Here is a 55357-nt window from a genome sequence, read left to right as displayed (position 1 = left end):
GCCCTGACCAGCGCCTTCGAGGAGTTGAAGAAGTTCGAGCACGTCGCCGAGGCCACCCGCCTCAGCAAGCTGCTGGCCGCCGCCAAGCGCGAAACCGCCGCCTTCGACGAAATGGGCCTGAGGCGCCGTGCGGGGGGCTAGGCGCAACGCCTCTCCCTCCCCTTCATGGGGAGGGTGGTCGCGCAGCGACCGGGTGGGGGCGACTTCGCAAGCCTGCCACGCCCTTCTGATTAGCCAAGCCCTCCCCACCCGTCTGACGCTGCGCGTCAGCCACCCTCCCCATGAAGGGGAGGGAGAAGCCTGATGCTTTCCCGCCGCGCCGTCCTCGCCACCCCCCTGGCCCTGGCCGCCTGCGGCTCGGCCCCGCCGCCGCCTGCGCCGCCGCCCCTCGCCCCGCTGAAGTCCACCGCCCCCTTCCCCGTCGGCCTCAGCGCCATGACGGGCCAGCTCAATGATCCGCAATGGGTCGAACTGGTGCGCACCCACTTCAATCAGCTGACCCCCGAGTGGGAGATGAAGATGGAGCGGATTTTGACGCCGACGGGCGGCTATGACTTTTCGGCTGCCGACCGCATCGTCGCCTTCGCGCGCGACAACGCCCTGCGACTGCACGGCACCACCCTGATCTGGTACGCGCAGGACCATCCCTATTTCCAGGACCTGGATCGGGCCCGGTTCGCGACCGAATACGACCGCTGGATCGCCACCGTCGCCGGGCGCTATCGCGGGCAGGCGGTCGGCTGGGACGTGGTCAACGAGCCGGTGACCAATGACGGCGCGGGCCTGCGCGACTGCCTGTGGAGCCAGCGCCTGGGTCAGGACGGCTACATGATCCGCGCCTTCGAACAGGCCAAGGCCGCCGACCCGGACGCGGTCCTGTTCATCAACGACTATAATCTTGAGAACACGCCGAAGAAGGGCGCGACCTTCCTGCGCACCGTCGAGCGCCTGCTGAAGGCCGGCGCGCCGATCGGCGGACTGGGCACCCAGTCGCACCTCGACATCGAGATCCCCGCCGGTCAGACCGCCGCCTTCATGCGCGAGCTCGCCGCCTTCGGCCTGCCGGTCCACGTGTCCGAACTGGACGCCTCCTTGCGCGTGGACCGCCGCCTCGACACCCGGTCGCAGGCGCTGAAGCTGGAGCAGCAGAAGGCCCGTGTGGTCGAACTGGCCGAAGCCTTCATGGCCCTGCCCCCGGCCCAGCGCTACGCCTTCACCGTCTGGGGCCTGCGCGACACCGACAGCTGGCTGCGACGCGAGCCTGAGGACGACGGACGCGACCAGCCCCTGCTGTTCGACGCCCTGGGCCGGGCCAAACCGCTGGCTGCGGCGCTGGAAACCGCGTTCCGGGGCTGACTTCAATCCTCCCCTGCGCAGCGGGGGAGGGGGACCATGCGCAAGCATGGTGGAGGGGGCGAGTTCGAGGCGCCGCGATAGATTTCGAAGACTAGCGTTTTCAGATCGCTCAGGCCTGAGCTTGTAGCCGCCCCCTCCACCGCTACGCGGTCCCCCTCCCCCGTCGCTGCGCGACAAGGGAGGATCAAGCGGTTTACCGGAACGCAAGCCTCACCGTGATCTAACGGCGTCATGAAACTGATCCACGCCCTTCAGGACAACGCCGACCCCAACTCGCTGGTGTCGCGCTTTCGCCGCGCCCGCGCCAAGCGCGTCACGGCGCTGATCGAGGCCATCCACGCCGAGAAGGGCGCGGTGCGGATCATCGATCTGGGCGGCGAGCCGGAATACTGGAACCTGTTTCCACGCGACTTCCTCGACGCGATGAAGGTCCACATCACCCTGGTCAATCCCGGCGGCTTCGACGCGGTGGACGAGACCCTGTTCGACAATGTCGACGGCGACGCCTGCTCCCTGCCCCAATACGCGGACAACAGCTTCGACCTGGTTCACTCCAACTCGGTGGTCGAGCACGTCGGCGACTGGGTGCGGATGGAGGCCTTCGCCGCCGAGGCGCGGCGCCTGGCCCCGCGCTACTATGTCCAGACGCCCTATTTCTGGTTCCCGATTGAGCCCCACTTCTCGGCGCCCTTCTTCCACTGGCGCAGCGAACAGAGCCGCGCGCGCGCCCTGATGCGCAAGGCCCACGGCTTCTCGCAGAAGGCCGCCGACATCGGCGCCGCCATGCGCGACGTCCAGCACGCCCGCCTGCTGGACAAGACCCAGTTCCGCTTCCTCTTCCCCGACGCCGCCCACCACGACGAGGTGGTCCTGGGCCTGACCAAGTCGGTCATCGCGGTCAGGGGCTGATCCCTGCTCCACCTCCCCATTTCATGGGGAGGTGGATCGGGCGCGCACGAGACGGAGGGGGCGACGCCGCCTTGTCCGGGTTGGCGCTTCAGACGGCTGGCTGCGGCGACGCCCCCTCCACCGCTACGCGGTCCCCCTCCCCATGAAATGGGGAGGAAAGAAAGCCGCGCTCAAGCAGGCCGAAGGCCGTTAGCGCACCCAGAATGCAAAAACGCCCGCCGGTTTCCCGGCGGGCGTTTTGATCTCGAACCCTGAGTGGAGGCTCAGGGCGTCTTTCAGGCAGCGACGTTGATCGCGCCTTCCGACGGGTCGCGCAGGACGTAGCCCCGGCCCCAGACGGTTTCGATGTAGTGCTTGCCGCCGGCGGCCGTCGCCAGCTTCTTGCGCAGCTTGCAGATGAAGACGTCGATGATCTTCAACTCGGGCTCGTCCATGCCGCCGTAGAGGTGGTTCAGGAACATTTCCTTGGTCAGGGTCGTGCCCTTGCGGAGCGAGAGCAGCTCCAGCATCTGATATTCCTTGCCGGTCAGGTGCACGCGGTGACCATCGACCTCGACCGTCTTGGCGTCCAGGTTCACGGCGATCTCGCCGGTGTGGATGATGGCCTGGGCGTGACCCTTGGAGCGACGGACCACGGCGTGGGTGCGCGCGATCAGCTCGTCCTTGTGGAAGGGCTTGGTCAGATAGTCGTCGGCGCCGCCGCCGAAGGTCTTGACCTTGGTTTCAATCTCGTGCGTGCCCGACAGGATCATGACCGGCGTATTGATCTTGCCGACGCGCAGCTGACGCAGAACCTCGAGGCCGCTCATGTCGGGCAGGTTCAGGTCCAGAAGAATGAGGTCGTAGTCATAGATCTTGCCCAGATCGATGCCTTCTTCACCCAGGTCGGTCGTATAGACGTTAAAGCCTTCCGACTTGAGCATCAGTTCGATGCTCTGGGCCGTGGCGTGATCGTCTTCAATCAGCAGGACGCGCATTCATGCCCCTCCAGGCAAAGCTTGGGTGCGACCGCCAAGGGAGACGGCCGGGTAACCTTGTTCCAACGTTAACGGGTCAAAACCTTAAGAAGGGTTAACGGGTCCCGATATGAAACGCTTAGGCTGATTTGCGAATCGCCGTCGAGAGTCCCGAGTCAAGGATTCGTTAATTTATTAACCATGCAGCGCGCGATGCCCCCTTGACGCGCGAAACATTCCCCGGTCGCGCACTCAGTCGTCCACAGCCGATCCCGCGCCCGACAAGGCGAAGCGTCCGATTCTGACGTTCATTAGGACAAGATTCCTAACACACCCCTCAATAGGACAGATGATGGGGACAACAGAAAATGTTCGGGAACTGCTGCGACAATGGAATCCTATCGGGCCGAGCCCTATCGCGTGCCGGTGACGGAGGGCGACCGCATCCGCGCCGACGCGGCCCTGCATCTGGCGGCCTACGCGTTTGGGGTGCCGGCGACCGAGATGCTGCGGCGTGAGCGGACGCGGCCCCGCGCCTGTCGCGCCCGCTGGTCGGCCATGTATCTGGCCCATGTCTCGTTCGGCTGGCCGCTGGAGCGGGTCGGCCACGCCTTCGGCCTGAACCGGGCCACCGCCTCGACCGCCTGTCGCTGGGCCGAGGATGCGCGCGACGACGACCGCTATGACCGGGTGATGGACGGGCTGGAGACCAACCTGCGCGCGGTGGCGGAACTGCCCGCCGTCGACCTGGCCCTGGCCATGGGAGCCGCCCGATGAGCCGGGCGCTGGAACGGGCGCGGTCGCTGCTGGACCGCCCTGGCGCCTGGCTGGATCAGTCGGGCGCCGCCTATCCCTTGCGCCTCGGCGGCGACCGGCGCGGGCGGGTGGTGCTGACCCTGGACGAGGCGGCGTTTCGCGCCCTGGTGGAGCGGCCCGGCCTGAGGCGGCGCGACGGCGGCGGCTGGCTGCCTCGGCCCACGCCCGCCGCCAATACCTCGCTCACCCCCTCCCCGCCGGCCGGTCGTCCCGGTCTGATCGAGGGCGAGCGCCCAGTCATGGAGGCCGACGGTCGCCTGACCTGCCGCCGCGCCAATCTGGGCGAGAGCCCCGTCGCCTGGCTGGCCCGGCGCAAGGACGCCTCGGGCCGCCCCTGGCTCAGCGCAGCCGAGGTGGCTGCGGGCGAGCGTCTGCGGACAGAGGCCGAAATCGCCCTGTCCGGCCCGTCGCTGACCATGCGTTGGGACGCCCTGCCCCGCGCCGGCGGCGGCAGTTCCGCCCGCGTCGAACCCACCGACCGCGCCCTCTCGGCCTCGGCCCGCGTCGAGGCCGCCTTGGGCGCCTGCGGTCCGCGCCTTCGCGCGCTCGTCGAGCAGGTCTGCATCCACGGAACCTCGCTCCAGTTGGCGGAACAGCACCTGTTCCTGCGCCGCCGACAAGGCAAGACGCTGCTCAAACAGGGGCTGCAGGCGCTGGCCGAACATTACAGGATCGGGTGACGGCAGAGCCCGTCCTGAAGCTCCACTGTATGCATCGCCATGCATCGACCGGAGCGGTGATGGCGGCCCTCAACCGACGCCAGACGACCTGACACCGGGAGCATCCCGCGCTTCAGTCCACAAAAATCGTCGTTATCCACAATTGTCAACAATTGTTAAGGACGGCGCCTTGGCCGTGTGGCTCGGTGATTCGCATGGAACCCTTGGGGGAAGCAGATCGCGCGTTGGACGCCTTGTGGCGGGGGCTTTACGGCCAGCCCCTTCCGCTTCGCGGCGCGGCGAAGCTGGCCCTCGAGATCATCATTGAAACCGAGAGGCCCCAATGGCTGCCAGAATCCGCCGACGTCGTTCCGCTTGGAGCCTCTCGCCCTTCGAGGCCCTGCTCCTGATCCTGGCCCTGGCCGCCCTCCTGGGAGCCTTCCTGTCGATCGCCTGATCGCCTGAGGCCCAGATGAAAAGGCCCGCCCCGGCGACCGGGGCGGGCGAAGTCAGAGGGATCACACGATCCGCGAACGCGCCATGCAGGTCAGACGCGTTCAGCCGAGTCGATCGAAGCCTTTCCGGGAACTTCGATCATCCCCCAGAAGCCATAAATCAACATAACTGTCAATATGACGCTGCAGCATCCCTGATGCGGCCAACCATGCTGTTCAGGCCGTTGGCGCGTTGGCGCGTCAGGGCCGAGGGCAGGCCCAGGCGGTCCAGGGCGGCGCGGGCGTCAAAGGCCAGGATCTCAGCGGGCGCGCGTCCGGAGTAGAGCTTCAGCAGCAGGGCGATATTGCCCTTGGACAGGGCGCTGTCCGAATCCGCGTCAAAGAACAGCCGCCCGTCGGCGCGGCGGGTCGACAGCCAGACCTGGGCGGCGCAGCCCGGCACCTTGTTGGCCTCGATCCGGGCGTCCTCCGGCAGGGGCGCCAGACCCTTGCCCAGGTCGATGACGTATTCGATCCGTCCCTCCCAGTCGCCCAGCAGGTCGAATTCCTCGACCAGTTCGGCCAGGGTCTCGTCAAGGGTCAGGGCGGGAATGACGTCGTTCGAGCTCATGCGGGCGACATAGGCCCCGGCGGCGTTAACGACAACCGCCGCATTCATCCCCAACTGTCTGGTCAGGATGGCGCTTTCCCAGTCGCGCAGGAGGCGAGCAGCCTAGGGCGCAGCCTTGTCACAGCCTAAACTGCACTGTTTGATTCACTGACGCGAAGTCCCGGTTTGTCCCGCCCCGCCGCCCCGCCCGACGCCGTCGAAACGCTCGCCGCAACACGCGGCGGCGCGGCCCTGGCCGTCTGGCACGCCGGTTGGGCCGCCGCGGTCGGGCTGACCGCGCTGGGCGGCGCCTGGTTCGGACAAGAAGCCCAGGCCCTGGATACGCCGGCGGCCCTCGCCATGGCGACGCCCGGCCTGCTGGGGCTGGTGCTGCTGGGGCGCGACGGCCCCATGGTGCGCGCCGCCCTGCTGGCCGCCTGGTCGCTGGCGGCGATCGCGGCGGCGGGACTGTCGGGCGGACTGACCGGGCCGCTGGGCGCCTTCGTCTTCATGCCGGTCGCCGCCGCCATAGCGCTCGGGACAGCTCAGGGGTCAGGGCGACTGCCCCCCTTCGGCGCCCTGGGATCTGCGCTGGCGGCGCTGGCGGGCCTGATCGCCGCCGCCGTCCACGGCGCGCCGGAGGCCTCGCCCGGCATGGCCGCCGTCACCGCCCTGCTGACCGCCGGCGCGACGGCCATGGCCTTTCGGCTCAGCGCCGTCGAACAGGCCCGACGCCTGAGCGCCGCCGACGGCGACCTGGCGCAGATCGAGACGGTCCTGGCGGGTCAGCCCGGCCTGACCCTGGTTCTGGACGCCTCCGGCGCAGCCCTGGCGGCCTATGGCGCGGCGCCGGCGGCCCTGCCGGTCGAACCCCTGTTCGAGGACGGCCTGATCGCCGCCGTCCACGCCCCGGATCGCCCCGCCGTCCTGGCGGCCCTGGCCAAGGCCCGCACCGGGGCCGAGGCCCAGGCGCGCTTCGCCCCGCGCCTGGCGCTGGACCGCCGCATCCTGCTGGTGCTGCGCCGGCTGGGCCCCTCGATGGGAACGGACGAGCCCCCGCGCCTGATCGCCCTGGCCCTGGACGCCACCCTGGCCCACGCCCGCGAAGAGGGCCTGGAGGCCGCCCGCGTCGAAGCCGAGGCCCAGAACGCCGGCAAGTCCCGCTTCCTGGCCCATATGAGCCATGAACTCCGCACCCCGCTGAACGCTGTCCTCGGCTTCTCGGACATCATGCGCCAGCGCCTTTTCGGCCCGGTGCCTGACCGCTACGCCGACTACGCCCAGTCGATCCACGAGGCGGGCGGCCACCTGCTGGACCTGATCAACGACGTCCTGGACGTCAGCCGCATCGAGGCCGCCCGCTATGACCTGAGCATAGAGCGCTTCGACGTGCGCGAAGTGGTGTCGGCGGCCCTGGCCCTGGTGCGGGTTCAGGCCGACGAGAAGGGGGTGGATCTGGCCGCCGTCCTGCCGCCGGACGCCCTGACCGTCGCCGCCGACCGGCGGGCGCTGAAGCAGATCACGCTGAACCTGCTGTCCAACGCCGTGAAATTCACCCCGGCGGGCGGGTCCGTCACCGTGCGCGCCGAGGCCCTGGGGAGCGAGCTGGAACTGACCGTGGCCGACACCGGCGTCGGCGTCGCGCCCGAGGATCTGGCCCGTCTGGGCCGCCCCTTCGAACAGGCCGGCGGCGCCGAACAGCGGGCGCAGGGCACCGGCCTGGGCCTGTCGCTGGTCCGGTCCCTGGCCGAACTGCACGGGGGGGCCATGAGCCTGGACAGCAGCCTGGGCGAAGGCACGGCCGTCACCGTCCGCCTGCCCGTCGTCGTCGCCGCACGCGAACCGGTCGAGGGCCAGGCCCAGGTCATCCCCCTGAACCGCACCGCCTGAGGGGACGTCGAGCCAGAGCGGCCGGAAGCGGGCGCGCGGAACGGCTGCTGGGGGTGGGAAGCAGCTATCGACCTGCTAGTGTCGTCGCCACCTTGGGGAGCCTAAATGAAAAGACGGATCGGCACCGTATGCGCGGCCTCAGCAGTCACCGCTTCGCTGCTATTGATAGTGGCAACAGCCGGACTAGCCCTGCCCGTTCGGGGGCAGAGGATGGACGGCCCCTTGGGGGCCGATTGCATACTGATGGCGCAGGCGTTGCGCAGCACCCCTCCCCCTTATCGCGTGATAGGTTCAGATCGTACGTGCCACTGGCGGGACCTAGGCTTCCCGCGCGCCCTGGCGTACGAACAACTCCCCCCTGGAATAGAGGTCGCGAGCAGCATAGTAGAAGCCCCGCGATATAGCCTTGGTGGTTACAAGGCTGAGGTTGGCGTTGGGGTGTCTCTGGCGGCGCTTGCCGGGTCGGGGCAGGACTGCACTTATTACCGCTTCTGGGGCACATGGCATCGGGCAGGCTGCGTGGAGTCTTGGGTGGCTTAATGTCGCCTAAGGGTCGATAACAGCCATCGTCACGCTCGCCACAAGCCGTCACCCCGACGGCCCGCAAGGGCGATTCTGGGCCCAGGCGTTCAACGCAATGGCGCCGACGGAGAGGCCGCAAACGCCTGGGTTCCGGGTTCGGCGTTTTATTCGACCTTTAAGCGCTCGCGTTCGACGCCTGAAGCCGCCCCGGTTCGTCCAGCGCGTCGCGGACCGTCGGGAGGCGATTGCGGCTGATGGGCAGGGGGGCGCCCTCGTCCATCAGCAGGCGGCCGCGGCCGCCGTCGCGCTCGAAGCCCTGGACGTGGGCCAGGTTGGCGATCACCGAGCGGTGGACCCGCAGGAAGCTGGCGGGCAGTTCCTTTTCCAGGCGATCCAGTCGGGCGGCGTGCAGCAGTCGCCGTCCGTTCGTCAGGCGCAGCTCGACATAGTCGTCGGCCCCGACGATGGCGACAATGTCGTCCAGCGGCGCCCGCTGGACCCCGCGTGACGAGGCGACCGTCAGGCAGTTGGGACGGGCGGCGGCGCGGGTCAATGCGACCTCGCGCGCCTGATCGGCCCGGCCCAGCCGCACGACTTCCGCCATCAGCAGGGGCAGGACGAAGCCCACGGCGAACAGGAAATAGGACAGGTCCGTCAGCCAGTCGGGGAAGAGCAGACCGATCGCGATGAAGACGCCGAGATAGGCCAGCATCGGACGCGCCCCCGGCAACCGCCGACGCACGGCCACGACCGCGACCGTTGCCGACAGGCCCAGCCCGATCATCAGCGCCAGCACGGTCTTCATGTCGAATCCGGGCGCGAACCAGGTCGCGGCCACGGCGACCGCGGCCAGGGCGACCACCGGACGTCGCGCCTGCGGCCAGAAGCGCGACACGACATAGACGACGAGCAGAACCGCGAACGCGGCGCTCAGCCCCCAGATGCCGACCAGCCGCAGAGCGTGAACCGGATAGGCATAGGGCAGCAAGGCGCGCAGGCTCTCCAGCATGGCCTGAAGACCGGCCACCCCGGCCAGGGCCGCCAGCGCCAGGCTCGAACCGGTGCGGCGCAGGCTGTAGATGACGCCGAAGCCGAAGGCGGCGGCGAACAGGGCGCCGGCGGCCAGGAAGGCGATGGCCACCGGAACCGTCCGCGACGGCCAGGGATAGGGGGCGACCATGATGGCGCCGACCGGATTGTCGAGGCGCATCAGACCGTGGAAGGACGACAGACGGACCACCACCAGGTTGTCGCCAGGCCGCCACATCCGTTCAGGGATCGGCAGGGCCGCCTCATACCGGCCCGGCGTCTCTGCAGCCTTGGTGTCGCCCGGCCGCCCGTTGGCGCCCAGCTTCTGACCATTGAGCCAGGCCTCCGACGAGGCGGCGCCGACGACATAGAGGGCGACGGCATCGTCGCCGGTCGGGCGCTGCACGACGGCGCGCAGCCACAGCTCCCGCCCTTGCGGATCAATGGCGCCGTCGAGCGGACGACAGTCGCTGAGGACGGGTTCGCCGACGCCGGGCGCGCCGCTGCACATCTCCCACGCCTCCTGCGCCCGCAGCGCCGTCGGCAAGGCGGTCAAGAGAATCACAATGAGAAGAATGCGCCACATGGCGGCGACCCTATCGCCATTCGCCGCAAAGCGCTGCCGTTCACCGATGCCGGCCGACCGTTGACCGATGCGCGCCCCGCCGCCCCGGAAAGCCTGCTTCAACCGTGGACATGACCCACACATCCCTGAACCGCCGCTCCATCCTCGCCGCCGCCGGCCTCGCCCTTCCCGGTCTGGCGCTCCTGTCCCGAACCGCCCAGGCCCAGGACGCCCAGCCCCCGGCTGGTCCCTTCCGCTACAAGTCCGGCGACGGCCAGGAGGTCGACGCCGAGCGCGGCTACTTCGAGGTCCCCGAGGATCGCCGCATCCCCGGCTCGCGCCGCATCCGCATCGGCTATGTGCGCTTCGCCTCGACCGCGAAAAATCCGGGACCGCCCATCATCTATCTGGCGGGCGGACCGGGCGGGTCCGGCGTGCGCACCGCAATGGGCCCGCGCTTCCCCATCTTCATGGCCCTGAGAGCTGTGGCTGACGTCATCGCCCTGGATCAACGCGGCGTCGGCCTGTCGGCCAGCATTCCCGACCGCGACACGACCACCCCCTACCCCGCCATGACCCATGCCGGCGTCACCGCCTGGTATCGCGAGGAGATGCAGAAGGCCTGGATCGACTGGAGCCGCGCCGGCATCGCCATGACCGGCTACAACACCGAACAGAACGCCGACGACATCGAGGACCTGCGCCGCCATCTGGGCGTGGACAAGGTCAACCTGTGGGGCATCAGCTACGGCACCCACCTGGCCCTGTCGGTGCTGAAACGGCATCCAAACTCGATCGGTCGCGTCGCCCTGGCCAGCCTGGAAGGTCAGGACCAGACCATCAAGCGCCCGGCCCACATCGACATGTTCCTGGACCGCGTCGATCATCTGATGGGACAGGACCCGGCGGTCCGCGCGGCCATCCCCGACATGCCGGCCCTGATGCGCCGCGTGCATGAGCGGCTGGAGGCCGATCCGGCGACCGTGACCTTCGCCGGCGAGAATGGCCCTATCGACGTCAAGGTCGGCGGCTTCGGAGTTCAGTTGCTGGCTTCGGCCCTGGTCGCCAACCCGCCGCAACTGTCCATGCTGCCGAAAATCTATCTGGCCCTCGACGCTGGCCAGACCGACAGCCTGGCCTCGATCATCCCGCCGCCCCACCGCTATTTCGGCATCTCCGGCATGCCCGAGGCGATGGATATGGCCTCCGGCATTTCGCCCTCGCGCCTGGCCCTGATTGAAAAAGAGGCGAAGACGGCGGTTCTGGGCGACGCCTTCAACCTGCCCATGCCGCACCTGATCGGCGCCATCCCCGGCGTCGATCTGGGCGATGACTTCCGCCAACCCATCCGCATCGAAACCCCGGCGCTTCTGGTCGCCGGCTCGCTGGACGGCCGCACCCCCCTGGAGGAACAGGCCGAGGTCATCGCCCAGTTCCAGAACAAGACCCGAGTGGTGGTCGAGAACGCCGGCCACAATGTCTTTGAGGCCCACCCGGAGGTCACGCCCCTGCTGGTCAGGTTCTTCCGCGAGGAAGCGGTCAGCGATGCCGAACTGACCCTGCCCCCGCCGACCTTCCCGGTGGCCTGAGACGGTTCAGCCGCCGCCGGTCTCAGCCCTCTTCGCTGAACGGCGGCGGCAGGCGGCCGGCCTTGAAGATGATGGTCGGGTGTTCGTCGTAGTCGCCCATTTCGGTGTCGGCCGAGACCGAGAAGGCCACGACCCCGACCCGCAGCGGAGCCAGACGCTCGGCCTTGCGGCGCGCCTCCTCGGCGTCCTTGCACCCGACCTGGGGCTCGGCGCGAAGGGATGCGCCCTTGCCCTGAACATAGGCCTGAATGATGTAGACGGTTTCGCTTGCCATCCGTCGTCAAGGGGCCTGTTCGGCGCCGGGGTCAACCGTCTTTGACGCCTGACCCCTAGATCGCGCCCATCGTCAGGAAAGCGCGGCCCGCGGCGAAGTCGCCGGCCTCGAAGCGGGCCTCGGCGATGCTGTCGTCGCGGAACAGGAACTCGATGACGAAGGTCTCGCGGGGGTCGAGCTGGCCCAGGGCCTCGGCGGCGCCCGCCGGGAAGATCCAGGCCTCGCCCTGACGTGCGCCCTCGGTCAGCAGGCTCGGCGCAGCAGCGTGGGACCACCCCGCGAAGAAGACGCGGCGTCCCGTTTCCGGCGGCATCCCCCCGCCGGTCAGCCAGACGCGCGGGGTCTTGTCACGGTCGCGCATGACGATTCGCGCCGCATAGGGCCGGGGCCGTCCGACGAAGGAGACGACGGCGGTCGGCACGGTCGTCTTCGGCCCCGTTCCCGCCAGGCCGAAACGCACGGGCGAACTGCCGGTCGCGCTGTCCTGCACCAGACGCCAGCCAGCCGCCTGGCTTTCATAGCGGTCGCCGCGCCAGGCGGAACGGTCGCCGGGGAAGTTCATCCGGGCCGCGCGCATCCAGCCGGCGAAGCCCGCCTGCACCCGCGCCTTCACCCGATTCAGATCGCCGTCGTCGCAGGCCGTGCGCGCCGCCTTGGTCCGGGCGCGGGCGGCCGCGGCGGTCAGGTCGGCGGCGGGCGCTCCGGCGCGCAAGGCCGCGCCCCGCGCCTGCAGCGCCGCCGCGTCCAGGGCGGCGATCAAGGCGGGCTCGAACAGATCGCATTTGCGATGCGCCGCCAGCATGAAGGTGCGGTCATAGAAGGCGTCCGTCACCGCCGCGCGCGCCGCCCCGACCGGCACGGCCAGGGTCACGGCGGCGACGGCTGCGGCCAGCATTCCGCTGGCGGTTCGGGGGGAAAGGCCTATCCTCATGCCTCGACCTTAGGGGCCGCATGGTTCCGGTCCCGTGTCCAAGCAGGGTTAGCGAATTGCTTCTATCCACCGACGTCTGGGCCGGCGCCCTGATCCGCCGCGCCGAACTGGAAGGCGCCTACGCCACCGTGGTCAAGAAGGGCGACGCGCGCGGCGGGGCCGTGATCGTCAAGGCCTACAACACCTCTGAGCGCACGGCGCGGCTGTTCACCGAGGCCACGGGCCAGGACGGCGAGCCTCTGTGGATTCAGCCCGTGGTCAGCGACATGGAGAGCGAACTGGACGCCTATATAGAGCGCCAGCGCCGCTACGACCCCGACCTCTGGGTGGTCGAGATCGAGGACAAACAGGGCCGGCACTTCCTGACCGAGAAGGTGCAGGAGGAGTAAGGCGCCGCCTTCTCCCTCCCCTTTATGGGGAGGGTGGTCGCGCAGCGACCGGGTAGGGAGGGCGTGGTTGATTATCCACTGCGCTTGATTTGTCTGACCGCCCCCACCCGTCTGACGCTGCGCGTCAGCCACCCTCCCCATGAAGGGGAGGGAGAAAGAAGTGGGCCTCAAGCAGCGCGCAGCGCGGTAGGCCCAAAAGCAATGCCCTCAAGTAGCGCGCAGCGCGGTAGCCCCCCTCATGATCCCTAACCGTCCGTTCACCGCGTTCGTGAACGGGACCGCAAGCCAGTCGCCCGTAAAACCGTCTCATCGGGCCAGAAGGGCCTGGGTAGCGGTGGACGGCCCATGCTGTTTCTCTTGAACGACGTCGTCTTCGATCTGGACGAGGCCTGCCCGGCCCCGAGCCACGACGTGCGGCGCTTCGAGAAGCTGGACTTCGACTATGTGCTGGAGATGGGCTGCGATCTGTTCGCCGAAGACCCCATGCTGCACCGGAACGATCCGGCCCGCGCCCGCCGTCTGGCCTGGCTGATCGCGCACAAGACCGAGGGCGTGAACGCCGCCCTGTTCGCCGCCCCCGACGCCGGATGCGCCCCCGAACTGGTCGAGCCGCGCTTCTGCGCCCTGCCCGAGATGGTCATGCGTCAGCTTCAGTCGCGCGCCGCCCACGGCCGCCTGAGCGCCGTCGCCGCCGACAAGGCCGTCTGGGGACGCCTGGCGGCCTGACGCTGCAATCCCTTTCGCAAAACAACAACGTTCGTTATTCCTGAGACCTGTCTCCGCAGGGGAATCGACGTGCGCCATTTCAATCACTTGCTGCGACGGCTCCACCGGACCGTCGCTGTCGCGCTCCTGTCGGCCACGACGGCGGCCATGGCGGGCATCACCCCCGCTCACGCGGACTGGCTCAAGGCCGAGAGCGAACGCTTCATCGTCTATAGCGACGGCAATGAGAGCAAGCTGCGCGAGTTCACGCAGGAACTGGAGGGGTTCGACCGCCTGCTGCGGCTGCGTATGGGCCTGGCCATTGAGGAAGCGCCGCCTCGCAAGCTGCCCATCTATCTGGTGGGCTCACGCAGGGGTCTGGTCCAGGTCAGCCCCGATCTGGCCGAGAACATCGCCGGCTTCTACATGGCGACCGACGAGGACATTTTCGGCATCGCTCTGCGCGATCAGACCGTCAACACGCTGAAGCACGAGTACGCGCACCACTTCATGATGCAGAACTTCTCCTATCCCTATCCGGGATGGTTCGTGGAAGGCTTCGCGGAATATTACGCCACGGTGGAGATCGAGAAGTCCCGCATCCTGGTCGGCAAATACAATGAGAACCGCGCCTACTGGCTACAGGCGGCGTCATGGATGCCCATGACGGAACTCTTGTCCAAACGGCCGCTGCAGACCGCACGCAACCGGGACAGCTACTATCCCCTGGCCTGGCTCCTGACCCACTGGTTCCTGGGCGATACCGACCGGCAGAAACTGCTGAGCGCCTATCTGCGTGATGTCGGCGAGGGCGGAGACCCTGTCGAGGCGATGCAGCGCGCCACCGGACTGAGCCCCGCCGAGCTGAGCCGCACCCTCCGCCGCTACATGAACGGCCGCATTCCCTATCAGGCCATAAGCCTGAGCTTTCCTCAGGTCCCGGTCACGGTGACCCGGCTGCCGCGCTCGGCCAACGACCTGTTGCTGCTGAACCAGCGGCTCAAGGTCGGCGTCCCTGACGATCAGCGCCCCGCCACAGCCGAGGAGGTGCGCCGCGTCGCCGCCCGTCACCCCGACGATCCTCTGGCCCTGCTGGCCCTGGGCCACGCCGAGCTGCATTTCGGCGACCCCGCCGCCGCCGAAGCGCCTCTGCAACGTCTGCTGGCGCTGGAACCGGCCAATGTCGAAGCGCTGCAATACCTTGTCCGCGCCCGGATGGAGACCGCCACGGACGCCGAGAGCCCCGAGGAGGCCGATCGCCTGGAGAACGAGGCCCGCGCCCTGCTCCACCGCGCCTATCGCGCCGACGACGCCAACTACGCCACCCTTCAGTTGATCGCCGAAAACCGGATGCGTGGCGAGGGCTACCCCAACGACAATGACGTGGTCGTGCTGGAACAGGCCTTCACCCTGGCGCCCCAATTGGGTTCAGCGCGCATCAATCTGGCCCAGGTGCTGATGTTCAAGGACCGCAACGCCGAAGCCATCGCCCTGCTGGAGCCCCTGGTCAACGACCCGCACCGTCCATCACCCGGCGCACGGGAAATGCTGCTGCGCGCCAAGGGCATGAGCGAGGCCGAGGCCGAGGCCGAAGAGGCCGAAATCCTGCGCCAGGGCGAAGCAGAGAGCGAAGAGACTCCCGCCGGGGACTAATCCTCGCCGGATCGTGCGCGGCTAGAAGAGTCCGAACAGGATATGCACGCAGGTCGCCATCAGGGTGATGAGGCCGAAGCCCGCCAGAAGGCAGAAGGCCGGATGGATGTTGCGCTCATTGCGGGCGGACGGGACCTTGCCCGGATGCACCACAGCCATGTCGTTTCCTTTCCCTTGCGGCGCCGATCTCATGGACCAGCGTCTCACGAAAACGAGCATGCCCCTAAAAGCCCCGCTTCGCGAAGGGTCTTTCACACAATCGTGACAATCCCTGTTTCCTCCGCCGTCCACAGGCCAGACCCGCTCGACGCAGGGCCGCCCTTTCGTGACGGATCGTTGTTCGTTAAGTTTCGGCCAGTTGGGGGAAGTGCAGATGCCTATTCATAAGCGACAGACTGGGCGCTCCAGCCGCTTGCTGGCGGCGATCGGCGCTGCGGTTGCGGTCAATCTGGCGAGCGCCGTCGCGGCCCATGCCGAATGGCTGAGAGCCGAAACCGACCACTTCATCGTCTATGGCGATACGTCAGAGGCCAGTCTGCGCCGCTACGCCCGCAAGGTGGAACGCTTCGACGCTCTGCTGCGCACCTATTATCCGATCGAGACGGACTACGAGATTCCCAAGCTCGAAATCTTCATGGCCAACGGCCGGCGAGACATGAACCGCATCTCGCCCGGCATCGATGATGGCGTTGCAGGATATTATACGCCCAACAGCGAACGCATCCACGCCGTGGTGGATACGCGCAGCCCGATGGGCGACGTCGTGGTGTTCCACGAATACGCCCACCACTTCATGTTCCAGATGCGCGCCAACGCCTATCCGTCCTGGTTCGTGGAAGGCTTCGCCGAGTATTATTCGACCGCCGACGTCGTGAACGACCGCATCCAGTTCGGCTTCCACAACCCTGGCCGAATGAACTCTCTGACCCCAGGCGCCAACACCTGGGCCGATATGGCGCATGTGCTGAAGTGGCGGGTGACGGCGTCCGGCCGCTACCCCGCCCATCTCTATTACGCCCAAGCCTGGGCGATGACCCACTATTTCATGAGCACGCCCGAACGCATACGGATGCTGGGCGACTACCTGACCGCGGTGATCAGCGGCGTGGACTCCGTGGTCGCGATGCAGAATGCGACGGGACGCACACCCGATGAGCTTCAGAACGACGTCCGACGTTATCTGACCGGCCGGATCAACGTCCTGTCGCCGCAGATCGAACTGCCTGAGCCGGAGGTGACGATCACGCGACTGCCCAAAAGCGTCGCGGAGGCCGTCTGGCTGGACATCCGTCTGGACAATGAGCCTGTCGTCGAAACGCCCAGCGACGACGACGGCCGCACGAAAAAGTCCGAAAGCCAAAAGGCTCGTGAGGCGCGTGAAGAAGCCGAACAGCGGGCCGAGTTGATCCGTTCCGCCCTGGCCATGGCGGAAACGCACAAGGCCGATCGCACGGGCCTTCTGCTCGCCGCGCGGGCGCATCGCCTCGAAAAGCGACCGGACCTGGCCCTGGCCACGCTGGAACCGTCCCTCGACAACGCCCAGACGGACGCCGACATCCTGCGCGTCGCGGCCATGGCCTTGCTGGATCAGGCCCGCGCCGAAACGGATCCCGAAGCCGCTCAGGGCCTGCGTCGTCGCGCCAGCGGTTATCTGGCCCGGGCCATGGACGCCGATCCCACCGATTTCCGCATCTATCTGGGCCTGAACGACACCCGTCGCGGCGGCCCACGCTATCCCACCGATAATGATGTCTCGACTCTGGAAGTCGCTACCGCCCTGGCCCCGCAATCGTTCGAGGCGCGCCTGCGCCTGGCCGACGCCTATATGGCGCGCGACATGAACGCCCAGGCCATCCTGGTGCTGATGCCTGTCTCGAACAGTCCGCACCGCAGCGCCTACACCCGTCGCGCCCGCGAGGTGATCGCCAGAGCCCGCGCGGAAATGGGACTGGTCGTCGAGGATCAGGCCGAGGCACCAGAGGACAGCGATCAATCCGAAACTCCGGCGTCTGACGCCACGGAGTGACTTTTGACCTCGCGCGCGCTACGTGCGCGGCATGTCGAAACTGACCCTGCCTGAAGAGGCCGGCCGCCGCCGGACCTTCGCCATCATCGCGCACCCTGACGCCGGCAAGACGACGCTGACCGAGCATATCCTGCTGGCTGGCGGGGCCATCCGCGCGGCGGGCGCCGTGCGGGCGCGCGGCGAGAACCGGCGGACCCAGTCCGACTGGATGAAGATCGAGAAGGAACGGGGCATTTCGGTCTCGGCCTCGGTCATGACGTTCGAGCACACCACGGCCGATGGCGTGGCCAAGATGTTCAACCTTCTGGATACGCCGGGCCACGAAGACTTCTCGGAAGACACCTATCGCACCCTGACCGCCGCCGACTGCGCCATCATGGTGCTGGACGCCGCCAAGGGCATCGAGCCGCAGACGCTGAAGCTGTTCGAGGTCTGCCGCCTGCGCGACATTCCGATCATCACCTTCATCAACAAGCTGGACCGCGAAGCCCAGGACCCGATGGCCCTGCTGGACGAAATCGCCAGCCGCCTGCAACTGGACCCCGCCCCCATCTGGTGGCCGGCCGAGAGCGGCAACCGCCTGCGCGGCATGGTCGAGATGGGGACCGGCAAGTTCCAGCCCTACGCCAAGAAGCCGGCCGGCTCCAAAGAAGACGTGCCCCACCCCGAGGCCCTGCCCCTGGCCGACGCCGCCCAATACTTCGAGGCCGGCGAGCACGAGGCCCTGATCGAGACCCAGGAACTGATCGAGGCCGGCTATCCGGCCTTCAACCGCCAGTCCTTCCTGGAAGGCCACATGACGCCCGTGCTGTGGGGCTCGGCCCTGCGCCACTTCGGCATCGACGAACTGCTGGCCGCCATCGGCGAATGGGCCCCGCCGCCCAAGGTCATGCCGGCCCGCAAGGAAGCCCCGCCTGAGACGCGCAACGCCCCTGCGCCCGTCGAGATCGCCGTCGAGCCCGGCCAGACGGAAGTCACCGGCTTCGTCTTCAAGGTCCAGGCCAATATGGACCCCAACCACCGCGACCGCATCGCCATGTTCCGCATGGCCTCGGGCAGCTTCAAGCGCGGCATGAAGCTGAAGGTGCAGAACACCGGCAAGCAGTTGTCGGTGAACGCCCCCATCATGTTCTTCGCCTCGGACCGTGAACTGGCCGACGACGCCTATGCCGGCGACGTCATCGGCATCCCCAACCACGGCGTGCTGCGCGTCGGCGACAGCCTGTCGGAAAGCGGCATGATCCGTTTTGCGGGTCTGCCCAACTTCGCCCCGGAAATCCTGCAGCGCGTCCGCGTCAAGGACCCGCTGAAGGCCAAGCATCTGAAGAAGGCGCTGGAGGGCCTGGCCGAGGAAGGCGTGACCCAGCTGTTCCGCCCGGAACTGGGTTCGGACTTCATCGTCGGCGCCGTGGGCCAACTGCAGTTCGAGGTCATGGCCGACCGCCTGGGCGAGGAATACAATCTCGACGTCGTCTTCGAGCCCAGCCCTTACGCCGAGGCCCGCTGGGTGGCTGGCGACAAGGCCGATCTGGAAGACTTCGCCGGCAAGTACCGCCCGCAGATGGCCGTCGACATCGACCAGGCCCCGGTCTTCCTGGCCAAGTCGAGCTGGGAAACCGGCTACGTTTCCGAACGCTTCCCCAAGATCGCCTTCACCAAGACCAAGGAACGCGGCTGACCCTCCGTGGCAGCCTGGCCTCAGGCTGGACCGCGCCGCCCAAACGAGGCTTAGTGACCGCTCTCGGCGGGAGGTTCGTCATGTCGTCAGCTGTCCATCGTCTCCTGCTTGCCCTGGCGTTGATCACCCTGACGCCGGCGTCGGCGTTCGCGGAGTGGAAGCGCGCGGAGAGTCCGCACTTCGTCGTCTACAGCGACGGGTCGGAGCGGTCGCTGCGCGACTACACCCTGAAGCTGGAGCGTTTCGACGCGCTTCTGACATCGCGCTTCGGCCCCGGCCCGTTGAACGAGGTCCGCAAGCTGCCGGTCTATCTGGTGGCCGACGCGCGCGCCCTGCGCGTGGCCGTGCCTGGCCTTCCCGCCGGCATCGCCGGCTACTATTCCACCAGCGAGAACGATGTCTTCGCTGTTCTGGTGCGAGGCGAAAGCGACGACCTCCTGCTCCATGAATACAGCCACCACGTCATGGCCCGAAGCGGCGACGACCGATACCCGGGATGGCTGCGCGAGGGTTTTGCCGAATATTTCGCCACGGCGACGGTGACCGCGGGCGGCCAGGCGTCGTTCGGCCTGCCGGACCCCGGTCGCCTGCGCGCCCTGAACCAGGGCAGTTGGCTGCCGATGGACGTCGTGCTGCGGGCCGACGGTTCCTTGGGGATCAATACCGAGGCGGGCCGCGGCATGTTCTACGCCCAGTCCTGGGCCCTGACGCACTGGCTTCTGGCCGATGCAGGCCGGGTTCGGGCCCTGTCCGCCTATGTCAGGGCGGTCAACAGCGGTCGCGATCCTGTCGAGGCCTGGCAGGCGAATTACAACATTACGCCCGATCAGCTGACAGCCCAGCTTCGTGCCTATCTTCGCGGGCGCATGTCCTACGCCAAGCTCGACGTCCCGCCCGTCAACCCCGCCATCACCGTCACCCCCCTGTCGCCCGCCGCCGATGTGGTGCTGCTTCCCATGATCAACGCCCGGTCATGGAATCCCGCAGAAATCGACGGGCCAGCGCTGCTGAGCACCTTTCGGACGGCCGCCGCTCGCTTCCCGGATGATCCCCTGGCCCTGGTCGCGCTCGGCCGCGCGGAAAAGCGCTGGGGAGACCCCGTGGCCGCCGAGACGGCGCTGACCCGCGCACTCGAACGCCAGGACGACAATGTCGAGGGCCTTATCCTGATGGCGGACCTGGCCATGGAGCGCGGGCTAGACGCGGCGGACGAGGCCGAGCGGACACGGCAGGAGGCTCTGGCCCGAGACCTCCTTCGCCGCGCCCTGGCGGCTGACCCCACCGACGGCCGGATCGACAGCGCACAGGCCAGATTCCGCCGGGCCGGGTTCCAATAAGTCCCGGTCGCGACGTCCCCTCCTAACCCGTCTCAGGTCTTGCTGATCGACACCCCGCCGTCGACCAGCATGGCCGTCCCGGTCATGAAGCTGGAGGCGTCGGACGCCAGGAAGAGGGCGGCGCGGGCGATCTCGTCCGGGCTCGCCATGCGTTTCAGGGCGTGCATGTTCTCGACGAAGGCGATGATCTCGGGCGTGTGAGCGAACTCGCGCCCCGCCTCGGTGTCCGTGCCGCCGGGCAGCAGGCAGTTGCTGCGCAGGCCCTGCGCGCCGAACTCGGCGGCGATGACCCGCGACAGGCCGATCAGACCCGCCTTGGCCGCGCCATAGGCCGCCATGCCGGGCATGCCGATGGCGTGGCCCACGAAGGTCGAGGTGAAGATCAGCGAGCCGCCGCCGCGCGCCAGCATGGCCGGGACCTGATGCTTGGCCCCCAGAAAGGCGGCGGTCAGATTGACGTCCAGCGTATCGCGCCAGCGCTCCAGTGAAATCTCCGGCGTCGGCTCATTGGCGCCGATGGCCCCGGCGTTGTTCAGGGCCACGTCCAGCCCGCCGAAGCGCTCGACCGCCGTGCGCACCAGACGCTCGGCCAGGGCCTCGTCGCGGATGTCGCCCGGAACGGCGACGGCGCGGCCGCCTTCCGCCTCGATGGCGGCGACCAGGGCTGAAAGCTCGACCTCGCGCCGGGCGGTGACGACCACCGCCGCGCCTTCGCGCGCGAACAGGCGGGCGGCGGCGGCCCCTATGCCGGAACTGGCCCCGGTGATGATGGCGACCTTGTCGGTGAGTGCAGGCATGACGACCTCGTGCGTGGTGAAGGCCGCCTTCCTGTCATGCCCGCCCGGCGCGGTCTGGCGGTCTTCGGACGCCGCGTTCAGGTCGAGGGCGCGGGCTTGGCCTGGGCCTTCGGGGCGATCTCGAAGCGGGCCATGAACCACTGGACCAGAGGCCCGTTGGCCAGGGCGTAGAGGACGGTGCCGACCCCGGCGACGCCGCCCAGCAGCCAGCCCATGGCCAGGACCGCGACCTCGATCGCCGTGCGCGCCCAGCCGATGCGCCAGCCGGTGATGCGCACCAGACCCGTGGTCAGGCCGTCGCGCGGGCCGGGGCCCAGCCCGGCGCCGATATAGGCCGCCGTCGCCGCCCCGTTCAGCACGATGGCCGCCGTCAGGAAGGCGATCCGCAGCGCCAGCCCCTCGATCGGCGGCAGGGCCCACAGGGCGACGTCCGCCGCCGTGCCGATGAGCAGGACATTGCAGATGGTGCCCACGCCCGGCTTCTGGCGCAGGGGTATCCAGACCAGCAGGACCAGAAGCCCGACCAGGTTGACCACCATGCCGAGGCTGATCCCCGTCCGTTCGGACAGGCCCTGATGCAGGACGCTCCACGGATTGAGGCCGAGGTCGGCCCGGACCATCAGGGCCAGTGACGCCCCGTAAAGCAGAAGACCGATTTGAAGCTGGATGAAGCGACGCATGAACATGGAGCCATACAGGCGATAATTGGCCTTGTTTTATAGAGCCGCTTTCACGACGATGGCCTTATGCGCGACCTCCTCGTCAACCCCGCCTCCCTGTCGCGTCAGCTGAACAACTGGCGCGGGCCGGATGGCGAGCCCGCCTATCGCCGCCTGTCCGAGGCGCTGAAGCTGCTGATCCTGGACGGGCGGCTGTCGTTGAACGCGCGCCTGCCGGGGGAGCGGCGGCTGGCCGAGACCCTGGGCGTCAGCCGCATCACCGTCAGCGCGGCGCTGGACCGGCTGCGGGCCGAGGGCTTTGTCGTCAGCCGGACGGGATCGGGCAGCGTCACCGCCCTGCCCGCCAGCGCCGCCTCGCGACCCGTGCGGCTGGACGGACCGATGCAGGGCGACGACACGCCCGGCGTCATCGACATGGCCACCGCCTCCATGCCCGCCGACGAACAGGTCCACGCCGCCTACGCCCGCGCCCTGGAGGCCCTGCCCGCCCACCTGCCGGGTCGAGGCTATGAGCCGGTGGGGATCGAGGCCCTGCGCCGCGTCGTCGCCGACCGCTATGGCGCCGAGGGCATGGCGACCGCCCCCGATCAGATCGTGGTCACGGCGGGGGCGCTGGGGGCCCTGGCCATCCTGCTGCGGGCCGTGACGCGGCCCGGCGACCGGGTGGTGGTCGAACATCCCGGCTATCCCCATGCGCTGGACGCCCTGGTGCAGACGGGGCTGGACCTGTCGCCGGTGGCCATGACGCCGCAGGGCTGGGACATGGACGGCATGCTGGCGGCCATCGCCCGCGTCAGGCCGCGGCTGATCTATCTGATCGGGGCGCACCAGAACCCGACCGGCCATGTCCTGTCGGCGGAGGACGAGGCGGCCATCGCGGCGGCGGCGGCCCGCGTCGGCGCCTTGCTGGTGCTGGACGACACCCTGCGCGAGCTGTGGTTCGACTGCCCGCCGCCGCCGCCCGTCGATCATGGCCCGCACGTCGTGCGGCTGGGCTCGACCAGCAAGCCCTACTGGGGCGGGCTGCGGGTCGGCTGGCTGCGCGCCCACGCCGACGTCATCGACATGGTGATCCGCCGCCGCCCGTCGCTGGACCTCGGCGTGCCGGTCATGGAGCAACTGGCCGCCGCCGTCCTGTTGAGCGGCGATCCCGCCCCGCTGGACGCGCGGCGCCGGGCCATAGCGCGGCAGGAGGCCCATCTGCGCGCGCGACTGGCCGAGGCCCTGCCGGACTGGAAGACGCGGCGACCCGAGGGCGGTCTGTCGCTCTGGGTCGAGCTGCCCCGCGCCGACAGCACCCGTCTGGCCCTGGCCGCGCCGGATCATGGCGTGCGCATCGCGCCGGGCGTGCGCTTCGGCATCAATGGCGCCTATGAGCGCTTCCTGCGCCTGCCCTTCAGCCGTCACGAGGCCGATCTGGACCGCGCCGTGGCGGGGCTGGCCGCTGCGTGGACTACGCTGGACCGCCGCGCGCCGCGCAAGGTGACGGTGCGCGCCGATGTCGAGCCGGTGATCTAACCTTCCCCGTCACCCTCGGGCTTGTCCCGAGGGCCCATGGCGACCCTTGCGTTCCGGGCCGAGTGAACGGGAACGGGCCGTCCTTCAGCGCTGGCGCTTGGTCTGACGACATGCCCTCGGGACAAGCCCGAGGGTGACGGTACTATTGTTCACGCCGCTCCAGCCCGAAGGTCATGGCGAACATCAGGGCGCAGACCAGGCTGGAGGCCAGCAAGGCCAACCCCGCCGAGCGGTCCAGCACCATGCCGTAGCTGAGCGGCGCCGCCGCCTGAAGAAAGCGCGCCGGGGTCAGGATCAGGGCCTGACGCGTGGCGTAGTTCTCCTTGCCGAACAGGTGCAGCGGCAGGACGCCGGAGGCCACGGACAGCAGGCCGTTGCCCGCCCCCTGACCGACCGCCACGGCCCCGGCCAGCCCCTTTCCGCCGAAAAAGGCGACCGCCGCGCCGAGCGGGTGCAGCAGGGTGGCGAAGCGAAGGACCAGCACCGGCGAACCCTTGCCGGATGTCAGGAAAGACAGCAGCCGCACGGCGACCGCCGCCCCTGCCATCATCGTCGCCGCGCCCGCCGCCTGGGCCGGCTCCAGCCCCAAGCGCCCCAGCAGGCGCGGCAGGTGGGCGCTCATGGCCGTGGCGATCCACCAGGCCCCGGCGAACAGGACCGCCAGCCGGATCATGCGCCCGTCCCAACGCACCCGCCCGACCTCGGCCGGGCGGCGCGCCCCCGCGACCTCGCGGGGCAGAAGGGTCAGATACAGGGGCAGGCAGACCAGCAGATGCAGCCCCGCCCAGCCGAAACAGGCCCCGCGCCAGCCGACCACCTCGATCATGGCCAGGGTCATGAGCCAGCCCAGGGCCCCGCCGAAGGCGCCGATTAGGGACACCGCCGTGATCGGCCTTTTCGCCTCCTCGCCGTGGATGGCGACCAGCACGGCGAAGGCCGGGCCATAGAAGCCCACGCCCATGCCGATGCCCAGCGTCAGGATGGACGCCACCATGCTGACCGGCCCCTGCGACAGGCCCAGCCCGGCCAGACCAGCGGCGAAGACGACCGAGGCGGCGCTCAGCACCTCGCGCCCGCCGCGCCGATCGACCCAGCGCCCGCCGAACGGGCTGAGCGCCGCCGAGATCAGGAAGGCGCCCGACAACCCTGCGAAGACTAGCGACGGCGTGGTCCCGGTCCCCGCCGCCAGAGGCTCGGCCAGGACCCCCAGCAGATAATAGCTCGATGCAAAGGCGACGATCAGGCCGAAGCCGAGGACGGGGACGATCAGGCGGTGGGCGGGTGACGACATAGGCCGCTGCTGTCGCCGCATTGCCGCTCGGACGAAAGCGACCTATCGGTTAGACTATGTTCCAAAACCTCACACCTGGCGCCGCCCTGCCCTCGCTGAACGCGCTGCGGGCGTTCGAGGCCATGGCGCGGACCGGCAGCGCCACCCTGGCCGGGGCCGAGTTGAACGTGACCCACAGCGCCGTCAGCCGTCAGGTCAAGGCGCTGGAGGCCCAGATGGGGGTGCGGCTGTTCGAGGGCCCGCGCCACGCCCTGAAGCTGACCCCGGCGGGGCGCGACCTCCTGCCCGGCCTGACCGCCGCCTTTGACGGCATCGCCGCCGCCGTGGCGGGCGCACGCGGCGAGGGTCAGGACCTGCACGTCGCCGTCAACGCCAGCCTGTCGGTCAAGTGGCTGATCCCGCGCCTGGCCGACTTCGGACGGCTTCATCCCGAGGTGCGGGTGCATCTGGTCGAACTGCCGCCCCATGCGGTCAGTCATCGCGGCGCCGATGTGGTGCTGCGCCTGCTTGACGCGGAACGGATCAAGACCCTGAAGGCCGAGCGGATCATCCCCAACGCCGTCGGCCCGGTCATCGCCCCCTCTCTGATGGGGCCGCTGACGGGCGACGACGCCCGTGCGGCGTTGCTGGACGCGCCGCGCCTTGTGGCCCGCACCCACCTCAGCGGCTGGAAGGACTGGGCCGAGCTCAGCGGCCATCGTTCGACCGCCACATCCGAACGCCCGGTCGCCCACCTGCATTTCGCGCTGGACGCGGCCCTGTCGGGGTGGGGCGCGGCGGTCCTGCCCTGGGCCCTGGCGTCAGAGGCGGTCGCGGACGGGCGGCTGCTGGCGCCCTTTGGCTTCAACGCCGACGACGGGGCGGTCGCGGCCATTCCTGGCGCAGGCGAGCCGTCACGAGCGCGGCGCGCCCTCGTCCGCTGGCTGGTCGATCAGGGACGCGTCATGCCCCCGGCCCCAAGCCCGCCCTGACTGCAACCTGAAGCTTTACTGAACGCGTCTTTCATCCGACACACGACCGTGGTTCTCTAGGGAGATGCGGCGCCGGGCTCCTTTCCTCCTCGGGGCGTCGTGGAGTTCTTGATGTTCATCGCTGTCGTCACCACCGCGCTTGCGGTTCTGGGTCCGCCCCAGACGACCCGGCTCGTCTCCTATGACGAGGCGGTGCGGTGCGCCGGACTGACCCAGGCAGCGTCGGAACTGGAGGGCGGCGAGAGCCGCTATGGCCGCACCCTCTACGACGCCGCCCTCTATTGGTCGCTGGCGGCCATGCAGGCGGCGACCGCAGCGGGACGCGATCCGACCGTGGCCGAAAACGACCAGACCCGAGCCCGCCTCGATTCGGTGAAACGCCTGTCCGCGGGCGAGGCGGACGCCCGCGCCGTGCTGCAACGCTGCCGCCAGAAGACCCCGCGCCTGGGCTAGGCGCAGGCCTCCGGCTTTCCACAGATATAGTTAAGCCGAACCCTTCGGGCGGCGCTGCGTTTGCTTGTCCGCAAGGAGGATCGCCCCTGCGATCCCGAAGCGGGACGATGAAGGCCAGCGATGTTCGAATTCGGCAGAGATCTGCGACGGCTGTTCGAGAAGGCGCGCGATAGCGACGATCTCGGCTGGCTGGAACTGGTCGGGGTCGGCCTGGTCGAGGTCGAGGCCCGCCAGCAGAGCGTCGACGTCGGCCGCGTCTCCTGCCCCCGCCCTCATGACGCCGCGCTGCGCGCCTCAGCCCTGTGGCGCGAACACGCCCGTCGCAGCGGCGCCGCGACCAGCCTGGACAAGGCGGAAACCGCCGCCCGCGACGCCGCTCGCCACGCCCACAATGACGATGAAACCATCCGCGCCACGCTGGAACTGGCCCAGACCGGGATGCTGGCCTTTGACCTGTGCGGCGAGCCCGCGCGGCTGGACGCCATCCTGACCCTGCTGGCCGCCCTGCCCCCCGCGCGACGCGGCGACACCGCTGCGGCGGTCGCCGCCCTGCACGCCCGCCTGCGCGCGCGTCAGGCCTCGATTGCGGGCGAGACCTCCGCCCTTCAAGAGGCCGCCGCCCTGCTGGACGCCGCCTTGCACGGTCTGAGAGGTCAGCAGCGATCGGTCGAAGACGACCTGCGGCTGGACCGCGCCGCCCTGATGCTGGAAGCCGGCCTGGCCGCGCGCGACCCCCGGATGCTCGACCAGGCCGGCGCCGACCTGCGCGCCCTGGTCGAGGCCGCCGCGCCGGAACAGCGCCCCCTCAGCCGCGCCCGCGCCCTGGCCCTGTGCGCGGCCGGGATGGCGGCCCTGGCGGCCATCGCCGACGATGTTCTGGCGCGTGATCAGGCCCACGCCCTGTTTGACGCCGCCGCCGACCAGTTCACCCCCGACCACAGCCCGCTGGACTGGGCCGCCATCCAGGTGCTGCGGGCCGAGCGCGAGACCCTGCCCCTGCTGGTGCTGGTCCAGGCCGAGGCCCTGACCGAGGGCGGCGGACTGGTCCTGGGCGCACTGGCCCATGAACGTCGTGTGGCTCAGGAGACGACGCGGGCGGGCTCGGTCGGCGACCTGACCGCCCTGCTGGAGATCGAGGCCGGCTTGCGCCGCCGTCTGGTTCGCCCCTCCGTGAGCTCGACGCCGCTGGACTGGGCCGCGGATCAGATCGGCATGGCCCGCATCGCCCTGGCGCGCGCCCGCTGGACGGGGCAAGCGCCCCATGATCTGGGCCTGATGCTGGTCGAGGCCGCCGCCACCGCGCGCGAATACGGCGCCCCCGCCCTGGCCCAACGCGCCGAGCGTCTGGCCCGCGCGCCCGAGGCGGTGTGAGCCCTTACGCCGCAGCGGCCTTGACCCGGCCCCATTGGGCGCCTAGCTGACGGGCTTCTCTGAAAGGCCCCTTACCGTGACCGATCAAATGACTGCTGACGCCGCCGCCGACCCCGTCCACGCCTTCATCGCCCAGACCGTGGCCGAGCATGACGTGGTCCTGTTCATGAAGGGCACGCCGGACGCGCCGCGCTGCGGCTTCTCCTCGCTGGCGGTGCAGATCCTCGACCACGTGGGCGCAGCCTTTGTCGGCGTCGACGTGCTTCAGGACGAGAGCCTGCGCGACGGCATCAAGAGCTTCACCGACTGGCCCACCATTCCCCAGCTCTATGTGAAGGGCGAGTTCGTCGGTGGTTCGGACATCGTGCGTGAGATGTTCCAGGCCGGCGAACTGCAGGCCCTGATGGTCGAGAAGGGCGTGCCCCTCGGCGAGGCCTAAGCCCCATGGCCCGGCCGCAGTTGCAACCGCGTGAGGACCGCGAGGTCTTCGTCGTCCCTCTGGACGTGCGGCCGGAACACATCGACGAGAACAACCACGTCAACAACGTGGTCTATGTCGGCTGGCTGCAGGACGTCGGCACCGCCCACTGGAACGCGCGCTTCGACGAGGCGACGCGGGCGAAGTGGTCCTGGGTCGCCCTGAGGCACGAGATCGACTACCTGCGCGCCATCGCGCCGGGCGCGACCGGCGTCGTCGCCCGCACCTGGGTCGGCGAGCCGCAAGGCCCGCGCTTCAACCGCTATGTCCGCATCGAGGACGCCGAAGGCCGCCTGTGCGCGCAAGGGCTGTCGGAATGGTGCCTGGTCGACGCCGCCACCCTGCGCCCCGCCCGCATCCCCGCAGAAATGCTGGGGCCGTTTTCGGCGTAAGCTCTTGCCCTTTCCTCCCTGTTGCGCAGCAATGGGGAGGGGGACCACGAAGTGGTGGAGGGGGCGGCGCAATGGCCGACAGCATAAGTCACGAACACGCGCGTCATATGCGACGCGCACTCACGCCGCCAGAAGCGCAACTTTGGACTCAGTTGAAAGGGCGCAAGCTGGAGGGACTGAAGTTCCGACGACAGCACCCGATCGGCCCCTATATCCTCGACTTCTATTGCGCCGAACGGAACCTCGCCGTGGAAGTCGATGGCATGATCCACGGCGACCCCGATCAGGCTCGCCATGATGAACGGCGGACGACTTGGCTGGCGTTACAGGAAGTGTCCGTTCTGCGCGTCGCTTCCTGCGACGTGCGGGACGATGTGGAAGGCGTTCTGAACGCGATCCGAGATGCGGCGTTTACACGGAAGGCCTAGCGCCGCCCCCTCCACCGCTTCGCGGTCCCCCTCCCCACAAAGTGGGGAGGAAAGACTTCGATAGGCCTACAGGCTGATCGGGTTCAGCACGCGGACGTGCTGGCCGGTGTTCAGGCCCAGTTCGGCGTAGGTCCAACTGACGGCGACGCCTTCGCGGACGATCGCCTTGCACAGGTCCGGGGCGCGACGGATGAGGCTGAGTTCAGCCGGCTCGTCGTCCTTGATCTTGACCTCGAAGCTGGACGCCTCGGTGCAACCGTTGGAGCCGACCACCACGGTCAGGCGCTGGCCGTCGAAATCGACCTTGCGGACGGCTTCCAGGGCTTCAGTCTGAGCCGAAGCCTGGCTGGCGGAGTTGATGTTGACCTTCCGCTCCCCGCCATCGTTCGAATAGATGACGCAGCCGCCCAGCAGCGGCAGCAGGGCGACGGCCGCGACGGCTGCCCTGATGGAGGCCTGGCGCATCAGTTGGCCTCGGCCGGGGTCGAGTGGATGACGCGGGTGGTCGGCTTGTCGCTGGCGATGATGATGCAGCCCGACAGCATGGGCGCGGCGATGGCGGCGACGGCGAGAGCGATGATGATACGGCGCATAGGTGTTCCCCTTCTTTGCTGGCTGGAAACTGCCAGCGTCGCCGTTCCAGATCACGTGAATAATCGGAAAGGCGGGGCTTGAACGGAACCGCCACAGTCATAGCTACTGTGACCCGCCTCCCCGGGACCATAGGATGACCCAAGCATGAGCCTGCTGTTCACCCCGCGCGCCGTCGGGCCGCTGACGTTGAAGAACCGCATCGTCGTCGCCCCCATGTGCCAGTATTCCGCCGTGGACGGCGTGCCCCAACCCTGGCACGCCCAGCACATCGCCCGCCTGGCCCTGTCGGGCGCGGGCCTGGTGGTGATCGAGGCCACGGGCGTCGAGGCGGCGGGCCGCATTTCCTGGGCCGACACCGGCCTGTGGAACGATGAGCAGGAAGCCGCCTTCGCCAGGATCATTCGCGACATCCGCACCTATTCCGACACGCCGATCGGGGTCCAACTGGCCCATGCAGGGCGCAAGGCCTCGACCAATCCGCCGTGGATCGACCGAGGCGGCCCCGCTCCCGCCGACAAGGCGTGGGAGACGTTTTCCGCCTCAGCCCAGGCCTTCAAGGCCGACTGGCACACGCCGAGCGCGCTGGACGCCGCGGGCATGGACCGGGTGGTCGAAGCCTTTGTCGATTCCGCCCGGCGCGCCGATCGGGCCGGGTTCGACCTGGTCGAACTGCACGCCGCCCACGGCTATCTTCTGACCCAGTTCCTGTCGCCGCTGTCGAACGAACGAACCGACGAATACGGCGGGTCGCTGGAGAACCGGATGCGCTTCCCGCTGCGGGTGGCCCAGGCCCTGCGCGACGCCTGGCCCCGCACCAAGGCGCTCGGCGTGCGTTTCAACGGCTCGGACTGGACCGAGGGCGGGATTACGCCGGACGAGGCCGCCGTCTTCGGTCAGGCCCTGCACGCCATGGGCTATGACTATCTGCACCTGACCAGCGGCGGCAATGTCGCCACGGCCCGCATCCCTGGGGCCGAACCCGGCTATCAGGTCGCCTTCGCCGAGGCCGTCAAGGCGGCGGTCCCCGAGGCCAATGTCATGGCGGTCGGCATGATCGTCACCCCGCAACAGGCCGAGGACCTGCTGGCTGCGGGCAAGACCGACCTGATCGCGGTCGCCCGCGCCGTGCTGGACGACCCCAACTGGGGCCATCACGCCGCCGTGGCCCTGGGTCAGCCAGAAGCCCTGCCCGTCCAGTACGAACGGGCGGGCGCAGCGCACTGGCCGGGCTATGCGGCGGCGCGAACCTCGGCGAGTTGAGCGTCCGGCAGGTTGGCCACGACAGCGGCCCCGTTCGACAGGGCGTCGGCTTCGGGCTGGGGCCGCCCCAGCAGATAGCCTTGAACCTCGTTGCAGCCCTGGGCGCGCAGGAAGGCCAACTGCTCGGCGGTTTCCACGCCCTCGGCCAGCACCGGGATCGACAGGCTTTCTCCGATGGTCAGAACGGCGCGGATGATGGCCTGCGACTGGGGCTGGTCGCCGTCCAGCTCGGTCATGAAGGACCGGTCCAGCTTGATCTTGTCGAAGGGGAAGGCCCGCAGGGTCGATAGCGAGGAATAGCCGGTGCCGAAGTCGTCCATGGCGATGGTGACGCCCAGATCCTTGAGCTGACGCAGGACGTGGGTGGTGCGCTCCATGTCGCTGATCATGGCCGTCTCGGTGATTTCCAGTTCCAGACGCGTGGCGTCCAGACCGGTCTCCTGCAGCACCTGCTGCACCAGGCGCGGCAGGTCCACATGGCCCAGTTGCACCGGCGAGAGGTTGACCGCGATCTTGTGCGGTTCGTCCCAGGTGGCGGCCTGCTTGCAGGCCTGACGCAGGACCCACTCGCCGATCGGCAGGATCAGGCCCGTCTCCTCGGCCACCGGGATGAAGTCCGACGGAGGGATGTAACGGCCGTCCTCGTCCTTCCAGCGCAGCAGGACCTCATAGCCCGTCGCCTTGCCGGTCTGAACCGAGGCCTGGACCTGATAGTGCAGCTCGAACCGCTGGTTATCCATGGCCTCGCGCAGGGCCTGGGTGACGCGACGGCGGGCGCGGACGGCCTGGTCCATGTCCGCTTCGTAGAAGCAGATGTCCTGGGTCAGCGAGGCCTTGGCGCGATACATGGCCAGGTCGGCGTTGTTGATCAGGGTCGACAGATTGTCGGCGTCCTCAGGCCACAGCGAGACGCCGATGCTGGCGCCGCAGGCGAGATCGGCGTGGTCGATGGTGACCGGCCGGATGACGGCGGCGCGCAGGCGCCTGGCCACGGCCTCGGCCTCGGCGCGCGACGACACCTCGGCCATGGCCACGAACTCGTCGCCGCCCTGGCGCGCGATGAACTCGCCCTCATGCAGGACTTCGCGCAGATGGTCCGAGATGCGGCACAGCAGTTGGTCGCCGACCGCGTGGCCGTAGAGGTCGTTGACCTCCTTGAAGCGGTTCAGGTCCAGGGCGAACAGGGCCAGGGTCGCGCCCGGCTTGATGGTGTCGGTCTGACGCGTCAGGCGTTCCAGGAAGGAGGCGCGGTTCGGCAGGCCGGTCAGGCTGTCGTTGCGGGCCAGGTGGGCGATGCGGCGCTCCTGGGCCTGACGCGCGCGCAGATCGCGGACAGCGTAGATCATGACCTCGCCCTCGCTGGCATGGTCGCGCTTGGCCGCCAGCTCGATCGGCAGGACCTCGTCCTCGGCGGTGGTCAGCGACGACTGCACCATGTCGCCGTCGGCCAGACGAGCCACGTCCTCGACCCAGCGTGACAGCTTCTGGCCGAGCAGGGCCTGGCGCTCGACGCCGACCAGCTTCAACAGGGCGCTGTTGGCGCCGACGATGACGCCGTCGCGCTCGACCGCCATGCCGTCCACGCCGCCTTCGATCAGGTGCTGCAGCCGGATTTCAGCCTGGCTGCGCGATTGGGTGTCCAGAGCATAGCTGGCGGCGCCGGCGCCAAGGACCAGCAGACCCACGCCCGCCACGCCGATGGCGATGGCCTGACGCGCGTCGTCGCCGGTCAGGACCCCGTCCTGGGGGGCGAAAGGCAGGATGGTCATGGCCGACATGGCGGTGAAGTGCAGGACGACGATGCCCAGAACCATCAGCACAACCGCCAGCCAGCTGTTGCGGGCCGTCGTGGACAGCTTCTCGGCCTTGAAAGCCGCCGCGCCGAACACCACCGAGCCTGCCACGGAAGCCACGACATAGGGGGTGGACCACTGGATCACGGCGTCGACCGCAAAGGCCGCCATGCCGATGAAATGCATCCCCGCCACCGCCATTCCGAACAGCGCGCCCCCGACCAGGGCCGCTCCGTTGAACCGCTGCGCGCCCATAATCAACGCCGCCCCGCTGCCCGCAATAGCGACAAACAGGGACAGGCCCGTCAATCCGGGTTCATAGGTGACCTGGACGCCCGGCTCATAGGCGATCATGGCGACGAAGTGGGTGCACCAGACCGTGGCGCCGCCGGCGACCGAGCCCAGGAAGACCCAGGCGGCGCGCGTTCCGGTCCGCGTGCTGCGAACCCGTTTCAGCAAGCTTACTGTAATCCAGCTGCCCAGGACACAGATCAGGGCGGCCAGGGCGACCAACGCCAGGTTATGGGCGTTGGTCAGGCAGTCAACGATACGCATGGAAACCGACGGAATGCGTTAGGGGGATGATGTCCCTAGCCGATCATTCCTTAATCCGCCGTCGTTCGACATGGCTAACAAAGCCTTGCCATTGAAGACTAGGTCAGGACCCGCGGTTCGGCTTGTCGTCCTGACGCATCATATAGGGGTTGTTGACCGACACTGCGGCGCCAGGCTCCAGACCCAGCTCCTCGAACGACCATTGCAGTTGAACGCCTTCGGACTTGATGTCGGTGCAACGGTCCTCGTCCACCCGGCGCAGGGTGATGACCGTGCTGTCGCGCAGGCGGGTGATGAAGGGTTTGACGTCCGCCTTGCTGGTGCAACCGTTCGAGCTGACCCAGAAGACCGCCGTATCGCGCGTGAAGGCGGCGGCGTGGATCGGCTCCAACTGGCCCGGCATGCCGGCGGTGGGCACGGCCGGTTCGCCGGTCACGGCGCAGCCCCCCGTCCCAAGGACGGCGGCCGCGACGGCGCAAAGGGCGAAGGTTCGTCTCATCTCGGCCTTCCAGGGCGGACCATGTTCGCCCGGTCAGAATGCGCTGCTTCCTTCCCCAAGGGAACAGCGGATGCTGAATAAGAAAGAAGCCCCGGTTCGCACCGGGGCTTCCATCAACTCTATCGTCGATCGCCTGAAATCAGGACGAGTAGTATTCGACGACCAGGTTCGGTTCCATCTTGACCGGATACGGCACGTCCGACAGTTCCGGCACGCGCACGTAGCGGACCGAGAAACCACGGTCGCCCTGTTCCAGGTAGTCAGGCACATCGCGTTCCGACGACTGCTGGGCTTCGAGCACCAGAGCCATGTTGCGCGACTTTTCCTTGACCTCGATGACCTGGCCCGGCTTGACGCGGTACGAACCGATGTCGACCTTCTTGCCGTCGACGGTCACGTGGCCGTGGCTGACGAACTGGCGAGCGGCCCAGACGGTCGGGACGAACTTGGCGCGGTAGACGATGGCGTCCAGACGCGATTCCAGCAGACCGATCAGGTTTTCCGAGGTGTTGCCCTTACGACGACCGGCTTCGTCGTAGATGGCCGAGAATTGCTTCTCGGTGATGTTGCCGTAGTAGCCCTTGAGCTTCTGCTTGGCCTTCAGCTGCAGGCCGAAGTCCGAGACTTTCGACTTGCGGCGCTGACCGTGCTGGCCGGGGCCGTACGAGCGCTTGTTAACCGGCGATTTCGCGCGGCCCCACAGGTTTTCACCCATGACCCGATCGAGTTTGTACTTGGCGCTATGGCGCTTGGACATAAGTCACTCTTCATGCTGATGCGGCCCGGCCCCTCCCCGATTGGAGCGGCGATCTCAACGGCGGTCCACGCATCGTCCGTAGTCAGTTCGCGCCTCGGGTCGAAACCCGATGCGAGAAGGGCGGGCTTATGAAGGCCCGCCCTCCCGGAGTCAAGCTGCGCGGGCGTTTCAGCCCTTGGCGGCTTCGTACAGTTCGTTGACCTTGTTCCAGTTCACCACCGACCAGAAGGCCTTGAGGTAGTCAACGCGGCGGTTCTGGTACTTGAGGTAATAGGCGTGCTCCCAGACGTCGGCGGCCAGAAGGACAGCGCCCTTCTCGTCGGCCACGTCCATCAGCGGGTTGTCCTGGTTCGGGGTCGAAGTGACCTTCAGCTTGCCGTCCTGAAGGATCAGCCAAGCCCAGCCCGAGCCGAACTGGCCGGCGCCGGCGGCGTCGAAGTCAGCCTTGAACTTGTCCAGACCGCCCAGTTCGGCGTCGATCTTGGCGGCCAGCTCAGCCGAGGGCTCGCCGGCCTGATCGGCGGGGGCCAGCAGTTCCCAGAACAGGCTGTGGTTCCAGTGACCGCCGCCGTTGTTGCGAACCGCCTTGGGCAGCTTCGACATCTCGGCGAACAGCTCTTCCAGCGACTTGCCCTGCAGCGAGGCGTCGGCGTCCACGGCCTTGTTCAGGTTGTCGACATAGGTCTGGTGGTGCTTGTCGTGGTGGAAGGTCATCGTCTCCTTGTCGATGGCCGGCTCCAGCGCGTCATAGGCGTAGGGCAGCGGGGGCAGGGTGAAGGCCATGGGAGGTTCCTCTTCCGGGTTATGATTCGTCTGGCCCCTATCTAGGGCGGCGCACGAAAGACCCAAGCCTTTACGGCGGAGTTTGTTCAGTTTTTCGCTCGATATGACACGTTCTGGAACCGGAACGGCGAAACAGCCGTTTTCAGAGGCTGTCTCGCCTCCCCCGAGGCGCTCTGATGGAGGATCGCCGTGCCTGCCCGATCCGCCCGCCCAACGGCGCCGCTCAGCGACGCCGAAGCCGAGACCCTGAGGCTGCAACTGCTGGAGATCATCCCGCGCCTGCGCCGCCACCACCTGCTCGACCTGGCCGACACCCTGCACGAGGCCGCCCGCGAACGCCGCGACGGCGAACCGCGCCATTTTGACGTGAGGGTGTAGGCGGCCGACCGCATGGCGGAGCTGGCGCTTGCGCGACGCGCCGGGTCAGGCAGACTGATGAAAATCGGAGCTGCGGGGAACATCGCCATGCTGAAATCTTGCGCCATTGCGGCCGCCGTCCTGGTGAGCGGCCTGACCCTGTTCGCCTGCGCCGCCGGTCCTGCGGAGACGGTGCGTTCAGCCGCCGCTGGCCCGCAATGCCGAACCACGCCACAGCCCGGCGGCGGCTCGACGATAAACTGCCCCCTGTGGGAACGGACCACGACGACGACCACCACCACGACCACCCAGCCCAACGGCGAAACCACGACAACCGTGGAGCACACCCGGACCGGCGGCGACGCCTAGTCGGGCGAAGTGATCGCTTTCCTCCCTGTCGCGCAGCGATGGGGAGGTGGCGCGGCGCGAGAGCGCCGTGACGGAGGGGGCGACGCCGCCCCGTCCAATCTGCGCCTCAACATTCAACGTCGCGTCGCCCCCTCCACCACTCCGTGGTCCCCCTCCCCATGAAATGGGGAGGAAAGGAGGATAGCCCGCACACTGTCGTCGCAATGCGGCAGCGGCGAATGTCCGCTAGGGGTGGAAAGCGGCCTCACTACTTCGAAGTATCCCCGTTGTTCGGCAGAAGCCGCCCGCAGGGTGATAGACCATCAGCCCCCGATAGAGGGCGTACAGACCGACTGTGAAAATAGTGAGCGCCCTACAGGGTAAAACACTTCCTTGCCGCCTTTCCTACCCGCAGCGAAGTTAATCCACCTGACACCGCACCGTGTACGGTAGCTGTAGGAATAGCTCTCCTCGCCGTTTTGGGACGCGACGACGACCTGATCATCTCTATTCGCGCCGTCAGCCTCAAGCTGGAAGTCGTATCCGCCAAAATGCCATTCTTCTCCGGTCGACGGCGGCGCCATGATGTAGAGACCTGAAAATGTTACACATTTTGCCATGCCCTCCCCGCACGGGGCCAAGTTGTCTCCAATATCGGAGTATCCCCCGACCTCCGACACATCGCCGTAGTTCCGGTAGGCACCTGCATCCAAGTGCAAAGCTACTACAGACGGGTTCATGTTTGACTTGAAGACGATCGTCTCCCCCCGAAACCCTTCCTGCGCTTGCGGAGCCTCGACACTTTCCTCTGGAGAGCAAGCAACCAGAACCAGTGGCAATGTAAGGATACCGAGGCCTCTCATATGCCGAACGTCCTTTCTTACAATGACAGCAGGCTCAGCAGTCTTTCTGCCAGCGTTGCGGGCACCATAACCAGATGGCCTTGATGTCCGCTATGGGTCGATTGCGGACATTGGCTTCCGGCTCAAAAGCGGACTCTCGCGCCCGAGCCTTCCCCTGCCGTCATCCCGGCCGAAGCGAAGCGAAGAGCCGGGACCCAGGCGCCGGCTCTTGCCGGGACGGCGCCTGTGATCCTGCGCCTGGGTCCTGGGTTCTGCGGCGCAGCCCCGGGATGACGGCGGTGAAGGCTTAGCCCGCGTGAAGTTCCTGCTTCACGCGCTCGGCCAGGGTCTTGATGTCCAGGGGCTTGGGCAGGAAGGAGACGCCCGTTTCGTCCTGCAACAGGTCCGAGAAGTCGCTCTCGGCATAGCCCGAAATGAACATGACCGGGGCGTCGCCGAGGAAGGGCCGGGCCTTGCGCAGCAGGGACGGGCCGTCCAGCCCCGGCATGATGACGTCGGAGATCATCATGTCGATCTGACCGGCCCATTCCTCAGCCAGGATCAGGGCCTCCTCGCCGTCGCAGGCCTCGATCACCTCATAGCCGCGCTGGCGCAGCAGGCGGGCGGCGATGCCGCGCACGGCGGCCTCGTCCTCGACGAACAGGATGCGGCCCGCGCCCGACAGGTCGCGCGGCGCGGCCTTGACCACCTTCTCGACCACGGGGGCGGCGACCAGTTCCTCGGCCGAGGCGGCGGGCAGGAAGATGCGGAAGGCGGCGCCGGCTCCCTCCAGGTTCGAGACGCTGATGTGGCCGCCCGCCTGCTGGACGATGCCATAGACGGTGGCCAGGCCCATGCCGGTGCCTTCGTTAACCGCCTTGGTGGTGAAGAAGGGCTCGAAGATCTTGTCGACCAGTTCGGGCGGCACGCCGGGGCCGGTGTCGGACACCTCGATCAGGGCGACCTCGCCCTTGGCCTCGCGCCAGCCCATGTCGCGGGCTTGCCCCTCGGTCAGGCGGCGGGTTCGAATCGTGACCACGCCCGCGCCCGGCTCGACCACGCCGCGCATGGCGTCGCGGGCGTTGACCGCCAGGTTCATGACGGCGGTTTCCAGCTGGCTCTTGTCGGCCAGGACCAGGGGCATGTCGCGGCCGTAGTCGGTTTCCAGCCGCACGTCCTCGCGCAGCAGGCGGCGCAGCAGAACGGCGAACTCGCCGACCAGTTCGCCGAGGTCCAGCCGCTCGCGCCGCACCGTGGACTTGCGCGAGAAGGCCAGCAGCTTGCGCACCAGATCGGCGGCGCGGATGCCGGTCTGGCGAATCTGGTTCAGGCCGTCATAGGAGGGGTCGCCGACCGGGTGGCGTTCCAGCAGCTCGGACAGCTGCATCTGGATGGCGGTCAGCAGGTTGTTGAAGTCGTGCGCCACGCCGCCGGCCAGCTGGCCCACGGCCTGCATCTTCTGGGCCTGCGACAGCTGCAGCTCCATCGACTTCTGCGACGAGACGTCGAACAGCCAGACGCGGCGCTTGTCGCCTTCGGGGGCGACATAGAGGTGCAGGTGGCGGTCGGGATAGGCGCGGGCCACCAGCTCGATCGGGCCGGAAGACCCAGCCTCCAGCTTGGTCCTGGCCTCGGTCACGCCCGCCAGGTCGAACAGGTGGCCGAAGGCGGCGTCGCCCGAGGCGGCGGGGCCGGTCAGGACGGCGAGCGCGGCGTTGGAATCCTCGGCCCGGCCCGCGAACAGGTCGTCGCCGGCGATGACCGTGGACCCGAAAGGCGCGCCGGCGGCCATGGCGCGGGCCTCGCCGCTGACCTTGGCGGGGGCGACCACGGGCGCGGTCTGCGGCACCGGCAGGACGGCGTCGGGGGCGGCGCGGACCAGGAAACGCCCCTGCCCCGCCTGGCCGATCAGGACCTCGATCTCGCGCGCGCCGATCTGGACGATGGCGCGGCCCTGATGGCCTTCGCGGGCCTGGGCGAAGGCCATGTAGAGGGCCTGGGCCGACTTGCCGCGCGGAAGGGCGGTGACGGCGCCGTTCTCGTCGGCCCAGGCGCCGTTGTAGGCCAGGACCTGACCGGACGGCCAGACCAGGGCGGCCGGCTCGGCCATCGCGTCCAGCATCTCGACCGCCGTGTCGCCGTGGGCGCGGCGCACCTCGGCGCGTCCGAAGGCGAACAGCCAGATCAGGGCTGTCGCCCCCGCCGCGAAGATCAGGATCAGCCCCGGCGCCGTCATGGCATTGGCGCGGAACGCCGGATAGACCATGGCCGCAACCGCCAGGGCGAAGCCAAGCGCCATCACCACCAGCAGGGGATCAAAGGTCGGACGGCGCGTCGCCGCCGCTTTCGGCCGGGAAATCGTCATGGCGTCCTGCCCGCGCGAATCAGTGGTGGTCAGCATATCGGAGCTCTGGCCTGCGCCATAACGGGACAAACCTTTCCTCCCCATTCCATGGGGAGGAAAGCCCGGCCTGCGCCTTCGCCCCTCACCGCCGCTTCCGTCCCTGCATGACGAAGCCGATCACCTTGGCCGCGGCCTCGAAGTGTTCGCGCGGGATAACCTCGTCCACCTCGACCGTCGCATAGAGGGCGCGGGCCAGGGGCACGTTCTCGACCACCGGGACGCCGCTCTCCTTGGCCAGTTCGCGGATGCGCAGGGCCACCGCGTCCACGCCCTTGGCGACGCAGATGGGGGCGCCGTCACCCTGATCGGGCTCATAGCGCAGGGCCACCGAGTAGTGGGTCGGGTTGGTGATCACCACGGTGGCGCCGGGCACGGCCTGCATCATGCGCTGGCGGCTGCGCTGCATGCGGATCTGGCGCAGCTTGCCCTTAATATGCGGGTCGCCCTCGGTCTGCTTGTAGTCTTCCTTGGTCTCTTCCTTGGTCATCCGCATCCGCTTGGCGAAGCGGAACTTCTGCCAGATGAAGTCGGCCCCGGCGGTGAAGGCCAGGAAGATCAGGGCCGAGATCATCAGCGCCGCCGCCAGGTCCCGCGCGAAGGGCAGGATCAGGGCCGGGCTCATGGCGGCCAGGTTTTCCAGCTCGCGCGTGTGCGGTTTGAGCACCCACCAGCAGACCGCGCCGATGGCCACCAGTTTGAGGAAGGTCTTGATGAACTGGACGATGCCGTCCGGGCCGAAGATGCGTTTGAAGCCCGACAGGGGGCTGACCGCCGACCACTTGGGCTTGATCTTCTCGGTGGTGAACAGGAAGCCCGACTGGGCCAGATTGCCGCCCACGCCGCCGATGATGACCGCCAGCATCAGGGCCGCCAGAAAGGGCGTCACGGCCCAGACGGCGCGCATGCCGATCTCGACCCCGGCCCCGGCTTGCAGACCGCCCATCATGGCGTGAGGCTCGGCCAGAAAGGGCAGCATATCCTCGGCCATCTGACGCGAGAAATAGCCGCCGCCGACCAGCAGAACCGCCGTCGCCCCCGCCAGGGACATGGCCGCCGCCACATCCGGCGACTTGGCGACGTCACCCTTTTTTCGGGCCTCCTCAAGCTTTCGCGGGGTGGCCTCTTCGGTTTTCGACTCGGGATCGGAACCTTCAGCCAAGGCTCCCTCCCGTGAACACCCGCGCCAGGGCGCGATAGCGGTCGATGAAGATGGTCCCCATCACGCCCAGACTCAGCGCGAAGATCGAAAGGCCCAGAAGCACGCTGAGCGGGGCGGCGGCGAAATAGACCTGAAAGGCCGGCATGACCCGCGCGATCAGGCCAGACGCCAGGTTGAAGATCAGGGCGAAGACCAGCACCGGCGCCGACAACTGGACCCCCAGCATGAAGCTCTCGCTCAGGGTTCGAACCGCCAGGGCGGCGAAGTCGGGCGCGATCATCGGCTTGGCCGGAGAGATGGCTTCGTAGGAGCCCAGGATGCCGGCGATGAACAGATGGTGAGTGTTGGTGGCGAAGATCAGCGTCACCCCCAACAGCATCAAAAAGGCCGACAGGGTCGAACCGGGCGAGGCCTGCAAGGGGTTGGCCGTCTGGGCGAACCCCAGGGTGGTCTGCTGCGAGATGATCTCGCCCGCCGTGACCAGGGCCGTCATGAAGCTGCGCAGGATGACGCCGATGGCCAGACCCGTCGCCACTTCGCGGATGATCCAGCCGACCATGCCGCCCAGGGTCGGCGGCAGGGCCGGCAGGGTCCCGGCCACCAGGGGCCACATCACCAGCGACAGCAACAGGGCCAGCGACAGACGCACGCGCGGCGGCACATAGCTTTCGCCAATGCCGGGAATGGTCATCAGGATCGCGCCGACGCGCGCGAAGATCAGGCCGCCGGCCCAGATCTGTTCGGCGGTGGCGTAGGATTCCACGTGCGACCTACATCCCGGCGATGCGGGCGGCGATCTCGCGCATGAAGCCGCCCAGCAGCGCCCCCATCAGCGGCAGGAACAGCAGCAGGGAGACAAAGATGGCGATGATCTTGGGCGCATAGATCAGGGTCTGTTCCTGAATCTGCGTCAGGGCCTGAAACAGGCCGATGACCACGCCGACCACCAGACCGACCACGAGCACAGGGGCGCACAGCTGGATCGTCAGCCAGATGGCGTCACGGCCAATATCCAGAACTTCCGCGCCGCTCATCACCACTCCCGGGAACTCGGCAGAAAATGCCGACAGGATGGTTAACAGGGCGTTTACCTCCAAACTTTCCTCCCCATTCCATGGGGAGGTGGCTCGGCCGCGACAGCGGACGGGACGGAGGGGGCAACGCCGCGGTCACATGAAGACGCGCCTTTGAACGGTTGCCGTCGCGCCGCCCCCTCCACCACTGCGTGGTCCCCCTCCCCATAAAATGGGGAGGAAAGCAGGGCCGCACTTCGCGGTTGCCCGCACCTGCGCACGTCCGTTTCGCCCCATCGCCCATCTGACGGCTGGATTGATCGGCCCGTCCGGCTATATGGACAAGCCATGACCGACCACGCGCACAAACCCTCCGTCTCGCAGGCCGAAGCCGAAGCCGCCGTTCGCACCCTGATCCAGTGGGCGGGCGACAATCCCGACCGCGAGGGTCTGGTGGAAACACCCAAGCGGGTGGCCAAGTCCTATCGCGAGCTGTTCCAGGGCTATGAGGTCGAGCCGCGCGAATATCTGGAGAAGACCTTCGAGGAGGTCGGGGGCTACGACGAACTGGTCGTGCTGAAGAACATCCGCTTCGTCAGCTTCTGTGAACACCACATGCTGCCGGTCGTCGGCGTGGCCCACGTCGGCTACCTGCCGACGGATCGCGTGGTCGGCATCTCCAAGCTGGCCCGCGTGGTGCGCGGCTTTGCCCGGCGCCTGCAGATCCAGGAAAAGATGACATCCGACATCGCCGGCGCCATCCAGGACGTGCTGCGCCCCCACGGCGTCGGCGTGGTCATCGAGGCTGAGCACAGCTGCATGACCATGCGCGGCGTCGACGTCCCCGGCGCCAGCCTGTCCACCAGTTGCCTGCTGGGCGTCGTCCGCGAAGACCCCCGCACCCGCGAGGAGTTCCTGCGGCTGGTGCGGGGCTGATCCGTCCCTAGTTCGCGGGCGGCAGGATGACGCTGCCCGCAACAGCGGGCTGACCGGCCTCCAGGCCGTCGATGTAGGCGAGCTGCCGCCTGGCGTGCCCGTCTTCCGGGTCCAGCTTCAGCGCCTCGTCATAGGCCGCGCGGGCTTCCTTGAGGCGGCCCTGTTCGATCAGGCTGAAGCCACGCCCGCGATGCAGCGGCCCGGCGTTCATCACGATACGCAGCGAGGCCGACGCCAGGGCCTGATCCAGAACCGCCAGAGCCTCGTCATGACGCCCGCCGGATTGAAGGGCCGACGCCTTTTCCTTCAGCAGCATCCAGTCGTCGCCCTGCAAGGCCAGGCCACGGTCGAGGACCGCCACGGCGTCGTCGAAGCGTCCGCGCTCAACGGCTTCGCTGCCGAGGATCAAGGCGATGAGGGGATAGACGTTCGGCTGTCGTCGCACCGTCATGGCCCCGACGCCGTCGCCCCCCGCCATCGACTGGACGACGGTCGCCAGCACCATGGTCTCGCCGAGGTCGTCGGAGCGGATGATCCACTCGCCCTTGGCCCGCTGCTCCATCTGCGGATAGGCGGCCGGGGCGCCGTCGAGGGCGCGTCGCAAGGCCGGAAGATGCCGGTCCAAGCCGACGAAACCGCGCGTCTGCATGTCCCGCATGGCGCGTTCGACCAGGTCGAGATCACGCTTCTCCTGTCGCGGCAACTCGCCCGCAACGATGTTAAGCGTCGCCCTCGGTCCCGACGCATCGGGCGCAGCCTCGGACTGAGCGATCGCCATTGGTTGAGCAGCAAACGCCGTTGGCGCGACCAAGGCGGTCAGGGCCAGACCCAGGGCAATCGCGCCGCCCGCCGCTACGGATCGTATCTTCATCTTGTCGCCCCTCTGATGGCCCGCGCCATCACGCCGCTATGGATTGCAGCGTTACGTTGCCTTGCTGCGCCTGTGAAGCGCCGACCGTAGCAGCCTCCGCCGGGATCGGCGTCCTGCGGCCCCCTTCTTGCGTTAGGCTTCCTGAAGGGAGCCATCGCCATGGGCTGGACCGCGTTTTCGTCTCATAATGAGCCGCCGCCGATCATGCGCGGCGGCTGGCTGGACGCGCTGCGCTTCATCGTGGCGGCGCTGATCATCCTGCACCATTTCCAGGCCTCGGCGCCCCATGCCCTGGCCGAGGCGGTGCATCCGGTGTTCGAGCGGGGCGGCTTTCTGCTGACCAACTTCTTCCTGATCGACAGCGGCTATGTGCTGATGCGCGTCTATGGCGCCGCGGTCGGCGGGGGCCGGATGTCCAAGACGGACTTCTTCCTGAAGCGCTCGCTGCGGGTGTTTCCGGCCCATCTGATCATGCTGGGCCTGCTGGTGGCCATGGTGCTGCTGGGCACGGCCATCGGCCTGCCGCCGACCCATCCCGAGTGGTTCGCCTGGGATCAACTGCCGGCGCAGGTCGCGCTGGTGCAGTCGTTCGGCGTGCATGGCGGTCTGGGCTGGAACGCCCCCAGTTGGTCGATCTCGGCCCTGCTGGGCTGCTATCTGGCCTTCCCCTGGGTGCTGCGCGGCCTGACGCGGGTCGGACCGTGGATGGCGCTGGGGCTGGTGGTGATCGGCTATCTGGCGGCCAATGAGCTGAGCTGGGCCATCCTCAAGTATCCCGTCTATCAGATGCCGCTGGCGCTGGGCATCTGGCGCGCCCTGCCCCTGTTCATCCTCGGCATGGGGCTGGCCTGGTTCGCACAGGGCGTCTGGATCAATCCGCGCCTGGCGGGCTGGGCATTGCTGCTGGCCTCGATCGCCCTCGCCATCGTCCAGTATTTCGACAAGCACGCCCTGATCTCGCTAACCCTCATCTCCATCATCATCCTGGCGGCTGGCGCCGTGCCGGTGACCAAGCCGTCCAAGCTGGTGGAGCAGGCGGCGGTGGTCTCCTTCGCCATGTTCATCTCCAACGAGGTCGTCCGCATCGGCTGGTTCGGTCTGGCCGAGGCCACGGCGAACAAGCTGAGCCTGGGCGAAGCCTGGCGCTGGCTGCTGTGGGTCATGGGCGTCGGCGCGGCCTTCGTCTTCGCCTTCCTGTTCCACTACGGCGTCGACAATCCGATCCAGAAACGTATCCGCGCCTGGCTGAAGAAGCGCGGCCATGCGCGGGTCGAGATCAAGGAGCCGGTGGTCTCGCTGGAGGGTTAGCCCGTCGCGCCGACCATATGCAGGATGTTGCCGTCGGGGTCCTTGAACCAGGCCAGACGCATCGTGCCGCAGACGTGGATGTCGCCCACCCGGCCCATGTCGTCATAGTGCTCGAAGGTCACGCCCCTGGCCTTCAGCCCTTCCACGATGTCGTCCAGCTCGACGCCGACGTCCCAGGTCACGGCATTGGCCTGATTGGTGCCGGCGAAGTCGGATTTATAGACCGTCAGCCAGGTCGAGCCGGTGCGATAGCCCAGCATCCCCTCCATCGAGGTGTCGGCCAGGTTCAGCTCCAGCACGTCGGAATAGAAGGCCTTGGCGCGATCCAGATCCTTCACCGCCACGATGGCCGAGGAGTTCTTGTTCTTGAGCATGACATCTCTCCCTGTTCAGGAGAGAACCGCTGAAGGCGAGGGTTCGATCCCCATATTACCGGCGTTTCATTTGACAGCGCCGCCGCCAGCCGCCTTCTGTCGAGCCTGGCTTTGAGGGGAACAGTCATGCGTCGATGGGCTTTGGCGATCAGTCTGGGTCTGGGCCTCGTGGCCGCAAGCGCCCAGGCGCAGACCACGCCGATCCGGCTGGAAGACGGCGACGTCGCCCGCTTCTGGACCGCCTATGACGCCGTGCGCGCAGCGGACACGCCCGAGGCGCAGAAGGCCGCTTTCCAACGCCTCTATATCGACGCGGGCACGCCGGGCCTGACCGCCTTCATGGAGGCCAAGGGCTATACGGCGGACACCTATCTGAACGCCATCCGCGCCTATCCGGCCTACTGGGACACGGTGCGGCCGCGCACGGCGCTGGCGGCAGGCGCCCTGACGCGGCTGGAAGCGCATCTGGAACGGTTCAAGGCCCTCTATCCCGAGTTGCGCCCCGCCGGCATCTATTTCGAGGTCGGCGCCCTGCGCTCGGCTGGAACCACCCAGGGCGACAAGGTGCTGCTGGGCGTCGAAATGGCCACGGGCGACGCCAGCGTCGACACCTCGGAAATGCCGGCGGGTCTGCAACGCTTCTTCGCCTCCTACTTCGCCAGCAAGCCGCTGGACAACCTGGACCTGCTGGCCGTGCACGAGGTGGTTCACACCCAGCAGGTCGGCGAGCGCAGCAACCTGTTGTCGCAGGCCGTCTATGAGGGCGTGGCCGACTTCGTGGCGGAACAGGTGACGGGGCGGATGCCCGATCTGGCCTATGTCGCCTATGGACCGGCCCATGATCCCGCCATCAAGGCCGCCTTCCGCCGCGACATGGCGGGCGAGGACTTCAGCGGCTGGCTCTACAACAGCGCCGACAACGCCTTCGGCGTGCGCGACCTCGGCTACTACGTCGGCTACGCCATCACGCGCGGCTATTACGACCGGGCATCGGACAAGGCGGCGGCGCTCAAGACCATGATCGAGCTGGACTACTCCGACCCGGCGGCGGTTCAGGCCTTTGTGGACGCGTCGGGCTATCTGGCGGACTAGAAGGGCGGCGCCTCCCTCTCCGCCGTCACCCCGGACGACCCGCAGGGGCGATCCGGGGCCCAGACGTTTCAGCGAGAACGGCCCAGAACCACGAATGCACGACCGTCTGGGTCCCGGGTTCCGCTGCGCGGCCCCGGGATGACGGCAAGACAAGCCCTCAGATCGGCATCCGCATGATTTCCTGATAGGCCGAGATGACCTGGTCGCGGACGGCCATGACGGTTTCCAGAGAGGCTTCGGCGGAGGAGACGGCGGTGACGACGTCGATCAGGCTGCCCTGGCCCTGGACCATCTGGCTCATCTGGGTTTCGGCGCCGCGTGTCTGCTGGGCCGTCTGGGTCATGACGTTCTGCAGCAGTTCCGAAAAGCCCGGTCCCTGGGCGGCCGAAGCCGCGCTGGGCGGCGTCGCCGTGGGCATGGCTCCGCCCTGAACGGCTGCATAGGCCTTGGCCGCCATCATGGGGTTCATGGGCTAGCCCTTACTTCTTGATGATGTCGAGGGTGCGGGACTCCATGTTCCGCGCCGTCTCGATGACGTTCAGATTGGCCTCGTAGGCGCGCTGCGCCTCGCGCATGTCCATGGCCTCGACCAGGGTGTCGACATTGGGTCGCTGGACATAGCCCTCGGCGTTGGCGGCCGGGTGCGAGGGGTCGTATTCGACGCGGAAGGGGCTCTGGTCCGGGCGGACCTCGGCCAGGACCACGCCGGTGGCGCCGTTGACGTTGCGCGCCTGGAAGACCGGGGTCTGGCGACGATAGGGCTCGCCGCCCGCGACCGTGGCCGTCGACTGGGCGTTGGCGATGTTCTCGGCGATGATGCGCATGCGCGACTGCTGCGCCTTCAGGGCGCCGGCGGCGACGCCCATGGCGGTGTTTCGCGGGGTGACGGGACGGCCGTTGACCGGATCAGGCATGGATCAGTCTCCCTCAGACGCCGGGCTTCTTGGCCGCCAGGCGGATCATCTGCATGGACTTCTGGTAGAAGCCGATGGCCGCGTCATAGGCCATGCGGCTCTCGGCCATCTTGAGCATCTGCTCCTCGACCACGACCGAGTTGCCGTCGAGCGTGGTCTCCGAATCGGGCGCGTTCAGCGAGTCGAAGCGTGCGGCCCGCCCCGCCGGGGTGATGTGGCGGGCGTTGGTGGCGACCATCCGCAGGCCGCCGCCGGTGCGCATGGCCTCGGCGAAGTCGGTCGGCGCCTTCAGGTCGCGGGCCATGAAGCCAGGGGTGTCGGAGTTGGCGACGTTCTGGGCGATCACGCGCTGACGATCGTCGAGCCATCCGAGACGGCCCTTGATCTGATTCAGCAGCGGAATGTCGGTGACGGACACGCGGTCGCCTCGCACGGTTGATCGGCAGAATTTGCCGCCTCCATGGTTAATATTCGGTGTTTCTAAACGCGGCGTTAACCACGAGCCGCGAAACGTGCGGGCGAAGCGGCGCGCCTGTAGGCGCTGTTGGGGCCTCGAATCCGCATGAATTTCCTCGACCTGTTCCGGGCGGTGTTCGGCCTGGCGATCACACTGGGCCTGATCGGCCTGGCCGCCTGGGCGGCGCGTCGCTATGCGCCGCAGGTGCTGGCGAAGTTCCAGGCCGAGCGCGGCGCCCGGCGGTTGCAGGTCATCGAGACCCTGGTGCTGGACCCAGCGCGCCGTCTGGTCCTGGTGCGGGTGGACGCCGAGGAGCGGCTGATCCTGCTGGGCGAAGGACGCGAGTTGATCGAGCCGCGCGGCCCCGTTGCCGAAACGGGAGACGCGAAATGAACCGCTTCAGCCTTTCCTCCCTGTTCGCATCGCGAATGGGGAGGTGGCGCGGGCGCGCAGCGACCGTGACGGAGGGGGCGACGCCGCCCTACCCGTCTTCACGCTCCAATGCCTGCCGTCGCGCCGCCCCCTCCACCGCTGCGCGGTCCCCCTCCCCACGTCGTGGGGAGGAAAGTGTTTTCGCCCTGCCCTCGCGCGCCGAGCTGAAGCGCGCCGCCCTGCTGTCGCTGATCACCACCGCCCTGTGTCTGGTCTGGCCTCTGGGCGCGCTGGCGCAGGAGGTGGCGCAGAACGGATCGGCCATCAACATCGACCTGGGCACCGGCGCAGGCCTGACGCAGCGGGTGGTGCAGCTGGTGGGGCTGATGACCGTCCTGTCGCTGGCCCCCTCCATCGTCATCATGACCACCAGCTTCGTGCGCATCATCGTGGTGCTGTCCTTGCTGCGCACCGCGCTGGGGATGCAGCAGTCGCCGCCCAACGCGGTGCTGGTGTCCCTGGCCCTGTTTCTCAGCGCCATCGTCATGGCCCCGACCTGGCAGGACGCCTATGATTCGGGCATCCGCCCGCTGATGGATCAGCAGATGGAGCTGCCTCAGGCCTTCGACGCGGCCTCCGAACCGGTGAAAACCTTCATGCTGGCCCAGGTGGACCAGGGCGACCTGGCCCTGTTCACCCGACTGTCGAAAGTCACCCCCCCTCAGGACGTGCAGGAACTGCCCCTGCGAGTGGTCACGCCGGCCTTCATGATCAGTGAGTTGAAGAAGGCCTTCACGATCGGATTTCTTCTTTTCGTTCCGTTCCTTGTGATCGATCTGGTGGTCGCCAGCGTGCTGATGTCCATGGGTATGATGATGCTGCCGCCGGTGGTCATTTCCCTGCCGTTCAAGCTGATCTTCTTCGTGCTGGTGGACGGCTGGCGTCTGGTCGCGGGAAGCCTGGTCGAGAGCTTCCAGAGAGGCGCTGGCGGGGGATAAGTCCCCGCCCTCAGGGGCTTTGAGCGTCATGCGGGCTTGCCAAGCTCGGGCAAACACGTGTTGATCCTCCGGTCTTCGTCCGGGAATCGGACGACCACCACTGGGAAAACCCTTATGACCACTCAAGCCGAACTGATCGCCGCCGTCGCCAAGGACGCAGGTGTCTCGCAGGCCGACGCCGGCCGCGTCCTCGACGCGATCGTCAAGAACATCCACAAGAGCCTGGTTTCGGGTTCGGACGTCCGCATCTCGAACCTGGGCGTCTTCGACACCGCCGAGCGCGCCGAGCGCGAAGGCCGCAACCCGGCCACGGGCGCGACCATCAAGATCGCTGCTTCGAAGGCTGTGCGCTTCCGCGTGTCCAAGCCCCTGAAGGACGCCGTCAACGGCTAAGCCTTTAGGCCAGACGGGGTCGTGATTTCACGAACTGTCCGGCTTTGCCCCTCAAGTAGCCTCGCACCGCGTGCGAGGCGTTAGGGGCCTCTCTTAAAAAGAGAAAATCAGGCGGCTCCGGCCGCCTGGGTACGGGCGGGGGTCGCAGGGCGCTCCCCGCCCGTTTTCTGTCTGAACTCGGCCTTGGTCGCCGCGATCCAGCCCGCATAGGTGTCCGCCCCGGCGCTGAGGGTGGCGAAGTCCTGCGGACGGCCCGAGCCGTCGGCGCCGTCCAGCCCCGCCAGGGCGATGCGGATGCCGCCCGGCGAGCGGGCCTTGTCGGCAAAGCCGGAATAGTTGTTCGACAGGCGGTTCAACGCGCCCGCGTCGCGCGCCAGCGAGTAGCCGACCCCGGCGCGGATCAGCCGGTTCTCCTCATCCGCCGTCAGCGGGATGACCGTATCGCGATAGCGATTGCCCAACTGCTGCTCGTAGATGGCCGCCGCCGCGCCCCACTGCTGCTGCTTCCAGAAGATCTCGGCCCGCACATCGCGACCGGCAGGCGAGGCGTCCTTGCCCAGTAGCTCCAGTGCATGGTCATAGCGGCCCAGTTCCATCAAGGCGCGGGCCTCGAGCGCCCTGCGCTCGGTGTTCATGGCCGTGGGCAGAAGGGTGGTGCGCGAGCTCCACAGGGCCTGCAGCGCCTGTTCCGGCTGGCGGTTCATCAGATAGACAGCGGCCAGATTGGTCGAGACCTGGGCCTTGGCCACGCCGTCGAGGCGGTTGTCGGCCTGATACTTCAGCAACTCCGCCGCCTGATCCAGCAGATCGACGTCGATCAGTCGACGGGCCAGACGCCGCACCATCTCGTCGCCGTCGGCGCCGACCGGCGTCAGCTCGCGGAAGTCAAAGAAGAGCGCCAGGGCCTGCACCGGCTGCAAGCCGTCGGCGGCGCCGTCGAGGAACAGGGCGCGGAAGGCGTTGTCCAGATCGGACTGCAGCTTGTCGCCGCCGGGCAGGACCACGATCTTGCGGCCCGCCGCCTTCAGCGTGGTCAGGGCCTCGCGGTAACGGCCCTGCGACAGATAGAGCTCGCCCAGGCTGCGGATCACGGCCAGTTCGGTGCCGTCGCCGCGCCAACGCCACTTCAGCGCCTCCAGCTGAGCCGCCGCCGTATCGGGCTTCATCGTCCCCCTGGCCATTTCCAGCCGCACGACGCCCAGCTTGGCCGGGGTGGCGATGCCGTCCAACGGGGCGCGGGCCACGGCCTTGTAGAGGGCCAAAGCCTGGGCTGGCTTCTGTTCCAGCTCGAACAACCGAGCCTGGACCAGACGGGCGGTCAGTTGATCCGCCGCCGAGATGCCCGGCTGGCTGAAGACATAGGCCAGCAGTTCGCGCGCGGCGTCCAGATCGCCGGTCTCGACGGCGGCCAGGGCATGGGCCGCGCCGAAGCGAGCGCGCCACTCGGGGGTGAAGTTGTCGACCACGCCCGCGCCGGCGGCGAAGGCCTGCCGCGCCGTGGTCCAGTCGCTGCGCTGGGCGGCGATATAGCCCTGCCAGACGCGGGTCGAGGGATCGCCCGCCAGAGCGCCGGCGGAGAAATCCGCCTCGGCCTCGGCCAGGCGCCCGATGGAGGCGCGGGCGGCGCCGCGCAGGCCGCGCACCTCGGCCACGCCCTGCATGGCCGGGGTCTGCTTGACCAGGGCGTTCAGCACGCCGATGGCCTCATAACCCAGCCCCTGCCCCACCAGGAAACGGGCGTAGGCCAAGCGAGATTCGATGGGGGCCCGCGGGTCCTCGGCGGCGCGGCCGCTTTCCAGTTCGGCGGCGACCTGCAGCGCGCGATGACGGTCGTTGAAGCTGTCGCTTCCCAGATCGGCCCAGTCGGAAATGATCAAGGCCGGGCGCACGGCGGCGCGCGGGGCGTGGGTTTCGGCGGCGGCTTCCAGGCCGACCGTCGGCGGCGACAGGCGCAGGCCTCTGGGCCGCGACAGGGTGACGATGTCGCCCTCAGCCTTGACGGTCAGGTCATCGGTCGGCGTCTCGACCGCCAGACCGTGGGCGGTGGGCAGCAGGGCCAGATCGACGGTGCGGCGCCCCCGCGCCATGCCCTTGCCAGGCGCAAGCGCCGTGACGGCGGCGAAGCGGTCGCCGACCATGGGATCGGTCAGCCACACGGTCTTGGTGGCCCCGGCCATGCGCGCGGTCAGGGCCGTCTGGACGCTGTCGTCGCGGCCGATCTCGACGCCGGTCACGGTCGGCGCGGCGCCGCCCAGGGTGACGACCCACGCGGCGCCGTCGGCGCGGGCCGACACCGTCTGGCCCTCGGCGGCGGGAATACGGATGGCGGTGAAGTCGGGACCGGCGGCCCAGCGCGCCTTGGCCGCGTCGCCGGCCTTTGCGGCGGCGGGCATGTTCATGCGGGCGGCGGCGTCGAACACCACCCAGACCGCGTCGCCGCGCCGGAAGACGGCCGCCCCGACCGGCGCGGCCCAGGCGAAGGTCAGGCGCGTCGTCTCGTCCTTGACCTCGGCGGTCACCGGAACGGCTCCGCCGGCAGGCACGACCGAGGGCTTGGCCCCCTCGGGCGCCGCGCCGGGCGCATAGAGGTTGAGCCAGACCGCACCGTCAGCGACGCCGGAGCGAATGCCCGCCCCTTCGGCCAGGGTCAGGACCAGTTCGGTCGCGCCTTGCACCGAACGGGTCTCGACCTTGTCGACGCCCTTGGGCGGGTCGACGCGCAGACGACTGACGTCGGGGGCGGCGGTCGTGCCGATGCGGACGATGACGGCGCGGCCGTCCTGGCGCACCCGAGCGCGTCCGCCCACGGCCCCGGCGAATTCGATCTTGGTGAAACCGGAGTTGGCGCCGACGCGGATCTCGACCGGGCCGCTGCTGGCCCTGGCGCCCTCGGCGTGCGGTGCGAGCGGCGCGAACACCACGACGCCCGCCGCGGCGGCCGCCACGGTCGTCTTCAGAACGCGCTTGCTGGCGGTGGCCCCGGACATACGCGCGCACACTCGCGCGAAAGGGCTTTCATCACAGTTAACGCCAGTTAAAGCGCTGCTGAAAAAACCTTACCATGTGGGTAGGACAAATCACCCGCTTGCGACGCGCGCGTGAAAGGGCGACATCCTCGGTATCGACGTTATCGTCACCCCGTTCGTCAGGTGTTGCCGTGTCCGACCCCGTCTATCCGCCCCTCAGCCCGCTGAAGACAGGCGTGCGCTGCCGCTGCCCGCGCTGCGGCGTCGGCCCTCTGTTCCAGGGCTATCTGACCATCCGCAAGGAATGCACCAACTGCGGCCTGGACTACAGCTTCGCCGACCCGGCGGACGGCCCGGCCTTCTTCGTCATGTCGGCGGTGGGGATCGTCGGCATGATCGGCTTCATGATCTTCGAGTTCAACGTCCACCCGCCCGTCTGGGTGCACTTCGTCGTCACCCTGCCGATCCTGGCCCTGATGTGCCTGGGCGTGCTGCGCCCCTTCAAGGGCTGGATGGTGGCCGAGCAGTATTTCCACAAGGCCGAGGAAGCGACCTTCTCCAGCGTCGGCAAGCACGGCGAAGGCTATGGCTGGCGCGGTCAGGCCGAGCGCGCGGCGAAGGACGACGCGCGCGACAAGGGGTAAGCTCCCTCAAAAGCCCTCCCCCTCGAGGGGGGAGGGTTGGGTGGGGGTGTTCGCGCCGACGTCGCTGATCAAGCCCCGGAGACGCCGATGTCTCATGCGCACACCCGTCAATCGCGGCGCACACACCCCCATCCCCGGCCCTTCCCCCCTCGAGGGGGAAGGGAGTCTTTGATCGGATGGCTCATCCGCCCCTTAGCGCACCACCCGCAGCGTCACGCCCACGGTGCGCGGCGCGCCGAGGAAGGCGCCCAGGGTGCCCGACTGGAAGGGCGCGCCGAAGGCCACCTGGCGATAGTCCTGATCGAACAGGTTCTTGCCCCACAACTCGACGCTCCAGGCCTCGTCCTTGGCCAGAGCCACGCGGCCGTCGACCAGCCAGAAGCCCGGCTGGCTCTTGGCCGGATCAAGGTCCGAGCCGGTATTGTATTCCGACGAATACTTGGCCGCGAGCGTGATGCGTCCGGTCAGGCCGGCGCCCACCGACCGCTCATAGGTCCCCGCCAGAGAGCCGCTCCACAAGGGGGCGAAGTTCAGGCGACGACCGGCCAGCAGCGGCAAGCCGGCGACGGGGTCATGGCCGTATTCGGTCTGGGCGTAGGTCACGCCGCCCTGCAGCGACAGGCCTTCTACAGGCAGGAACATGAAGTCCGCCTCGACGCCCTTGGCCCGCACTTCCGGGATCGAGCGCACCAGGAAGGTGGTGCCCAGGAAGGTGTTCAATTGGAAGTCGTCATAGGTCTGGCGGAAGGCGGCGGCGCTGACCAGCAGGCGGCGCTCCAGCAACACGCTCTTGACCCCGGCTTCCCAGGCGTCGGCAGTCTCGGCCCCGAAGGCGCGCGAGGCGTCGGGCACGCGGTTGGTCTGGCCGCGATCCAGGTTGAAGCCGCCGTTCTTGCGACCGCGCGACCAGCCAGCGTAGAGGCGAACGCCCTCGCTGGCCTGATATTCGGCGCGGGCCAGGCCGGTCCAGGCCTCGTCCTTGACCGTCTCGGACGTCTTCAGGCCGTTGAAGGCCGGGTTGGACCAGGGCAGGCACAGGGTGCCGTTGACCACGCCATTGGCCAGTGCGGCGGCGCAGGCGCGGCCGCCGTCGGTGTTCTCATAGGCCGCGTCCATGTCCTTGGTCTCATGCGTGCGGCGCAGGCCCCCGGTCAGGGTCAGACGGTCGGTCACGGCATAGGAGGCCTGGGCGAACAGGGCGGCGCTCTGGGCCGTCTGCCAGTAGCGGTCCAACTGGCCCTCGCCCTCGACGAAGCTCGCGCCCACCGGCAGGCCGGTCAGGGTCGAGACATAGGTCGGATCGCCCAGCGGATTGGCGCTGGTGCGCGACAGCAGACGGCTGACATAGCCCTCATAGTCGGCGCCGTAGAAGAGGCTGTCACGACGGGTCAGCTTCTCGTCCGACAGGAAGAGGCCCGCCGACCAGTCCAGGCGATCGCGGCGACCCGACAGGCGGACCTCCTGCGTCAGGGTGCGGAAGCGGTTGGACCAACTGCCGTCGTCGGGGCGATAGGCCAGGTCGGCCGAGGTGAAATCCCAGTCCTGGCTGATGACGCCGCGCCAGTCGCGCACCGCCGTGGTGCTCTCAAGCGTGGCCCAGCCCAGGTTTGCGGTCAGGTGCAGGGCCAGACCCTTGTCGCGGATACGGGTGTTGGTGTCGCGGTTCGAGTAGGCGACGCGGGCCCAGGGATTGGGCGTCGCCGCCACCCCGCCGTCGGGCGCGAAGGTCGCCAGCAGGGGCGCGGTGCTTCCCATGACCAGTTGCACGCCGACGCAGCAGCGCTCGTCCCGCTCGGTCCAGTCGGCGGTCAGGCGCGCGGTCAGGTCGGGCGTGACCTTCCACAAAAGCTGGCCGCGCACGGTGTCGTAATGTTCGTTCTGATCGTCGGTTTCGGTGCGCGGGCCGTCTCCGGTTTTCACGTCATAGAGGCCGTCGCGGCGGCGCGCGGCGACATAGAGCCGCCCCGCCAGAACCTCATCCACGATCGGGCCGGTCAGTGAGACGGAGCCGCCTGCGGTCCCGTAGTCGCCGAAGGTCGCCTCGCCCGCCATCCGGGGCGTGAAAGACGGCGCGGCGGTGACGACGTTGATGACGCCCGCCGAGGTGTTCTTGCCGAACAGGGTCGCCTGCGGGCCCTTCAGCACCTCGATGCGCTCGACCTCGCCCAGGTCGCCCAGGGCCACGCCGTTGCGCGGGCGATAGACGCCGTCGATCATGACGCCGACCGAGCTTTCCAGCCCCGGATTGTCGCCCACCGTGCCGACGCCGCGAATGCGGGCCGTGGTGAAGGTCTGGTTCGAGGTCGAGGCCACCACCAGGCCCGGCGTCAGGATCTGCAGGTCCTTGATGTCGTGCACGCCGACGTCGTTCAGCAGCGGCTGGGCCGCCACCGTCAGCGACAGGGGCGTGGACGCCAGGGTCGCCTCGCGCCGCTGGGCCGTCACCACGATCTCGGACACCTGAGTCGGCCCTTCGGTCGCCGCATCCTCTGCGAACGTGGGCGCGGCGAAAACAAGCAGGGGCAAGGCGACGGACGCGAGATACGCGGCGCGGACAGGGGAGTTCATGAAAGGGGAAACCGCTTTGCGGAGCGACGGCGCACAGCCTTTGTCGCGGACAGAAGTCGCGCTCTAGCAGTCGGTTCCGGCCGTTGAAAGCCTTACCTCAGGTCAGCAATCGGTGACTTTTCGTCAGCCCACGATGACTTTCAGGCGCGTCCCGCCAGGGGGCCGGAGGCCTGGGGCGCAAAACTGACCTCGACCCGGCTACGATGCGGATCGATGTCGTTGCGCACTGCGCCGCCCACCCGGCACAGGCCGCCAAGGTCGCTCGCGGCCCCGGATTCGTGCGCCGAGATCAGGTCCAGCAGACGTTCCGCCTCGGCCAGGGAGGTCGGCTTCTGATCCAGCAGCCAATGCTCCAGATCGCCCAGATCGACCGTCAGCCCGCCCACGCGGACC

57 protein-coding genes (2 of these 57 only partly in view) are annotated in these 55357 nt (G+C 68.2%); 30 read left to right on the top strand and 27 right to left on the bottom strand.

All coding sequences use genetic code 11. The features are described 5' to 3' along the window. The 3 genes from CQ039_RS08465 to CQ039_RS08455 all read left to right on the top strand — a co-directional run. A protein-coding gene (locus CQ039_RS08465; protein WP_105565004.1) for a flagellar export protein FliJ crosses the window boundary here: on the top strand, positions 1-141 show its 3' end. It extends 273 nt beyond the left edge of the window; only the last 141 of its 414 coding nucleotides appear in the window; the start codon falls outside the window, past its left edge; its stop codon occupies positions 139-141. A 162-nt stretch (positions 142-303) separates the two neighbouring features. Further along, entirely contained in the window at positions 304-1356 is a 1053-nt protein-coding gene (locus tag CQ039_RS08460; RefSeq protein WP_105746544.1) for an endo-1,4-beta-xylanase, read from the top strand. 231 nt (positions 1357-1587) lie between these two features. Then, complete coding sequence (locus tag CQ039_RS08455; RefSeq protein WP_105564099.1) at positions 1588-2265, top strand: methyltransferase domain-containing protein; 678 nt, start codon at positions 1588-1590, stop codon at positions 2263-2265. Between the two features lie 275 nt (positions 2266-2540). Here the strand turns inward: CQ039_RS08455 and ctrA are convergent, their stop codons facing one another. After that, positions 2541-3242 (bottom strand): response regulator transcription factor CtrA, encoded by a 702-nt coding sequence (gene ctrA / locus CQ039_RS08450; RefSeq protein WP_105564098.1) that lies wholly within the window; start codon positions 3240-3242, stop codon positions 2541-2543. Between the two features lie 369 nt (positions 3243-3611). On the opposite strand from ctrA, the gene CQ039_RS08445 reads away from it, so the two are divergent. Then, positions 3612-3998 carry a chromosomal replication initiator DnaA gene (locus tag CQ039_RS08445; protein ID WP_105564097.1) on the top strand — a complete coding sequence of 129 codons (387 nt, stop codon included), beginning with the start codon at positions 3612-3614 and terminating at the stop codon, positions 3996-3998. Next, complete coding sequence (locus tag CQ039_RS08440) at positions 3995-4717, top strand: DUF6456 domain-containing protein (protein WP_105564096.1); 723 nt, start codon at positions 3995-3997, stop codon at positions 4715-4717. Before CQ039_RS08445 ends, CQ039_RS08440 begins: the two co-directional genes overlap by 4 nt. Before the next feature lie 606 nt (positions 4718-5323). On the opposite strand, the gene CQ039_RS08430 is transcribed toward CQ039_RS08440, so the two are convergent. Next, on the bottom strand, positions 5324-5761 hold the full coding sequence (locus tag CQ039_RS08430; protein WP_105564114.1) for a SufE family protein: 438 nt from the start codon (positions 5759-5761) through the stop codon (positions 5324-5326). Positions 5762-5926: 165 nt separating this feature from the next. On the opposite strand from CQ039_RS08430, the gene CQ039_RS08425 reads away from it, so the two are divergent. Next, positions 5927-7630 carry a sensor histidine kinase KdpD gene (locus tag CQ039_RS08425; RefSeq protein WP_233190275.1) on the top strand — a complete coding sequence of 568 codons (1704 nt, stop codon included), beginning with the start codon at positions 5927-5929 and terminating at the stop codon, positions 7628-7630. 697 nt (positions 7631-8327) lie between these two features. Here the strand turns inward: CQ039_RS08425 and CQ039_RS08420 are convergent. Then, on the bottom strand, positions 8328-9746 hold the full coding sequence (locus CQ039_RS08420) for a LytTR family DNA-binding domain-containing protein (protein WP_233190279.1): 1419 nt from the start codon (positions 9744-9746) through the stop codon (positions 8328-8330). A gap of 131 nt (positions 9747-9877) precedes the next feature. On the opposite strand from CQ039_RS08420, the gene CQ039_RS08415 reads away from it, so the two are divergent. Further along, positions 9878-11335, top strand: a complete 1458-nt coding sequence (locus tag CQ039_RS08415) for an alpha/beta fold hydrolase (RefSeq protein WP_105564111.1) — start codon at positions 9878-9880, stop codon at positions 11333-11335. A gap of 22 nt (positions 11336-11357) precedes the next feature. Here CQ039_RS08415 and CQ039_RS08410 read toward each other — a convergent pair whose 3' ends face one another. Next, positions 11358-11609: a hypothetical protein gene (locus CQ039_RS08410; RefSeq protein ID WP_105564095.1), complete on the bottom strand. Its 252-nt coding sequence runs from the start codon at positions 11607-11609 to the stop codon at positions 11358-11360. Between the two features lie 55 nt (positions 11610-11664). Further along, on the bottom strand, positions 11665-12504 hold the full coding sequence (locus CQ039_RS08405; RefSeq protein WP_233190274.1) for a hypothetical protein: 840 nt from the start codon (positions 12502-12504) through the stop codon (positions 11665-11667). A gap of 92 nt (positions 12505-12596) precedes the next feature. Here CQ039_RS08405 and CQ039_RS08400 point away from each other — a divergent pair, with 92 nt between their 5' ends. The 3 genes from CQ039_RS08400 to CQ039_RS08390 all read left to right on the top strand — a co-directional run bounded on the left by CQ039_RS08400 (position 12597) and on the right by CQ039_RS08390 (position 15287). Continuing rightward, positions 12597-12929: a DUF1491 family protein gene (locus CQ039_RS08400; RefSeq protein WP_105564093.1), complete on the top strand. Its 333-nt coding sequence runs from the start codon at positions 12597-12599 to the stop codon at positions 12927-12929. A gap of 345 nt (positions 12930-13274) precedes the next feature. Continuing rightward, positions 13275-13655 carry a hypothetical protein gene (locus CQ039_RS08395; RefSeq protein ID WP_105564092.1) on the top strand — a complete coding sequence of 127 codons (381 nt, stop codon included), beginning with the start codon at positions 13275-13277 and terminating at the stop codon, positions 13653-13655. A gap of 69 nt (positions 13656-13724) precedes the next feature. Further along, positions 13725-15287 carry a hypothetical protein gene (locus CQ039_RS08390; protein ID WP_233190273.1) on the top strand — a complete coding sequence of 521 codons (1563 nt, stop codon included), beginning with the start codon at positions 13725-13727 and terminating at the stop codon, positions 15285-15287. A 21-nt stretch (positions 15288-15308) separates the two neighbouring features. Here the strand turns inward: CQ039_RS08390 and CQ039_RS16710 are convergent, their stop codons facing one another. Continuing rightward, the gene (locus CQ039_RS16710) at positions 15309-15446 is read right to left on the bottom strand and encodes a hypothetical protein (RefSeq protein WP_199183603.1); all 138 of its coding nucleotides are present in this window, start codon (positions 15444-15446) and stop codon (positions 15309-15311) included. A 214-nt stretch (positions 15447-15660) separates the two neighbouring features. Here CQ039_RS16710 and CQ039_RS08385 point away from each other — a divergent pair, with 214 nt between their 5' ends. From CQ039_RS08385 to CQ039_RS08375, 3 genes are all read left to right on the top strand, one after another. Then, complete coding sequence (locus CQ039_RS08385; protein WP_105564091.1) at positions 15661-17313, top strand: DUF1570 domain-containing protein; 1653 nt, start codon at positions 15661-15663, stop codon at positions 17311-17313. 31 nt (positions 17314-17344) lie between these two features. Next, positions 17345-18991, top strand: a complete 1647-nt coding sequence (locus tag CQ039_RS08380) for a peptide chain release factor 3 (protein ID WP_105564090.1) — start codon at positions 17345-17347, stop codon at positions 18989-18991. Between the two features lie 80 nt (positions 18992-19071). Next, the gene (locus CQ039_RS08375) at positions 19072-20328 is read left to right on the top strand and encodes a DUF1570 domain-containing protein (RefSeq protein ID WP_105564089.1); all 1257 of its coding nucleotides are present in this window, start codon (positions 19072-19074) and stop codon (positions 20326-20328) included. A gap of 32 nt (positions 20329-20360) precedes the next feature. On the opposite strand, the gene CQ039_RS08370 is transcribed toward CQ039_RS08375, so the two are convergent. After that, positions 20361-21125, bottom strand: coding sequence for an SDR family oxidoreductase (locus CQ039_RS08370; protein ID WP_105564109.1), 765 nt, complete (start codon positions 21123-21125; stop codon positions 20361-20363). A gap of 77 nt (positions 21126-21202) precedes the next feature. Next, positions 21203-21805, bottom strand: coding sequence for a YitT family protein (locus tag CQ039_RS08365; protein ID WP_233190272.1), 603 nt, complete (start codon positions 21803-21805; stop codon positions 21203-21205). 66 nt (positions 21806-21871) lie between these two features. Between CQ039_RS08365 and CQ039_RS08360 the strand changes: the two genes are divergently transcribed. After that, a complete protein-coding gene (locus tag CQ039_RS08360) occupies positions 21872-23323 on the top strand; it encodes a PLP-dependent aminotransferase family protein (protein WP_105564087.1) in 1452 nt (483 codons plus the stop codon). Positions 23324-23465: 142 nt separating this feature from the next. Here CQ039_RS08360 and CQ039_RS08355 read toward each other — a convergent pair whose 3' ends face one another. Next, positions 23466-24614, bottom strand: coding sequence for an MFS transporter (locus CQ039_RS08355; protein ID WP_158256007.1), 1149 nt, complete (start codon positions 24612-24614; stop codon positions 23466-23468). Between the two features lie 56 nt (positions 24615-24670). On the opposite strand from CQ039_RS08355, the gene CQ039_RS08350 reads away from it, so the two are divergent. The 6 genes from CQ039_RS08350 (at position 24671) to CQ039_RS08325 (ending at position 28707) form a co-directional block, all read left to right on the top strand. Next, positions 24671-25585: a LysR family transcriptional regulator gene (locus CQ039_RS08350; protein WP_105564085.1), complete on the top strand. Its 915-nt coding sequence runs from the start codon at positions 24671-24673 to the stop codon at positions 25583-25585. A 111-nt stretch (positions 25586-25696) separates the two neighbouring features. Next, positions 25697-26038 (top strand): hypothetical protein, encoded by a 342-nt coding sequence (locus CQ039_RS08345; RefSeq protein WP_105564084.1) that lies wholly within the window; start codon positions 25697-25699, stop codon positions 26036-26038. 120 nt (positions 26039-26158) lie between these two features. After that, a complete protein-coding gene (locus tag CQ039_RS08340) occupies positions 26159-27409 on the top strand; it encodes a hypothetical protein (protein WP_105564083.1) in 1251 nt (416 codons plus the stop codon). Between the two features lie 88 nt (positions 27410-27497). Further along, positions 27498-27848, top strand: coding sequence for a Grx4 family monothiol glutaredoxin (gene grxD, locus CQ039_RS08335; protein WP_105564108.1), 351 nt, complete (start codon positions 27498-27500; stop codon positions 27846-27848). Between the two features lie 5 nt (positions 27849-27853). Continuing rightward, on the top strand, positions 27854-28279 hold the full coding sequence (locus tag CQ039_RS08330; protein ID WP_105564082.1) for a thioesterase family protein: 426 nt from the start codon (positions 27854-27856) through the stop codon (positions 28277-28279). A gap of 71 nt (positions 28280-28350) precedes the next feature. Continuing rightward, positions 28351-28707, top strand: coding sequence for an endonuclease domain-containing protein (locus CQ039_RS08325; RefSeq protein WP_105564081.1), 357 nt, complete (start codon positions 28351-28353; stop codon positions 28705-28707). A 66-nt stretch (positions 28708-28773) separates the two neighbouring features. Here CQ039_RS08325 and CQ039_RS08320 read toward each other — a convergent pair whose 3' ends face one another. Together CQ039_RS08320 and CQ039_RS16885 are read right to left on the bottom strand one after the other, a co-directional pair. Then, entirely contained in the window at positions 28774-29172 is a 399-nt protein-coding gene (locus CQ039_RS08320) for a hypothetical protein (protein WP_105564080.1), read from the bottom strand. Continuing rightward, positions 29172-29300 carry a hypothetical protein gene (locus tag CQ039_RS16885; protein WP_255413109.1) on the bottom strand — a complete coding sequence of 43 codons (129 nt, stop codon included), beginning with the start codon at positions 29298-29300 and terminating at the stop codon, positions 29172-29174. Before CQ039_RS16885 ends, CQ039_RS08320 begins: the two co-directional genes overlap by 1 nt. A gap of 145 nt (positions 29301-29445) precedes the next feature. Here CQ039_RS16885 and CQ039_RS08315 point away from each other — a divergent pair, with 145 nt between their 5' ends. Continuing rightward, entirely contained in the window at positions 29446-30561 is a 1116-nt protein-coding gene (locus CQ039_RS08315) for an NADH:flavin oxidoreductase/NADH oxidase (protein ID WP_105564079.1), read from the top strand. On the opposite strand, the gene CQ039_RS08310 is transcribed toward CQ039_RS08315, so the two are convergent. From CQ039_RS08310 to CQ039_RS08295, 4 genes are all read right to left on the bottom strand, one after another. After that, positions 30531-32909 (bottom strand): EAL domain-containing protein, encoded by a 2379-nt coding sequence (locus tag CQ039_RS08310; protein WP_105564078.1) that lies wholly within the window; start codon positions 32907-32909, stop codon positions 30531-30533. The genes CQ039_RS08315 and CQ039_RS08310 overlap by 31 nt on opposite strands. 103 nt (positions 32910-33012) lie before the next feature. Next, a complete protein-coding gene (locus tag CQ039_RS08305; protein WP_105564077.1) occupies positions 33013-33408 on the bottom strand; it encodes a hypothetical protein in 396 nt (131 codons plus the stop codon). A 139-nt stretch (positions 33409-33547) separates the two neighbouring features. Further along, positions 33548-34165: a 30S ribosomal protein S4 gene (gene rpsD, locus CQ039_RS08300; RefSeq protein ID WP_105564076.1), complete on the bottom strand. Its 618-nt coding sequence runs from the start codon at positions 34163-34165 to the stop codon at positions 33548-33550. A 168-nt stretch (positions 34166-34333) separates the two neighbouring features. Further along, positions 34334-34948 (bottom strand): superoxide dismutase, encoded by a 615-nt coding sequence (locus tag CQ039_RS08295; protein ID WP_105564075.1) that lies wholly within the window; start codon positions 34946-34948, stop codon positions 34334-34336. A gap of 189 nt (positions 34949-35137) precedes the next feature. Here CQ039_RS08295 and CQ039_RS08290 point away from each other — a divergent pair, with 189 nt between their 5' ends. Further along, entirely contained in the window at positions 35138-35326 is a 189-nt protein-coding gene (locus tag CQ039_RS08290; RefSeq protein ID WP_105564074.1) for a hypothetical protein, read from the top strand. Between the two features lie 57 nt (positions 35327-35383). Next, on the top strand, positions 35384-35674 hold the full coding sequence (locus tag CQ039_RS08285; protein ID WP_105564073.1) for a hypothetical protein: 291 nt from the start codon (positions 35384-35386) through the stop codon (positions 35672-35674). Positions 35675-36802: 1128 nt separating this feature from the next. Here CQ039_RS08285 and cckA read toward each other — a convergent pair. From cckA to fliQ, 4 genes are all read right to left on the bottom strand, one after another. Then, complete coding sequence (cckA, locus tag CQ039_RS08280) at positions 36803-38860, bottom strand: cell cycle histidine kinase CckA (protein ID WP_199183608.1); 2058 nt, start codon at positions 38858-38860, stop codon at positions 36803-36805. 121 nt (positions 38861-38981) lie between these two features. Then, positions 38982-40058 (bottom strand): flagellar biosynthesis protein FlhB, encoded by a 1077-nt coding sequence (gene flhB, locus CQ039_RS08275; RefSeq protein WP_105564072.1) that lies wholly within the window; start codon positions 40056-40058, stop codon positions 38982-38984. After that, positions 40051-40821: a flagellar biosynthetic protein FliR gene (gene fliR, locus CQ039_RS08270; RefSeq protein WP_105564071.1), complete on the bottom strand. Its 771-nt coding sequence runs from the start codon at positions 40819-40821 to the stop codon at positions 40051-40053. The genes flhB and fliR overlap by 8 nt, the downstream gene beginning before the upstream one ends. A gap of 7 nt (positions 40822-40828) precedes the next feature. After that, complete coding sequence (gene fliQ / locus CQ039_RS08265; RefSeq protein WP_199183609.1) at positions 40829-41095, bottom strand: flagellar biosynthesis protein FliQ; 267 nt, start codon at positions 41093-41095, stop codon at positions 40829-40831. A 324-nt stretch (positions 41096-41419) separates the two neighbouring features. Between fliQ and folE the strand changes: the two genes are divergently transcribed. Beyond that, complete coding sequence (gene folE / locus CQ039_RS08260) at positions 41420-42007, top strand: GTP cyclohydrolase I FolE (RefSeq protein WP_105564069.1); 588 nt, start codon at positions 41420-41422, stop codon at positions 42005-42007. A gap of 7 nt (positions 42008-42014) precedes the next feature. Here folE and CQ039_RS08255 read toward each other — a convergent pair whose 3' ends face one another. Continuing rightward, positions 42015-42878 carry a tetratricopeptide repeat protein gene (locus CQ039_RS08255; protein WP_105564068.1) on the bottom strand — a complete coding sequence of 288 codons (864 nt, stop codon included), beginning with the start codon at positions 42876-42878 and terminating at the stop codon, positions 42015-42017. 159 nt (positions 42879-43037) lie between these two features. Between CQ039_RS08255 and CQ039_RS08250 the strand changes: the two genes are divergently transcribed. After that, positions 43038-44186, top strand: a complete 1149-nt coding sequence (locus tag CQ039_RS08250) for an acyltransferase (RefSeq protein ID WP_199183604.1) — start codon at positions 43038-43040, stop codon at positions 44184-44186. Here the strand turns inward: CQ039_RS08250 and CQ039_RS08245 are convergent. Continuing rightward, the gene (locus tag CQ039_RS08245) at positions 44183-44560 is read right to left on the bottom strand and encodes a VOC family protein (protein WP_105564067.1); all 378 of its coding nucleotides are present in this window, start codon (positions 44558-44560) and stop codon (positions 44183-44185) included. The two genes, CQ039_RS08250 and CQ039_RS08245, sit on opposite strands and share 4 nt — an antisense overlap. Before the next feature lie 126 nt (positions 44561-44686). Between CQ039_RS08245 and CQ039_RS08240 the strand changes: the two genes are divergently transcribed. Continuing rightward, positions 44687-45652 (top strand): hypothetical protein, encoded by a 966-nt coding sequence (locus CQ039_RS08240; protein ID WP_105564066.1) that lies wholly within the window; start codon positions 44687-44689, stop codon positions 45650-45652. A gap of 157 nt (positions 45653-45809) precedes the next feature. Here CQ039_RS08240 and fliE read toward each other — a convergent pair whose 3' ends face one another. From fliE to flgB, 3 genes are read right to left on the bottom strand one after another with little or no spacing between them, the layout of a single operon-like run. After that, positions 45810-46121 carry a flagellar hook-basal body complex protein FliE gene (gene fliE / locus CQ039_RS08235; protein ID WP_105564065.1) on the bottom strand — a complete coding sequence of 104 codons (312 nt, stop codon included), beginning with the start codon at positions 46119-46121 and terminating at the stop codon, positions 45810-45812. A gap of 10 nt (positions 46122-46131) precedes the next feature. Beyond that, the gene (gene flgC / locus CQ039_RS08230; RefSeq protein ID WP_233190270.1) at positions 46132-46566 is read right to left on the bottom strand and encodes a flagellar basal body rod protein FlgC; all 435 of its coding nucleotides are present in this window, start codon (positions 46564-46566) and stop codon (positions 46132-46134) included. A 13-nt stretch (positions 46567-46579) separates the two neighbouring features. After that, the gene (flgB, locus tag CQ039_RS08225) at positions 46580-46984 is read right to left on the bottom strand and encodes a flagellar basal body rod protein FlgB (RefSeq protein ID WP_105564064.1); all 405 of its coding nucleotides are present in this window, start codon (positions 46982-46984) and stop codon (positions 46580-46582) included. 144 nt (positions 46985-47128) lie between these two features. Between flgB and CQ039_RS08220 the strand changes: the two genes are divergently transcribed. From CQ039_RS08220 to CQ039_RS08210, 3 genes are all read left to right on the top strand, one after another. Beyond that, positions 47129-47416, top strand: a complete 288-nt coding sequence (locus CQ039_RS08220) for a flagellar biosynthetic protein FliO (protein WP_105564063.1) — start codon at positions 47129-47131, stop codon at positions 47414-47416. A 185-nt stretch (positions 47417-47601) separates the two neighbouring features. Continuing rightward, positions 47602-48393: a flagellar type III secretion system pore protein FliP gene (fliP, locus tag CQ039_RS08215; protein ID WP_105564104.1), complete on the top strand. Its 792-nt coding sequence runs from the start codon at positions 47602-47604 to the stop codon at positions 48391-48393. A gap of 114 nt (positions 48394-48507) precedes the next feature. After that, positions 48508-48786, top strand: a complete 279-nt coding sequence (locus CQ039_RS08210) for an HU family DNA-binding protein (RefSeq protein ID WP_105564062.1) — start codon at positions 48508-48510, stop codon at positions 48784-48786. Positions 48787-48893: 107 nt separating this feature from the next. Here the strand turns inward: CQ039_RS08210 and CQ039_RS08205 are convergent, their stop codons facing one another. Continuing rightward, entirely contained in the window at positions 48894-51773 is a 2880-nt protein-coding gene (locus tag CQ039_RS08205) for a hypothetical protein (RefSeq protein ID WP_105564061.1), read from the bottom strand. A gap of 170 nt (positions 51774-51943) precedes the next feature. On the opposite strand from CQ039_RS08205, the gene CQ039_RS08200 reads away from it, so the two are divergent. Then, positions 51944-52396, top strand: a complete 453-nt coding sequence (locus tag CQ039_RS08200; protein ID WP_233190269.1) for a DUF983 domain-containing protein — start codon at positions 51944-51946, stop codon at positions 52394-52396. A 192-nt stretch (positions 52397-52588) separates the two neighbouring features. On the opposite strand, the gene CQ039_RS08195 is transcribed toward CQ039_RS08200, so the two are convergent. After that, positions 52589-54964 (bottom strand): TonB-dependent receptor, encoded by a 2376-nt coding sequence (locus tag CQ039_RS08195; RefSeq protein ID WP_105564060.1) that lies wholly within the window; start codon positions 54962-54964, stop codon positions 52589-52591. Positions 54965-55104: 140 nt separating this feature from the next. Then, positions 55105-55357: the 3' portion of a hypothetical protein gene (locus CQ039_RS08190; RefSeq protein WP_233190267.1), read on the bottom strand. 74 nt of this gene lie beyond the right edge of the window; only the last 253 of its 327 coding nucleotides appear in the window; its start codon lies beyond the right edge, outside the window; it ends in the stop codon at positions 55105-55107.

Origin of the sequence: Brevundimonas sp. MYb52, assembly GCF_002979535.1 — a bacterium.
Taxonomy (GTDB): domain Bacteria; phylum Pseudomonadota; class Alphaproteobacteria; order Caulobacterales; family Caulobacteraceae; genus Brevundimonas.
This window is presented reverse-complemented; position numbering and strand designations above follow the sequence as displayed.

Excerpts from the sequence above, each read along its gene's own strand:
- CQ039_RS08460 (WP_105746544.1), top strand. The coding sequence starts at position 304 with ATGCTTTCCCGCCGCGCCGTCCTCGCCACCCCCCTGGCCCTGGCCGCC.
- CQ039_RS08455 (WP_105564099.1), top strand. The coding sequence starts at position 1,588 with ATGAAACTGATCCACGCCCTTCAGGACAACGCCGACCCCAACTCGCTG.
- ctrA (WP_105564098.1), bottom strand. The coding sequence starts at position 3,242 with ATGCGCGTCCTGCTGATTGAAGACGATCACGCCACGGCCCAGAGCATC.
- CQ039_RS08445 (WP_105564097.1), top strand. The coding sequence starts at position 3,612 with ATGGAATCCTATCGGGCCGAGCCCTATCGCGTGCCGGTGACGGAGGGC.
- CQ039_RS08440 (WP_105564096.1), top strand. The coding sequence starts at position 3,995 with ATGAGCCGGGCGCTGGAACGGGCGCGGTCGCTGCTGGACCGCCCTGGC.
- CQ039_RS08430 (WP_105564114.1), bottom strand. The coding sequence starts at position 5,761 with ATGAGCTCGAACGACGTCATTCCCGCCCTGACCCTTGACGAGACCCTG.
- CQ039_RS08415 (WP_105564111.1), top strand. The coding sequence starts at position 9,878 with ATGACCCACACATCCCTGAACCGCCGCTCCATCCTCGCCGCCGCCGGC.
- CQ039_RS08410 (WP_105564095.1), bottom strand. The coding sequence starts at position 11,609 with ATGGCAAGCGAAACCGTCTACATCATTCAGGCCTATGTTCAGGGCAAG.
- CQ039_RS08405 (WP_233190274.1), bottom strand. The coding sequence starts at position 12,504 with ATGCTGGCCGCAGCCGTCGCCGCCGTGACCCTGGCCGTGCCGGTCGGG.
- CQ039_RS08395 (WP_105564092.1), top strand. The coding sequence starts at position 13,275 with ATGCTGTTTCTCTTGAACGACGTCGTCTTCGATCTGGACGAGGCCTGC.
- CQ039_RS16710 (WP_199183603.1), bottom strand. The coding sequence starts at position 15,446 with ATGGCTGTGGTGCATCCGGGCAAGGTCCCGTCCGCCCGCAATGAGCGC.
- CQ039_RS08385 (WP_105564091.1), top strand. The coding sequence starts at position 15,661 with ATGCCTATTCATAAGCGACAGACTGGGCGCTCCAGCCGCTTGCTGGCG.
- CQ039_RS08380 (WP_105564090.1), top strand. The coding sequence starts at position 17,345 with ATGTCGAAACTGACCCTGCCTGAAGAGGCCGGCCGCCGCCGGACCTTC.
- CQ039_RS08375 (WP_105564089.1), top strand. The coding sequence starts at position 19,072 with ATGTCGTCAGCTGTCCATCGTCTCCTGCTTGCCCTGGCGTTGATCACC.
- CQ039_RS08370 (WP_105564109.1), bottom strand. The coding sequence starts at position 21,125 with ATGCCTGCACTCACCGACAAGGTCGCCATCATCACCGGGGCCAGTTCC.
- CQ039_RS08365 (WP_233190272.1), bottom strand. The coding sequence starts at position 21,805 with ATGCGTCGCTTCATCCAGCTTCAAATCGGTCTTCTGCTTTACGGGGCG.
- CQ039_RS08360 (WP_105564087.1), top strand. The coding sequence starts at position 21,872 with ATGCGCGACCTCCTCGTCAACCCCGCCTCCCTGTCGCGTCAGCTGAAC.
- CQ039_RS08355 (WP_158256007.1), bottom strand. The coding sequence starts at position 24,614 with ATGTCGTCACCCGCCCACCGCCTGATCGTCCCCGTCCTCGGCTTCGGC.
- CQ039_RS08350 (WP_105564085.1), top strand. The coding sequence starts at position 24,671 with ATGTTCCAAAACCTCACACCTGGCGCCGCCCTGCCCTCGCTGAACGCG.
- CQ039_RS08345 (WP_105564084.1), top strand. The coding sequence starts at position 25,697 with ATGTTCATCGCTGTCGTCACCACCGCGCTTGCGGTTCTGGGTCCGCCC.
- CQ039_RS08340 (WP_105564083.1), top strand. The coding sequence starts at position 26,159 with ATGTTCGAATTCGGCAGAGATCTGCGACGGCTGTTCGAGAAGGCGCGC.
- grxD (WP_105564108.1), top strand. The coding sequence starts at position 27,498 with ATGACTGCTGACGCCGCCGCCGACCCCGTCCACGCCTTCATCGCCCAG.
- CQ039_RS08330 (WP_105564082.1), top strand. The coding sequence starts at position 27,854 with ATGGCCCGGCCGCAGTTGCAACCGCGTGAGGACCGCGAGGTCTTCGTC.
- CQ039_RS08325 (WP_105564081.1), top strand. The coding sequence starts at position 28,351 with ATGGCCGACAGCATAAGTCACGAACACGCGCGTCATATGCGACGCGCA.
- CQ039_RS08320 (WP_105564080.1), bottom strand. The coding sequence starts at position 29,172 with ATGCGCCAGGCCTCCATCAGGGCAGCCGTCGCGGCCGTCGCCCTGCTG.
- CQ039_RS16885 (WP_255413109.1), bottom strand. The coding sequence starts at position 29,300 with ATGCGCCGTATCATCATCGCTCTCGCCGTCGCCGCCATCGCCGCGCCC.
- CQ039_RS08315 (WP_105564079.1), top strand. The coding sequence starts at position 29,446 with ATGAGCCTGCTGTTCACCCCGCGCGCCGTCGGGCCGCTGACGTTGAAG.
- CQ039_RS08310 (WP_105564078.1), bottom strand. The coding sequence starts at position 32,909 with ATGCGTATCGTTGACTGCCTGACCAACGCCCATAACCTGGCGTTGGTC.
- CQ039_RS08305 (WP_105564077.1), bottom strand. The coding sequence starts at position 33,408 with ATGAGACGAACCTTCGCCCTTTGCGCCGTCGCGGCCGCCGTCCTTGGG.
- rpsD (WP_105564076.1), bottom strand. The coding sequence starts at position 34,165 with ATGTCCAAGCGCCATAGCGCCAAGTACAAACTCGATCGGGTCATGGGT.
- CQ039_RS08295 (WP_105564075.1), bottom strand. The coding sequence starts at position 34,948 with ATGGCCTTCACCCTGCCCCCGCTGCCCTACGCCTATGACGCGCTGGAG.
- CQ039_RS08285 (WP_105564073.1), top strand. The coding sequence starts at position 35,384 with ATGAAAATCGGAGCTGCGGGGAACATCGCCATGCTGAAATCTTGCGCC.
- cckA (WP_199183608.1), bottom strand. The coding sequence starts at position 38,860 with ATGACGATTTCCCGGCCGAAAGCGGCGGCGACGCGCCGTCCGACCTTT.
- folE (WP_105564069.1), top strand. The coding sequence starts at position 41,420 with ATGACCGACCACGCGCACAAACCCTCCGTCTCGCAGGCCGAAGCCGAA.
- CQ039_RS08255 (WP_105564068.1), bottom strand. The coding sequence starts at position 42,878 with ATGAAGATACGATCCGTAGCGGCGGGCGGCGCGATTGCCCTGGGTCTG.
- CQ039_RS08250 (WP_199183604.1), top strand. The coding sequence starts at position 43,038 with ATGGGCTGGACCGCGTTTTCGTCTCATAATGAGCCGCCGCCGATCATG.
- CQ039_RS08245 (WP_105564067.1), bottom strand. The coding sequence starts at position 44,560 with ATGCTCAAGAACAAGAACTCCTCGGCCATCGTGGCGGTGAAGGATCTG.
- CQ039_RS08240 (WP_105564066.1), top strand. The coding sequence starts at position 44,687 with ATGCGTCGATGGGCTTTGGCGATCAGTCTGGGTCTGGGCCTCGTGGCC.
- fliE (WP_105564065.1), bottom strand. The coding sequence starts at position 46,121 with ATGAACCCCATGATGGCGGCCAAGGCCTATGCAGCCGTTCAGGGCGGA.
- flgC (WP_233190270.1), bottom strand. The coding sequence starts at position 46,566 with ATGCCTGATCCGGTCAACGGCCGTCCCGTCACCCCGCGAAACACCGCC.
- CQ039_RS08220 (WP_105564063.1), top strand. The coding sequence starts at position 47,129 with ATGAATTTCCTCGACCTGTTCCGGGCGGTGTTCGGCCTGGCGATCACA.
- CQ039_RS08210 (WP_105564062.1), top strand. The coding sequence starts at position 48,508 with ATGACCACTCAAGCCGAACTGATCGCCGCCGTCGCCAAGGACGCAGGT.
- CQ039_RS08205 (WP_105564061.1), bottom strand. The coding sequence starts at position 51,773 with ATGTCCGGGGCCACCGCCAGCAAGCGCGTTCTGAAGACGACCGTGGCG.
- CQ039_RS08195 (WP_105564060.1), bottom strand. The coding sequence starts at position 54,964 with ATGAACTCCCCTGTCCGCGCCGCGTATCTCGCGTCCGTCGCCTTGCCC.